Raw genomic sequence first — 55,850 nt, 5'->3', positions numbered from 1 at the left:
GGTGCGCGTCCCCGCCCGGGGCGCCGGGCCGGCCGTCGGGCCCGAGGTATTGGTGCTCGGTGGTGTGGGTGTGGCCCGCGACGCTGAAGGACGGCCGCCCGGCGAGCAGCCGCAGCAGCTGCGCCCGGTCGGCGGTGCCAATGCCGGGATCGTCGGGGCCGAGATCGCTGGCGAGCGGGATGTGCATCGCCACCACCACCAGGCGGTCCTTCGGAATATGCGCCAGCAGATTCTCCACGAAGGCGAGCTGGCGCTCGCCGAACCGGCCCTCGTAGCGCCCGCCCCGTCCCGTCGTCGCCGTGGCGGCCCCGAGATAATGGACGTTGTCGAGCATCAGGAACAGCACGCCGCCCTGTTCCAGCGCGTAGTACGGCGCCCCGAAGGTGCGGGTGAAGGTCTCGCGCGAATAGCGGGCGTCCGGCGCCTCGAAGTTGAGGTCGTGGTTGCCGCCGACATGGAACCACGGCACGCCCACCTGCGCGATGAGCCGGTTCTGGCGCGGATAGAGCGAGAGGTCGTCGAACAGCACGTCGCCGGTAGTCATCCCGAAGGCCACCTTGTTGGGCTCGCCCCGCAGGCCGAGCACCCGGGCGATGGCGGTGTCGCGCACGAAGGTGAGTTCGGCGTGGCTCTCCGGCTGCGGGTCGGTGAACAGCACCACGTCGAAGTCACCGCTCTCCGGGCTGCGCACCAGGCCGAAATCGACGGATGACGGCAGTGGTCCGGTCGGCGCGATGCCGGGATAGCGCAGGGCGAGGTCCGGCGGGGTGCCGGCCGGCCGGTGCAGGTAGGAGAAATGCGGCAGCCCGTCGGGCCCGGCCGGCAGGGAAAACCCCGTCGGCTTGACGACGAAGATCACCGCCTCGTCGCCGACCGGCAGGGTGTAGCGCCCCTGCGCGTCGGTGCGGACGACCTCGCGGCCGTTCGAGACCAGCACGTCGGGCAGGCCCGGATCGTCCTGCCCGCGCCGGCCCTTGGCCCCGCGATCCTCGTAGACGAGGCCGGTGACCTGCCCTCCGGGCGGAGCAGTCTGCGCCCGCGCCGCGAGGGCCGCGAGGGGCGCGAGGGCGAGCGCCGCGGCCCCGGCAACCGTCTCGCGCCGCGTCAGGGTCGTCCGCTCGGTCATCGGCTCGTTTCCTTGGAAGGGCGGGCAAGCAACCACGGCTTCGCGACCGTTCGGTGACGCGGTGCCCGATCCGGCCGCACCGGGCCGTCGATCGCTTTGGGCGACCTCCTCGTCATCGAGGAGCCGCGCAGCGGAACCCGGTCCGACGGTGAGGGGATCGATGCGGCCGGACCACTCGATCAGGCGGCGTCACGCCGCGTGCCGCCCCGCCTCCGCGCCGAAATGCCCGATATAGCGCTTGGCGATCGCCTCGACGGGCAGCACCACGAACACGTCGGTCGTGCCGAACTGGTGATCGACCACCGCGCCGTCGCCGAAGGTGGCGCCGACCCGCAGATAGCCCTTGATCAGCGGCGGCAGGGCCTGGAGCGCGGCCTTCGGGTCGATCGCCTCGCGGCTGAGGCGGTCCATGGCGACGTGGCGGCCCGGCAGCGCGCGGGCGCGCCAGCCCTCGGGGGCGCGGGCGAAGTGGTGCAGGAAGCTCAGGGGCAGGGCCAGGCGATCGGGATCGGTGCCCTCCAGGCTGGCGCAGCCCAGCATCGCGTCGATGCGGTGATGCAGCACATAAGCCCAGATGCCGTGCCACAGAAGCTCGACGGTGCGCTTGGTGCGGTAGGGCTTGAGCACGCAGGAGCGGCCGAGCTCCAGCACCCTTTTGCCCGCATTGGCCTCCAGCACCGGGCCGAGATCGTATTCGCCGGCGGTGTAGAAGCCGAAATGCCGGTCGGCCTGGTCCTGGCGCAGGAGGCGGTAGGTGCCGACGACCCGGGGCTTGGGCTTGCGGAAGGGCTTTGCTTCCTGCGCGGCGTGGTCGATCACCAGGAGGTGGTCGCAGACCGCGTCGTACTCGTCGACGTCGCGGCGCTTGAGCATGGCCAGACCGGTCGGGACTGCCGCCATCTCCTCGTAGAACACGCGGTAGCGCAGGCGCTGGGCCCGCTTGACCTCCTTGGGCGTCGTCGCGAGGCGCACCTCGAGCGAGCCGATGCGGCCGAGCACCGGATCAAGGCCGGGCGTCTCGAAATGCCTCAGCCGCGGGAAGAGCCGCGAGGGCTGGGCCAGCCCCTTGAGATGGATGCCGCCCTCGGCGGCACGGCCGAGCAGGCGCGCGAGGGGGATGCCGGGCGGAACGTCGCGGCCGTCGCCGGCCGGGCCGCGGGTGAGGAACGGAACCATGGTCGAGGCATCCCGTGCGGCACCGGCCGATCCGGCGCCCGGGGAGCGGTCGCCGCGACCGTCCCGCGCAGCAACACCACACCACGAAACCCGGCACGGGAATATGACAATGGTTGACGAGGCGGACCAAGGCCTTGGCCGAGGCGGGCCCGGCCGGCCGGACGTCGCGGACGATCGGGCACCATTCCTCGGCGCCGATGACCTAGCGGCATGATCGGAGGCGCGCTACGCTCTCGCCACCGGTCACCACCCGGAGGGGTTATGTGAGCGCCGAGACTCTGGACAGGTCGCAGCCGGCGGGGCGGCGGGCCGGCGCCGTCCGGCTCGTCATCGGGGGCGTCCAGGGGCTCGCCCTCTGGTTCCTGTTCGCGAAAGGCGAGGCGATCTGGGGCGTCGCTCCGCACCGGACGGTGATGGCCTACGCGCTGCCGCTCCTGCTGATCGCGCCGATGATCCTGATCTTCGGCGTCGGGCGCCTGCGCGCCGGCACCCTGCTCGCCTGGCTGGGAGTGGCCTGCACCCTGCTGGTCCTCCTCGTCGCCTACGACCGGTGGCGGGCGGGCCCATCGCCCGGCGCGGGGTCCGACGGCGCGCTCGGCCCGCTCCTGATCCCGACCGCCTTCGCGATCGCCTACATCCTCCATCACCTCATCGAGCCGGCCGACGTGGCGCGGCGCTGGCGCCCGCCCTATGCGGCCTATGTCGGCGGCTCCTGGCGGCACGCCTTCCAGATCGGCTTGGGCCTCGCCTTCGCGGCGGCCATCGGGGGTGTGCTCTTCCTCAGCGCGGCCCTGTTCGCCGCCCTCCGGCTCGACGCGATCGCCCTGGCGCTGAAGGCCCCGGCGATCGTGATGCCGGCCCTGGGCCTGGCCTTCGCGGGGGCCGTGCACGCGATGGATGCGCGGTTCGGGGCGCTCGCGGGCCGGTTCCCGGTTGCGAACGTGCTCGTCACCGCGCTCGCCGTTCTGGCGACGGGGCTGCTGACGGCCTTCCTTTGCGCCTTGCCGTTCACCGGGCTGGATCCCCTCTGGGCGACCCGCCGGGCCGCGGCGCTGCTCCTCGCCAGCACCGCGCTGCTGATCGTGATCGTCAACGCCGCCTATGGCGACGGCCTGACGCCGGAGGCCCTGTCCCCCCTTTTGCGACGGACGGTGCGGCTCGCCGGCCTGCTCCTGGCTCCCCTCATCGGCCTCGCGCTGATGGCACTCGTCCTGCGGGTCGAACAGCACGGGCTGACGCCGGTCCGGGTCTGGGGCCTCGCCGCCTGCGCGGTCGGTGCGGTCTACGCCCTGGGCTATGGCTGGGGGGCGCTGCGGGCGCGGCCCTGGATGGCGGCGCTCGGCACCACCAACCTGATCGGCGCGGTCGCGACCGTGCTGGTACTGCTGCTCCTGCTCTCGCCGGTGGCCGATCCGGCCCGGCTGTCGACGGCGGACCAGATGGCGCGCCTGGAGAGCGGCAGGGTGAGGCCGGAGAGCATCGATTTCACGGCGTTCCGCTTCCGCTTCGCCCGCTATGGCCGGGAGGCGCTGGATCGGCTCGCGGCCTCAACGGACCCGGTCGTCGCGGATCTCGCCCGGGAGGCCCGGAGCAAGGGCATGCTCCGCGGGAACGAGGGGCCTCCCCGGGGCCCGGCCTTCGCGGGCGCCACGATCGCGCCGCCCGGCGCCTCGCTGCCGGCGGGCTTCCGCGAGCAGGACTGGCCGCGCGACACGCCGCGCTGGCGGCCATCCGCCTGCCTGTCCTCGGCCCGGCCCTGCCTCCTGCTCGTCATCGATCTCGACGGGGACGGCACGCCGGAGGTGCTGGTCTTCGCGGATCCGTCCTCCGCGACAAGCGGGAGCATTTCACTTCCCGAGGCCGACGTCTTCCAGCGCCGCGATGACGGAGTCTGGCACCAAGTCGGCACGCTGTCGTTGCCGTTCGACCGGGCAGAAAGCGAACGGGCGCGGGCCGCGATCCGGGCCGGTGAGGCCGCTCCGATCAAGCCCGTCCTGCCTGACCTTGCGGTCGACGGGCGGCGCCTGCTGTTCCGGCCGAGCGACCTCGGCACCGGCCCGCGCCCTTGAGAACAGGGAGAGGCCGCAGCATCCTGGATGCCGCGGCCGAAAGGATCAGACGAACTGGTTCAGCCCCGGGATCGAGCCGACGATCGGGCCCATCACGTCCTCGCCGGCCTTCTCGCGGCCATAGGCGAACAGCTCGCGGCCGAGGGGCTGCATCTGGCCCATCGGCACGCCGGCCGACATCAGCTTCTGGCCGAGCGCCATCACGCCGCCGCCCATCATGCCGCCGAGCATCCCCATCAGGCCGCCGCCGCCCTCGCCGGGGCCGCCGTCGCCGGCCTGGGCGAGCGCCGCCTCGGCGCCCGGCATCGCCGCGATCAGCTTATTGACCTCCTCCGGCGGGCCCTCCTTCCGCAGGAAGGCCAGGATGTGCCCGATCGCCTTCTGGGCCGTGGTCGCGTCCAGTCCCGTGGCCTGGGTCACCCGGGCAACAAGCTCTTCCATCGTGGTCTCCCGCACGTGTCGCATGCGACCTGCCGGCCCGCACGCTCCGGGCGGTCTTCGGCGAAGGTCGCCGCGAAATCAAGGCAGGCGCGGCAAAACCGGGGCGTCGGCGTTGACAGAGGGCGTCCGCACCCGTAACGGTGACATCTGGCGCGCGGGCTGCACGGTCCGCGCGCCGTCGCGTTCGCGGCGGCCCGCTCGGGTGTCCGGACGTCAATTGCCAAAAAGACGACCCCGGCGCAACGCCGGAGGCCGGATGGAACACGGACGAGAACGATGTTCGCAGTGATCAAGACCGGCGGCAAGCAGTACCGCGTCGCCGCCAACGACGTCATCACGATCGAGAAGCTCGAGGGCGAGGCCGGCACCGCGGTCACCTTCGGCGAGGTGCTGCTGTTCACCGACGGCGCCGGCGCGACCCAGGTCGGCGCCCCGCTGGTCTCCGGCGTCAGCGTCGCCGGCGAGATCGTGAAGCAGGCCCGCGGCCCGAAGGTCATCGCCTTCAAGAAGCGCCGCCGCCAGAACTCGCGCCGCAAGCGCGGTCACCGCCAGGACCTCACCGTGGTCCGCGTCACGGGCATCAGCGCCGCCTAAAGCTGGCTGCGAGCCCCTTTTCCAGAATTCAGGAGTTAGCCCCATGGCTCATAAGAAGGCAGGCGGTTCGTCCCGCAACGGTCGCGATTCGGCCGGTCGTCGTCTCGGCGTGAAGAAGTTCGGCAGCGAGGCCGTCATCGCCGGCAACATTATCGTGCGTCAGCGCGGCACCAAGTGGCATCCCGGCGTCAATGTCGGCATGGGCACCGACCACACCCTGTTCGCGCTCACCGCCGGCAAGGTGCAATTCGTGACGAAACGCGGTCGCGCCTTCGTAACGGTCGTCGCCAACGACGCCGCCCCGGCCCTGGAGGCCGCAGAATAATCCGACGGAGCCAGTGACGAGGGAGCTCCGCCGGTGTCCCCACACCGACCCGGCGACTCTTAGCTCATTTCCGGCCTGAAAACGGCCTGGCTCCGAGCGAGACCACGAGGGGAAGGTGGGGAACCACCTTCCCTTTCGTCGTTCTCGTAACCGCGCCCGAGCGGGAGGCTCTGGGTTCGGAATCGGAGTCAGGCGATGTTTCCCGACCTCACCCGCGACGATGTCTTCCGGCTCGAGACCCGGAGGCTGTGGCTGCGCTGGGCCCGTCAGGCCGATGCGCAAGCTCTCGTCCGCCTCGCCGGTGAGAAAGCCGTAGCCGGGATGACCGCCCGAATTCCGCATCCGCTCGATCCGCCCTCCGTCGATAATTTCATCCTCGAGTCGCGGCAGGCCAATGCGGATGGGCGGGCGCTGATCATGGCGATCACGCCGCAGCGCCACCCGACCCGGGCGATCGGCGTCGTCAGCATCGAGCCCGACGCTGAAGGCGGTGCGCCGCATCTCGGGTACTGGCTCGGCACCCCGCATTGGGGCCAGGGCCTGGCCACGGAAGCCGCGCGGGCGATGATCGACGCCTTCTTCGCCTATACCGAGGGGGGCGAGCTCGCCTCCTCGGCCCGGGTGGTGAACCCGGCCTCGCGGCGGGTGCTGGAGAAGTGCGGCTTCGCCTCGGTCGGCTCCGGCCTTCAGGCCTTCCCGGCCCGCGGCGGGGTCTTCCCGGTCGACCGCTTCCGGCTCGACCGGCGGGCCTGGGACAGCCTGAAGACCTGGCACGCCGCCGGTCTCGTCTTCGAGCGTCACGACCGGGCGGAATGCCGGGTCGGCGCCTGATCTGATAGGATTCCGGCGGCCGGGGCCCCTCCCCGGCCGCCTTCGACCATTCTGGAGTGTTGTCCCGTGAAGTTCCTCGACGAGGCCAAGGTCTACGTCCGCTCGGGAGACGGCGGCGCCGGCTGCGTCTCGTTCCGGCGGGAAAAGTTCATCGAGTTCGGCGGGCCCGACGGCGGCGATGGCGGCCGGGGCGGCGACGTCTGGATCGAGTGCGTCGAGGGGCTGAACACCCTGATCGACTACCGCTACCAGCAGCATTTCAAGGCCCGTAAGGGCGAGCACGGCTCGGGCCGCAACCGCGCCGGGGGCAAGGGCGAGGACGTGATCCTGAAGGTGCCGGCCGGCACCGAGATCCTGTCCGAGGACCGCGAGACCCTGCTCGCCGACATGACGACGGTCGGCCAGCGGGTGCGGCTCGCCAAGGGCGGCAATGGCGGCTTCGGCAACGCCTACTTCACCACCTCGACCAACCGCGCGCCGAAACACGCCAATCCGGGCCTGGAGGGCCAGGAGCAGTGGATCTGGCTGCGCCTCAAGCTCATCGCCGATGCCGGCCTCGTCGGGCTGCCCAATGCCGGCAAGTCGACCTTCCTCGCCACCGTCACGGCGGCCAAGCCCAAGATCGCCGACTACCCCTTCACCACCCTGCATCCGGGCCTCGGCGTGGTGCGGGTCGATACCCGCGAATTCGTGCTCGCCGACATCCCGGGCCTGATCGAGGGTGCGCACGAGGGCATCGGGCTGGGCGACAAGTTCCTCGCCCATGTCGAGCGCTGCCGGGTGCTGTTGCACCTCGTCGAGGGCACGAGCGAGGATGCCGGCGCCGCCTACCGGCTGGTCCGCACCGAGCTGGAGGCCTACGGCCACGGCCTGGAGGAGAAGCCCGAGGTGGTCGCCCTCTCGAAGGCCGACGCCCTCGATCCCGAGACCCTGGCGCTCCAGCTCGAGCGCCTGGAGGAGGAAAGCGGCCAGAAACCCCTCGTCCTGTCCTCGGCGACCCGCCAGGGCGTGACGGATGCCCTGCGGGCGCTCATGGCCCGCATGGATGCGGCGGCGGCGGACGCGCCGGTGGAGCGGGTGGCCTGGCAGCCTTGAGGACAGCGTGGGGGTGACGCTAGATTCGACGCCACTAGGAGTCGCCCCCATGACCGAGCCTCTGATCATCGACAGCGACGAGACCTTGCTGCTCGCCCGGCGCCTCGCGGAACGTCTCGGGACGACGCCGGGCGATGCCGTGGCGCAGGCGTTGCGGGCTTATGACGAGATGCCGGCGACCCGTGTCGTAACGGCCCTGCGACAACCGCTTGGCGATCGAGAAGCGTTCATCGCCGATATCTTGGCGCGTGGCGCATCTGTGCGAGCCAAGCTGCCGCCGGGGACGAACTCCGATCACAGCGATCTTTATGACGAGTACGGTCTGCCGCGATGATCGCGGTTGATACCTCGGCCCTGCTCGCCATCGCGCTTGGAGAGCCGGAAGCTCCAATCTTCCTCGCCGTGCTGACACGGGAAGACTGCATCCTGGGCACACCAACTGCCCTGGAGGCGCATATCGCCGTCGAACGCCGAGGCGAACCCGATGCGACGGACATCCTCCGCAAACTGATGACCCTGTCGAATCTCACGCTCTTGCCGTTCACGGCAGCTCATAGCTTCATCGCGCAACAGGCATTCGATCGGTACGGCAAGGGGATGGGACACCCTGCGTCCCTCAACTTCGGCGACTGCCTGTCCTACGCGGTCGCGAAACGCGATGATCTTCCTTTGCTATTCAAAGGCAACGATTTCACCAGGACGGACCTCGTGCCCGCGGTGAGCCTGGAATCGTAGCACCTGCTCTCGATCCGGGTTTCACCACGTCACGGAGTCACTTTCGCGCTTCTTCGCCTCAAGGATCACCGGGGTATCGGTTTCGGGCAGCCATGGAGCGACCGATGGAGAAGCCGCCGACCGTCAAGGGTGTCGGAAGCTTACCGCATCTCCCGAAACCCTCCGCATCGCGCGCAGCCGCGTATGCCGCACTCATCCCCGCCCAGCAGGCGGATGACGATGCCCTGCGTGCCCTCGTGCAGGACGTGGCCCGGCACAGGCAGCCCGGCGCACCCTCGGACCATTCCGATCGCCCTCGACACGCCCGCGCTCATCGTGATCGCGCGGCCACCGGCCCCTTTCGGCGCTCCGGTCGCGGCATGGACATCCGGCGCGGTTGAACAGGGGGGACGGCATGGCTTAACCCCATGACACGGACCCCGGACCTGCCGCTCCTCGTCAAGGGGAACGTCGTCGTCCACACGGACCTCATTCCCGCCGCCCCCTGATCCCCGGTTCCATGTCCACGCTTCCCGCCCCCGCTCGCCCGAGACCCCCACCCTCGACCAGTTCCGCCGCGTCGTGCTCAAGGTCGGCTCGGCGCTCCTCGTCGACCGGGCGCGGGGGCGGCTGCGCCATGCCTGGCTGGCGGCGCTCGCCGAGGACATCGCCGAGCTGCACGGTCGCGGCGTCGACGTGCTGGTGGTCTCCTCCGGCTCGATCGCGCTCGGGCGCACCGTGCTCAATTTCAGTCCCGGCCCGTTGCGCCTGGAAGAGAGCCAGGCCGCGGCCGCGGTGGGGCAGATCGCGCTGGCTCGGCACTGGTCGGAGGCGTTGTCCCACCACGGCATCGTCGCCGGCCAGATCCTGGTGACGCCGCAGGACACCGAATCCCGCCGGCGCTACCTCAACGCACGGGCGACCACCTTGAAGCTCCTGGAAGAGCGCGCCGTCCCGGTCGTCAACGAGAACGACACCGTCGCGACCTCGGAGATCCGCTACGGCGACAACGACCGCCTCGCGGCGCGCGTCGCCACGATGATCGGCGCCGACCTGCTGGTGCTCTTCTCCGACATCGACGGGCTCTACACCGCCCCGCCCGCGAGCGACCCGACAGCCGAGCACCTGCCCGTCATCGCCCGGATCACCCCGGAGATCGACGCGATGGCGGGCGGGCCGGCCTCGGAGCTGTCGCGCGGCGGCATGCGCACCAAGGTCGAGGCGGCCAAGATCGCGATCTCGGGCGGCACCCAGATGATGATCGCCGACGGGCGGGTGAAGAACCCGCTGAAGGCGGTGGCGAACGGCGCCCGCTGCTCGTGGTTCCTCGCCGGCTCGACGCCGGGGGCTGCCCGCAAGACCTGGATCGCCGGCTCGCTGGAACCCCGCGGCACGCTCACGATCGATGCCGGCGCGGCCCGCGCGCTCCAGGGCGGGGCGAGCCTGCTGCCGGTCGGCGTCCGGCGGGTCGAGGGCAGCTTCAGCCGCGGCGACGCGGTGACGATCCGGGCCGAGGACGGCACGGTGCTCGCCCGCGGCCTCGTGGCCTATGACAGCGAGGATGCGGCGCGCATCCTCGGACGGTCGAGCCGGGAGATCGAGGCGGTTCTGGGCTATCCGGGCCGCGCCGCGATGGTGCATCGGGACGACCTGGCGGTGGTGGGGGATTGAGGGCGAAAACCGTCCGCATTCGCCCCCGATTCCGCCCCTCTCCGCGTCATCCTGGGGCTCGTCGGAGACGAGAACCCAGGATCCATAACCGCTGACATTGAGGAAGAGGGCGAAGACCGTTCCGCTTCACCCGGCATCGTCAGCGGTTATGGACCCCGGGTTCCGCTACGCGGCCCCGGGATGACATCGAGGGTTTCAAGAGTGTCGCGGACAGCGACCGGACGCGCCCAGACCCCCGATACGAAGAAGGCGCCTGAGGGGCGATTTCGCCCCTGGCGCCTTGCTTGAACCATCGAGAGAATCGCCCCGGCTCGCCGGGGCGGCGTGATCAGCAGAAGAACTGGCCGATCCGGCGCTCGAGATCGTCGGTGATGCGGCCGCCATTGACCTCGACGTACTCGCCGATCTGGCGCTCCAGGCGGCGCTGGTTGGCGGCGTGGATCGCGTGGACCATGCGGCTGACGAGGGTGAGGATGCCGGGCTCCATGTCGGAGCGCTCGTCGATGGGGGCGATGAGGGAGTGAGTGATGACCGCGAGCATGGGGATCTCCTGAAGAGTGCGCGCGGGCGTTTCCGGTGTTCTTGTTGCAACGCAATATGGATGCTGCCGCGCTGCACACAAGCGCGGCGGTTGCAGCGGCGCCATGCGAATCCGGCATGTCGGGTGCAGGGGGGCGATTAACCCGATGGTGAGGCTTGCCCGTTGCGGATCAACGGGTTGGCGGGGTTGACCGGCGGGACCCGACGCGTCAATCACCCTTCGCCCGCATTCCTCGCCCGGCGCCGTCGCCCGTGCGTCATGCTGGCCTGCTAGGCGAGCCGACCGGCCGGGGGTCTCCCCCGGGCGGGGCATATCGTAACGACAATCCGGAGACCTCGAGCGCCATGACCGACTGGCCCGTCCACGGCCGCATCAGCGGCCCCATCGTGATGATCGGCTTCGGCTCGATCGGCCGGGGCACCCTCCCCCTGATCGAGCGCCACTTCACCTACGACAAGGCCCGGTTCACGGTGGTGGAGCCGTCGGATGCCCACAAGGCGCTCGCCGACAAGCACGGCCTGCGCTTCGAGCAGGTGGCGCTGACCAAGGACAACTATCGCGAAGTGCTCAAGCCCCTCCTCACCGAGGGCGGCGGCCAGGGCTTCTGCGTCAACCTCTCGGTCGACACCTCGTCGCGGGACATCATGGAGCTGTGCCGCGAGATCGGCGCGCTCTACATCGACACCGTCGCCGAGCCGTGGCCGGGCTTCTACTTCGACAAGAATGCCGGCCCCGCCGACCGCACCAACTACGCTTTGCGCGAGCAGGTGCTCGACGCCCGCCGCCGCAAGCCCGGCGGTCCCACGGCCGTGTCGTGCTGCGGCGCCAATCCCGGCATGGTGTCGTGGTTCGTCAAGCAGGCGCTCCTCAACGTCGCGGCCGATCTCGGGCTCCAGACGCCTGAGCCGAAGACCCGCGAGGAATGGGCCGCGCTGATGCGCGAGACCGGCGTCAAGGGCATCCACATCGCCGAGCGCGACACCCAGCGCGCCAAGTCGGAGAAGCCGCAGGGCGTCTTCGTCAACACCTGGTCGGTCGAGGGCTTCGTCTCCGAGGGCAACCAGCCGGCCGAGCTCGGCTGGGGCACCCACGAGACCTGGATGCCGGAGAACGGCCGCACCCTGCCCGACGACGCCCCGGCGATCTACCTGCTCCAGCCCGGCGCCGACACCCGCGTGCGTTCCTGGACCCCGACCGCGCAGGCGCAGTTCGGCTTCCTGGTGACGCACAACGAGGCGATCTCGATCGCCGACTACTATACCGTGCGCCAGGACGGTAAGGCGGTCTACCGGCCGACCTGCCACTACGCCTACCATCCCTGCAACGAGGCGGTGCTGTCGCTGCACGAGATGTGGGGCCAGGCCGGCAAGGTGCAGGAGAAGCACCACATCCTTGACGAGAACGAGATCGTCGACGGCATCGACGAGCTCGGCGTGCTGCTCTACGGCCACGGCAAGAACGCCTACTGGTACGGCTCGCAGCTCTCCATCGAGGAGACCCGCCGGATCGCCCCCTACCAGAACGCCACCGGCCTCCAGGTGACCTCCGCCGTGCTCGCCGGCATGGTCTGGGCGCTGGAGAACCCGGAGGCCGGCATCGTCGAGGCCGACGAGGTCGACTTCCGCCGCTGCCTGGAAGTCCAGACGCCGTATCTCGGTCCGGTGATCGGGGTCTATACCGACTGGACCCCGCTCTCGGGCCGCCCGGGCCTCTTCCCGGAGGACATCGACGAGAGCGATCCCTGGCAGTTCCGCAACGTGCTGGTGCACGGCGCGTAAAGCCGCCCCTCGATCCGGCATCGCGTCCCATCGTTCGGGCGCGGTGCCGCAGCGCAGCGAGGCTGTCGCCCGTCCCCGCCCGGTGCTACCATCGTGGCGGTGACAGGGAGCCGTCATGTCGCTCGCGCTCAGGCGCGCCCCGCGGATGCGGGTCGCCGACTTCATCGCAATGATCCGCGACCGCCCGGACGAGGAGCGCTGGGAGCTTCTCGACGGCGAGGCGGTGCTGATGGCGCCGCCGGGTGAGCGGCATCAGCTGATCGTCAGCAACCTTCTCGCCGCCTTGCGCCCGCTGGTGGCGAAGTTCGGCTGCCGCGCCCTGCCGGGCCTGGGCCTGCGCAACGACTTCGTCGACGACTACGCGCCGATCCCCGACGTCGTCGTCCGCCGCGGCCCGCTTCTTCAGGACGGCTACGCCCGCGACCCGCTCGTCGCCGCCGAGGTGCTGTCCCCTCCACCCTGAACAACGACCGGGGCCGCAAGGCCGAGTTCTACCAGGGCCTCCAGACCCTGCGCGCCTACCTGATCGTCTATCAGGACGAGGCCCGGGTGGAGGTCTGGTCACGCGGGGACGGCCCGGACTGGTCCCTGCGCGTCCTCGGCCGCGACGGCACGATCCCGCTGCCCGATCTCGGCGGGGAAATCCCCGTCGCCGCCCTTTACGATGGCATCCCCCTCTGACGCCCGAGCCGCCCTTGCCCCATTTCGACGAATTCTACGCCAACAAGCTGCGCGGCACCCTCGGGGTGACCGATGCCGAATCGGTGCTCGACCTGCGCGGCGCCCCCCGGGCCCAGGCCGAGGCCTCCCTCGCCGACATGCTGGAGCGCAGCCGCTTCGCCAAGGGCAAGACCGTGGCGGTGCGCCTCGACGCGCCGGTGCCCGGCGGCGGCGAGACCCTGTTCCAGCCGGTCGGCCGCCAGCTCCTCGACGCCAAGCGCCGCGGCTGGGTCGAGCGCCTGCAGACCCTGCCGTCCCAGGACGGGCTCGGCTTCTACATCGCGCTTGCCGGACGCCCCGACAAGGCGCCGGAGGCGCGCTGAGACGATGGCGCCCGAGCCCTCCTGCGCGAACCTCGCCGACCTGCCGGCCACCGAGCTCCTGCGCCTCTATGCGCGCCGCGCCCTCTCGCCGGTGGCGGTGACGCAGGCCGTGATCGCCCGGGCCGAGGCCGCCGAGCCGCATCTGCACGCCCTCTACGCCTTCGCGCCGGAGGCCGCGCTCGCCGCCGCCCGCGCCTCCGAGGCGCGGTGGATGAAGGCCGAACCGCTTCCCCTCGACGGGGTGCCGGTCACCATCAAGGAGAACGTCGCCCGGCAGGGCGTGCCGATGCCGCTCGGCACCGCCGCCCGGGACGACGCGGTCCCGAGCCCGATTGACGCGCCGGCCACCGCCCACCTGCGCGAGGACGGCGCGGTGATCCTCGCCGCCACGACGATGCCGGATTACGGCATGCTGTCCTCGGGACTGTCGAGCTTTCACCCCCTCACTCGCAACCCCTGGGATCTCGCGAAGGGCCCCGGCGGCTCCTCCTCCGGGGCGGGCGCCGCCGCGGCGGCGGGCTACGGGCCGCTGCATCTCGGCACCGATATCGGCGGCTCGATCCGGCTTCCCGCCTCCTGGTGCGGGGTGGTCGGCCTGAAGCCGAGCCATGGCCGGGTCCCGCTCGATCCGCCCTATTACGGCCGCTGCGCCGGCCCGCTCGCCCGCAGCGTCGCCGACGCGGCGCTTATGATGCGGACCCTGAGCCGGCCGGACGAGCGCGACGCCACCGCCCTGCCACCGGCCGACCTGCCCTGGCTCGATCTCGACGGCATGGCGCTGAAGGGCCTGCGTCTCGGCCTGGTGATGGAGGCCGGGGCCGGGCTGCCCCTCGATCCGGCCAACCGCGCGGTGATCGAGGCGGCCGCGCGGCTCCTTGCCGAGGCCGGGGCGATCGTCGAGCCGGTGCCGGCCTTCCTGACGCCGTCGATGCTCGACGGGCTCGACCTGTTCTGGCGCCAGCGCGCCTCCCTCGACATCGAGGCGCTGGACGAGGGTCGTCGCGCCCGCGTACTGCCCTTCATCCGCGACTGGGCGGCGGGCGGCCGGAGTCTGAGCGGGGCTGCCGTGTTCCACGGCATGAGCCAGATGGCGGCGATGCGCGACGCCGCGCTGGCGGCGATCCGGCCGTTCGACTTCCTGATCGGCCCGGTCTCGCCGAACCCGCCCTTCCCGGCCGAGCACGCCTCGCCGACCAACGACCCGGCCCGGGCGATGGCCCACATCGCCTATACGGTGCCGTTCAACATGTCGGAGCAGCCGGCGATCTCGGTCCCGGCGGGCGTCACGCCGGGCGGGCTGCCGGTCGGCCTCCAGATCGCCGGTCGGCGCTTCGACGATGTCGGGGTGCTGCGCCTGGCCCGTGCCGTCGAGCGGATCCGTCCCGCTTTGCCGCCGTGGCCGGCGGTGGGATAGCCGGAGCAATCCAGTGGGATGGGTTTTCTCCTCTCCGCGGGCGCAAGGCTGCCTGGGGAAGAGAATGGCATACCTCCCCGCTCCCACCAGGGCACACGGATTGAGGCCTCCCACTCCGACGACCCGGCAGACGGCATTGCACTGGCGGTCCGAGCGTCGATGCTGGTTCTCGTGCTGGCCAGCAACTCAGAAGGCAGCACAGAGGGACGACAGGTCGAATATTTCTTATGATATTTTTATTCGATGGCATAATTAGTATAAATATGCGACGCCGGACATGTAACAAGATATATATCATTTTGTAATTGCGGGGTGCCGGGTGAAGATCGGCTTTGTCGGCGGTCGATCCATCACGAGACCGCATCCCTCACGCTGCGTGATGCCGGTCCAGCAGGGGCGCACTATATCGGACCGGGCGCGGGATCGATCCGGCGCCCCGTCTCCTCCCTCACCCGACCCCGCATGCTCACCCCCACCGATCCGTCCCAGGTCGATTCGACCGCCCACATCATCCAGGTGGCATTGACGCCGGTCTTCCTGCTCTCCGGCATCGCGACCCTGCTCAACGTCTTCTCGACCCGCCACGCCCGCGTCGCCGATCAGGTCGAGAAGCTGTCCGACCGCGCGAGCGAGCGGCCCGGCGACCAGGCCCGGCTGCGCGACCTGCGCCGGCGCAGCCTCGCCCTCGACGTGGCGGTGGTGATCGCGGCCCTCGGCGGCGTCGCGATCTGCGGCGCGGTGCTGACCCTGTTCGTCGGCACCCTGCGGGACGCCGCGGTGGCGAGCGTGCTGTTCAGCCTGTTCGGCGCCGCGACCGTCTGCACGCTGGCCTCGCTCACCGCCTTCGCGATCGAGATGATGCTGGCAAGCCGCACCGTGCGCACCGAGGTGGCCCAGCAGCAGCAGGAGGAGGCGGAGAACCCGGCGCGCTGAGCCCGCGGAACCGTCCCGGACGAGGTCGGTTCCCCAAGGAACCCGCCCCCGATCCCGGAGAGCCCGCCATGCCGACCGAACTCCCCAACGAGCGCTCCCTCCGCGCGCCCGGCACGATGGAGCTCGACCCGTCCGGCGACGGCGTCGCCCTCGACGAGACCCGCCGGCTGATCGCCTCGAACAAGGTCGAGGGCACCGCCGTCTACGACCGCAAGGGCGAGCATCTCGGCAGCGTCTACAATTTCATGGTCGACAAGGTGACCGGCCAGGTCGCCTACGCGGTCCTGTCCTTCGGCGGCTTCCTCGGCTTCGGCGAGAGCTACCACCCGGTGCCCTGGAAGGCCCTGACCTACGACGTGCGCCTCGGCGGCTACGTCATCGACATCGATCCCGGCGCCCTGGCCGAGGCGCCGCGCCACGGCCCGGGCGAGGACCCGTTCTCGGATCCGGCCTATGGCGAGCGCCTCGACGATTATTACGGCGGCCGCGCGCCGACGATCTGAGGCCAGCCGTGAGCGACGCAGGCCAGGAGCAACGGGAGGCGCCGGCCGGCGAGGTCGCCCGCGGGGCGGGCTTCGCGGTGGCGCCGGGCACGGTCAAGCGCCCCGGGGTGCTGGTGGCGATGCCGTTCGACCGCGCCCTGCTGGCCCGCTTCAAGGAGAGTTTTCCGACCGCCCGCTGGCGGCGCAAGCTGCGGCGATGGTTCGTGCCCGGCACCACCGCCGAGCAGCGGGCGGATGCCTGGATCGCCCGGGAGATCTCGGCCCTCGACGCCTACGGCGACGACAAGGGCCGCGACGCCTACGCCTTCGAGCCGCTGGCGAGCCCCTACCTGATCGCCGGGCCCGAGGCGCTGCTCGTCCGCACGCCGTATTCGCGGATCGTCGTCGACACCCTGCGCACCATCCCCTTCGCCGCCTGGGCGCCGGAGATCCGGGCCTGGCGGGTGCCCTGGCGTTCCTACGAGGCGCTGAAGGAGGCCTGGCCCATGATCGAGGCGGCGGCGGTCGAGAACGAGCCGGCGGCGCGCCGCGCCCGGCGCGAGGCCGCCCGCAACCCCGCCGCCGAGGCGGAGCGGCGGCGCCGTCGCCATCCGGTGCCGCGGGGCGATGCCCCGCCGCTCGGCGCGGCGGTGGAGGTGGCGGAAGCCGGCGTGGTGGTGTTCGAGGCCCTCGACGACGCCCCCGTCACCGAGACCGAGGCGCTGGCCCACTATCCGGCGATCACCGTGCCGGGGCCCCTGGTCTGGGGCTGGTGGCGGATCCCGACCTTCAACGAGATCGCCGAGACGGTTCCGGCGGCATTCCCCGATGCGCCCGGCCGCGGCTGGTGGCCGGCGACCCGCGCCGGCCTGGAGGAACGCCTGCGGCGCCTGCGCGAGACCGCCCGGGCGCAGGAGACCCGGAAGAAACGGGCGGCCGCCGAGGTGGAGACCCGCGACCCCCGCTAGAGCATTGTCCGACGACGTGGATACCGGCTCGTCACAAAAAATGCGGCAACATCAAAGGGCTGGAGCGGCGTCCGATGGCAGCGCGATCGGACGCCGCTCCAGATCCGGCTTTCGGAACCCGGCTCCTAGAACTTGCCGCCGAGTCCGACCGACCCGCCCGACCCCATGGTGGGCGACAGGCCGCCGCTGCTGCCGCTCGGGCCGCCCTCGCCCTCGATGTCCTCGCGGCGGATGCGCCGGGGCTGGGCGGTCAGGGTGTCGCCGCCGCGGGTGCTGCTCGGGACGTTGAGGCGGCGGGTCGGCTCGGTCGCGGCCTGGGCGAGGTCGCCGTTGCTGCGGGCCGGCAGCTTCACGTCGCCGCGCAAGGACGGCGGCGGGCCGACATCGCCGGTCGGGAGCACGCCGCCGACCTGGCCGAGGGGATTGTTGATGCAGCCGCCCGCGAGCGCGGCCACGGCCACGACGAGGCAGGCTCTGGACAGGACGGACATCGGCAACTTTCCGGGTTCCTGGGGGCCGGCCCGCCGGGGAGCGGGGAACGGCGTTGACGAACCTCTAACGGCCGAGGCGCCCGAAGGCCAGCCGCGCCGTCCGCCCGCGCACGGAACCCCGATGCTTTGCCGGGCTTTCGTGCTCGGCTGCCACAGACAGAAAGTCTCGCCGTGATCCGCAACCTGATCTTCGACATCGACGGGACCCTGCTCGACAGCGTCGATCTGCACGCCGACGCCTGGGCGGAGGCGTTTCGCCACTTCGGCATCGACGTCGCGCCGGAGGCGGTCCGCAGCCAGATCGGCAAGGGCGGCGACCAGCTGATGCCGGTCTTCGTGCCGAAGGACCGCCTGGAGCGCGAGGGCGAGGACATCGAGACATTCCGCTCGGACCTGTTCAAGGAGACGTACCTCCCGCGGGTCCGGCCGTTTCCGGGCGTGCGGGCCCTGTTCGAGCGGCTGAAGGCGGAGGGCCACGTCCTGGCGCTCGCCTCCTCGGGCAAGGCCTCGGAGGTCGAGCGCTACCAGGAGATCGCCGGCATCCGCGACCTCATCGACGTGGCGACCAATTCCGACGAGGCCGAGCGCTCGAAACCGCATCCGGACATCTTCGAGGCGGCGCTCGCCCGGCTCGGCCATCCGCCCAAGGGCCAGGCGATCGTGATCGGCGATTCGCCCTACGACGCCGAGGCCGCGGTGAAGGCCGGGCTGCCGGTGATCGGCGTCCTCTGCGGCGGCTTCCCGGAGGCCGGCTTGAGCGAGGCCGGCTGCACCGCGATCTACCGCGACCCGCAGGACCTGCTCGACGGCTATGCGAGTTCGCCCCTGCGGCGCGGGGTGCCGTAGACCCGGGCCCGTCGATGCCGGCCCATCTTGCCGGATGAACCTCGGCATGCGACTCGTGCGGGCGGTTCCACGCTGACAGGATGTTCATTCCTTGCCCGGCCCGCGTCGCCTCGCCGCCCTGCTCCTGGCCGTTGCGCCGCTCCTGGCCGTCGCGCTGCCGGCAACCGTCCTCGCGCAGCAACCGCCGGCGGCCCCGAACGCCGACGCCTCGGATTTCGCCAGGATGGAGGCGGCCCAGAACGCCGCCAACGCCGTGCCGGGCGCGCGCAGCGTCCCGGGCCGGCGCATCCCGGTGCCGGGCACGGTGAGCCCGGAATTCCAGGCGGCGATCGCGGCGCCCTACCGGGTTCCGGCCTGGAACGCCGATCCGGGCAATGCGGCGGAGTGGAAGGCGCTGGTGGCCAGGCTCGCCGCCCAGACCGCCGCGCCCCTGCCGGCCCTGCGCGAGCGCCTGGGCGTCGTCTCGACCCCGGAGGTGATCGGCGGCGTCAAGGCCTGGATCATCGCCCCGAAGGTCGTGCCCGAGCGCAACCGCCACCGGCTGCTGATCCACATCCATGGCGGCGGCTACGTCTACAACCCGGGCGAGGCCGGCACGGTCGAGGCGGTGCTGATGGCGGCCTTCGGCGGCTTCACGGTCATCTCCTTCGATTACCGCATGCCCCCGGACGCGCCCTACCCGGCGGCGATGGACGACGCCATGGCGGTGTGGAAGGCGGCGCTCGGCCTGCAGCCGGCCGAGAACATGGCGGTGTTCGGCACCTCGACCGGCGGCGGCATGACGCTGGCGCTCATGCTGCGGGCCAAGCGCGAGGGCGTGCCGCTCCCCGCGGCAATCGCGCCCGGCACGCCCTGGTCCGACCTGACCGAGACCGGCGACAGCTACAAGGCCAACGAGTGGCTGGACAACGTGCTGGTCTCCTATGACGGCGTCCTGACCCGGGCGGCCCGGCTCTACGCCGCCGGCCGCGACCTGCGCGACCCCCAGCTCTCGCCGATCTACGGCGACCTGCGCGGCCTGCCCCCGACGATCCTGACCACCGGCACCCGCGACCTCTTTCTGTCGAACACCGTGCGCACCCACCGCAAGCTGCGCCAGGCCGGGGTCGAGGCCTCGCTCCAGGTCTTCGAGGGCATGAGCCACGCCCAGTACCTGTTCGACCCAGATGCGCCGGAGACCCGCGAGGTCTTCACCGAGATCGCCGGGTTCCTGGACAAGCATCTGGGAAGCGCGGCGAAGACGCCGTGATGCGCGGAATGGGCGGCTGCCTGGAACGCGCCGACGTCTAGCACGCCTCTGAGAGTGCTTGAGGGTATTCAGACATCCTGTCCCCAACCTCATCCTGAGGTGTCAGTCGATCGAAGATCGACTGACCTCGAAGGAGGGCTCCAGAAGTCCCGGCGATCCCTGGAGCCCTCCTTCGAGGCTCCTTTCAGTCGCACCTCAGGATGAGGTGGGCGGGTGGGATGCGCTGCCCATCCTCGCTGCTTTGATGGATCGATTCGCCCGAACTCTCAGGCCGCCCGCACCGTATCGAGGAACCGCCCGACCTCGCCCGCCAGGTACTCCGACTGGCGCGACAGTTCGGAGGCCGCCGCGAGCACCTGGCTTGCCGCCGCACCGGTCTCCTCGGAGGCCTGAGCCACGCCCGCGATGGTGCTGGTGACCTCGCCGGCGCCGGTTGCGGCCTGGGAGACGTTGCGGACGATCTCCTGCGTCGCCGCACCCTGCTGCTCGACCGCCGAGGCGATCGAGACCGCGACCGCGCTGATCTCGCGGATCCGGCCGGTGATCCCGTCGATGGCCGAGACCGCCTGATCGGTCACGCCCTGGATCTCGCCGATCTGGCCGGCGATCTCCTCGGTGGCCCTGGCGGTCTGGGAGGCGAGCTGCTTGACCTCGGCCGCGACCACGGCGAATCCCCGCCCGGCCTCGCCGGCACGCGCCGCTTCGATCGTGGCGTTGAGAGCCAGGAGGTTCGTCTGCGCGGCGATGTTGGAGATCAGCCCGACCATGTCGCCGATCCGGGCCGAGGTGGTCTTCAGCGCCTGGACGAGGTGGCCGGTCTTGTCCGCCTCGCCGACCGCGGCCTGGGCAAGGCCGGCCGAGCCCTGGACCTGGCGGCCGATCTCCTGGACCGAGGCGCCCAGCTCCTCGGCCGCCGCCGCGACCGTGCCGACATTGGATGCGGCCTCCTCGGCGGCGGCGGCAACGGTGGAGGATTGCGACGCGGTCTGCGTCGCGGTGGCGGTCATCGTGCTGGCGGTGGCCTGCAGCTCGGTCGCCGAGGACGAGACGAGGCCGACGATCCCGCCGACGGCGCGCTCGAACCCGTCGGCCATCTCCGCCATCGTCCGCCTGCGCTCGGCGGCGGCCGCCGCCTCGGCCAGGCGCTTGACCTCCGCCTGCTCGGCCGCCTTGCGGGCGACCATGTCGCGAATGCTCTCGACCGCGCGACCGACGGCGCCGATCTCGTCGCCGCGCGCCGCCTCCCCGATCGCCGCATCCGCCTCGCCCCGCGCCATGCGCTGGAGCCCGGCGACGAGGCTGCCGAGGGGGCGGGTGATGCCGAAGACCACGATGAGGATGGCGAGCCCGAGGGCGGCGAGCAGACCGATGGCGGCCGCGCCGACCAGCACCGTACCGGCCTTGGCCGAGGCCAGGTCGGCGGCGTCGCTCGCCTGCTTGAGCTCCGCCGCGAGGACATCGATGCGCGATTGCACCACGTCGCGGACCTTCGCGCGGATCGGCGCGGCGTCGACGAGCAGGAGCTTGCCCGCGCCGCCGTTGTCGTTCTGGAGCCCCAGGGTGTTGGCCCGGGCGGAAATCGCGAAGAACTCGACCAGGGTCTCGCGCAGATCCCGCGTCATCGCCTTGCGCTCGGGAGTGTCCGACAGGGCGATCAGCGTGTCGGCGCTGGCGAGGGCAGCCTTCTCGGCGCCCTCGTAGCGCTCCTTGTAGCCCGCCATCTGCTCCTGGCGGGTTTCCATCGCCATGTTGCGGCTCTGGACCGCCGCCTCGTTCACGTTGATGCGGATGGTCAGGATGCCATGGACACGGACCATCTGGACCTGCACGATCTGGCGCGCCTGCGCCGCCAGATCGTGGAGATTGGTCCGCGCATACAGGACGAGCCCACCCGCGACGGCAGCGACGATCAGGAGCGGCAGCGCGGCCTTGATCAGGATACGGGTATTGCCGAGAAACGTCATGGGCCACGACCGAGAGTTGAAGATCGTGGCGATTAGTTTCCACAAATCGTTAAGGGGATCTGAAGCGCTTACACGCATTCATGGAAACTGAGGAAGCTAACAGTTTCATGCGGCAGCGATCGATCGCGCATCCGAAGATATAGGTACAAAGTCCTACGCTCGGGATCGATATCCTTCGGAATCAATCCGGTCAGGGCAAGTTGCGGACGGGCCGAGGGATCGACGGCGGCCCTCCTTCGGACCGCTCCGCTACCACTCCCCGGGCCTGCGCCACCGTCACCGCCCGGTAGGCCTGCACCGCCGCGCCGGCCGCCTCCGCCGTCGGGGCCGGGCCGGACCGAGCGCGCAGGTAGGCGCCGAGGGTCGAGAGCCGCAGGCCCGCCGCCCGCACGATCAGCGCCAGGGCGTCGAGGCCGGTCGCGCGGTGCGCCGCCCGCGCCTGCGTGGGCGAACAGCCGGCGAGATGGGCAAGACCGATCAGAGCCTCGTCCGTCCGGCCCTCCGCGAGCCACAGGCGCAGGTCCGATTCGTCGAGTCCGAGCCGGATCCGCAGGGCCACCGCCGCGACGGCGCGCCGCCCGGGTGCGGGATCGGGACGGGTGGGCCGCAGGAGCGCATCGCGCTGGCGCGGCAGCAGCCCATTGCGGGCCTCGAGCCCCGCCGCGAGGCGGTCCCGGTCCTCCATCCGCTCGGACAGGAGCGTGAGCGCGAGGAGCGAGAGGTGCGCCCCGCGGTTGGCGACGAGCGTCGTCAGCACCGATTGGTCGCCCCGCTCGGCCAGCGTATCCGCCACCCGGGCGGCGACCCTCTCGCGCCGGGCGATCGCCGCGAGATGCACCGGCCCCCGGCGGCGGGCGATGTCCAGCAGCACCTCGTCGGAGAGCACGGGGCAGCGCGCGAGCACCGGCACCGCGACGCTCGCCTCGGAATCGCAGGCAAGCCGCCGCGCCAGCTTGCGCGGCGGCCGGGACAGGCCGACGACCTGCCGGGCGAGCCGCCCGCGGGATCCCGTGCCGGCGCCCTCGGCGAGCACCGTCATCACCTCGTCGAAGGCGCCGATCTGCAGGACCGAGAGCCCGTCGGCCCGGGCCACCAGGAGGTCGGCCATGCCGTCGAGAACCCGGGCCGCATCGCCGACCCGCTCGGCCGCCTCGACCAGGTCGGCGAGCGAGGCCGCCGGTCGGGCCGTCCCGGGTCGGCGGGATCTCCCGGATTGCAAAGCCGCGGCCGACGCCATCGGGCGAACATCCTGTCACGAACCTCGCGGCATGCTACCGGCGCGATGGTTACACCGGCCTTAGCGGCGGGCCGATCCCACCGGCCGGGGCGACGACCCCGAACCGGCTGCGGGCTTGTCATGCGGCAGTGCAGCATCATCTAACCGCCGGGATTCGTGCGGCGGGCAGCGGAGGCCCCATGGACGAGCGGGATCGAGTGGATGGCCGCGACGAATGCCGGGTGCTGGTGCTCCAGGGCGGCGGGGCGCTGGGCGCCTACCAGGCCGGCGTCGCCGAGGCGATGGAGGACGCCGCACTCTCGCCCGACTGGGTCGCCGGCATCTCGATCGGGGCGATCAACGCCGCGCTCATCGCCGGCAACCCGCCCGGGCGCCGGGTCGAGCGGCTGCAGGCATTCTGGGACAAGGTGTCGTCGGGCATCACCGTCTCGCCGTGGTGGCCCGGCGAGCAGGCCCGCGAGGTCTTCAACGCCTGGAGCGCCGCCTTCGGGGCCCTGGCAGGGGTGCCGGGGTTCTTCACCCCGCGCGTTCCCCCGGCCCCGCTCTACCCGGCCGGCGCGCACCAGGCGCTGAGCTACTACGACACCGCGCCGTTGCGGCAGACGCTCACGGAACTGATCGACTTCGATCGGATCAACGCGCGCGCGACGCGGCTCAGCGTCGGCGCGGTCAACATCCGCACCGGCAACTTCGTCTATTTCGACAATCACCGCGAGCGGATCGGCCCGGAGCACATCATGGCCTCGGGCGCCCTGCCGCCAGGCTTCCCGCCGGTGGAGATCGACGGCGAACTCTACTGGGACGGCGGCATCGTCTCGAACACGCCGCTGCAATTCGTGCTGGACGAGGAACGGATCCGCGACCTCGCGGTGTTCCAGGTCGACCTGTTCAGCGCCCGCGGGCCCCTGCCCCGCACCCTCTCCGAGGCGGCCGAGCGCGAGAAGGACATCCGCTTCTCCAGCCGCACCCGGCTCAACACCAACGACCAGATCGAGATCTTCAAGGCCAAGACCGCCTTCCGGCGTCTCTACGACAAGCTGCCGCCGGCGTTGCGCCAGGACCCGGACGTCGCCTTCCTGGCCGAGGTGAGCCACCAGAACGCGGTGACGATCCTGCAGCTGATCTACCGCGCCAAGAACTACGAGAGCGACGCCAAGGATTACGAGTTCTCGCGCACCACGATGCTGGAGCACTGGAAGGCCGGGCGCAACGACGTGCGCCGCTCCCTGCGCCACCGCCGCTGGATCGAGCGCTGCCGGCCCGATCTCGGCGTGACCGTGTTCGACCTCACCCGCGACGCACGGGACTGACCCTGGACGAGGAGCGACGCATGACCCGCGACGAGATCCTGAAGGCCCCCTCGATGCCGGCCTTCAGCCCGAGCTACCCGCACGGGCCGTACCGCTTCCTGCGGCGCGAATACCTGATCATCACCTACGAGACCGACCCGGACGCGCTGCGCGCCGCACTGCCCGAGCCGCTCGAGCCGGCGCCCGGCAACCTCGCCTTCTACGAGTGGATGAAGATGCCGGATTCCTCCGGCTTCGGCGATTACGAGGAGAGCGGCTCGGCCATCGTCGCGACCTACAACGGCGAGCCGTGCAACTACTCGGTCCAGATGTATCTCGACGACGAGCCGCCGATCACCGCCGGCCGCGAGATCTGGGGGTTTCCGAAGAAATACGGCGTGCCCCGCCTCAAGGTGATGAAGGACACGCTGACCGGCACCCTGCACTACGACGACGAGCGGGTGGCGATGGGCACGATGACCTACAAGCATCGCAGCCTGGAGGCTCAGCTCGACACGGTCCGCGACGGAATCGGCCAGCTCAACGTCAACCTGAAGCTGATCCCGGACGTCGATGGCGGGGTGAAGGTGGCGCAGCTCGTCGGCTACCGGCTCCAGGACATCACCGTCCATGGCGCCTGGGAGGGCGAAGCCCGGCTGCACCTGATCCCGCACGTCAATTGCCGCGTCGCCGACCTGCCGGTACGACGGATCGTGCGCGCCCGCCACCAGATCGTCGATTTCACCCTGCCGTACGGCCACGTGCTGCACGACTACTTGGCCTGAGGAGATGGATCCCATGTCGCTGAAATCCAAAACCCTGCAATCGAAGACCGCCCTCGTCACCGGCTCGACGAGCGGCATCGGTCTCGCCATCGCCAGGGCCCTGGCGGAGCAGGGCGCCAACGTGGTCATCAACGGCTTCGGCAAGCCGGAGGCGATCGAGACGGAGCGGGCCGGCATCGAATCCGAGTTCGGCGTCCGCGTGGTCTATTCCGGCGCCGACATGAGCAAGGGCGACGAGATCGCCGCCATGGTGGCCGACGCCGAGAAAGACTTCGGCGCGGTCGACATCCTGGTCAACAATGCGGGCATCCAGTACGTCTCGGCGATCGAGGAATTCCCGGTCGAGAAGTGGGACCAGATCATCGCGATCAACCTGTCCTCGGCCTTCCACACCATGCGGGCGGCGATCCCCGGCATGAAGAACCGGGGCTGGGGCCGGATCATCAACACCGCCTCGGCCCATTCCCTCGTCGCCTCGCCCTACAAGTCGGCCTACGTGGCGGCCAAGCACGGCATCGCCGGCCTGACCAAGACCGCGGCGCTCGAACTCGCCACCCACAAGATCACCGTCAACTGCATCTCGCCGGGCTACGTCTGGACCCCGCTGGTCGAGGCGCAGATCCCCGACACCATGAAGGCCCGCGGCCTGACCAAGGACCAGGTGATCGACGAGGTGCTGCTGAAGGCCCAGCCGACCAAGGAATTCGTCACCGTCGATCAGGTCGCGGCGATCGCGACTTTCCTGTGCTCGGATGCGGCGAGCCAGATCACCGGCAGCAACCTCACGGTGGATGGCGGCTGGACGGCGCAGTAACGAGATGAGAGGCGGGGGAGCCGGGTTTGACGGCTCCCCCGATGAGAAAAAGCAAATTATCTCTTCGATTTTCGCGACGATAGTCATATCAACCATGTCATTCCAGGACTGCGCAGCGGAGCCCGAAATCCAAAGCCGTTGATCGTTCAGGATCAAGCGAAGAGCGTCCCGCTTCCTTCCGCACCACCTGAAAGCCTTTTTGGGCATGATTTTCTACCAAATACCTGAGCAGGCGAGATCATCCCATACTCTAACCTCATTCTGAAGTGGAAGGGTGGGATATCCCATGATCCCTTTCGGTTTTTTCAAATCACTCCGCTCATCCAGGCGCTGAGTTTCCGGATCGGGCTCTGCTCTCGCGGCCCCGGATTGACGAGGAGGGTCGGAGGAGCGCCGCCCGAGTCATGCTGGCCGGCGCCGCCGCACGGCCTGCCGCCAGGTGCCGGTTGCCGGTTGCCGGCCCCCGACGTCATCCCTTTCCGTGGCGTTACGACCTTTTAATGAAGTCATTCAGCAACCCGGTTCACATCGGTGTATTATCTGAATGTCGCCAACGCGCTGATGCCGCAAACAAAGTCGGCATCGATTTCAAGAGGAGGCATGCCATGTCCTACCGGAAATCTCTCGCTGTCGCTCTCGTCGCCACGACATTCCTCGGAGGCGCCGCCTATGCGACCGAGCAGGCGACCAAGCCGGCGGCGACGCAGGAGAACGCGGCCCAGCGGGCGGTCGACCAGGATGTCGGCAAGCTCTCGAAGGACGGCGCCCAGGCGTTCCGCGACATGCATCTCGCCCGCATCGCCATCTTCGACGCCGACCCGTCCCAGGCCAAGAGCCTAATCGCCAAGGCGCAGGCCGCCCTCACCAAGGCGAAGACCGACGACGCCGTGTTCCTCAAGGCCGAGTCGGAGCTGAAGACGCCGGCGGACATGGCGACAGCCAAGACGGCGAAGACCGACAAGACTGCCGATGCCAAGACTACCGATGCCAAGACAGCCGAGGCGAAGCCGGCGTCCAAGGACAAGGTCGCCTGGGTGCCCGTCGATGCCCAGATGACGCTCGGCGAAGACTTCATCGCGACGCCCGAGAAAGCCTCGGCCGTGACCGAGGCGAACAAGAGCCTCGCCAAGGGCGACCAGAAGGGCGCCATCGAGAAGCTGCGGCTCGCCCATGTCGACGTGAACTTCGTCATGGCGGTCCTGCCCCTCGACAAGACCACCGCCGACGTGAACCAGGCGGCCGCGCTGATCAACCAGGGCAAGTATTACGAGGCGAATGCCGCGCTGAAGACCGCGGAGGACGGGATGCACTTCGACGTGATCGACGCGATCGGCCTCCCGAAGGCCGGCGTGACGGGCAGCGCCGCCAGGCCCGCTTCCCAGCACTCGGCCGCGACCGCGGACGGTAAGACGGTCAAGTAAAGAGTGGGCGAAGTGAAAGGTGAAGCTGTCGAAGCGGTGAGTCACCGTGAGGGCCCGGGGCGGCGCGTCCGTCCCGGGCCCTCCCCGTCCGGAGCCGGCCATCGGGAGTTCGCCGTGACATTGTCCTGGAGCGCGCTTCCCGTTCTGGTCGGACTGGCCCTATGCGGCCCCGCGGCGGCCCGGGGGACCGAGGCGCGGGGGAACGACTTCCCCGCCTTCGCCCCACGCGCGGCCTGCGGACTGGAGCGCGGCTCCGGAGCCCGGGCCACGAGCTACCGCGGCTGCCTGTCCGACGAGCGCGCGGCACGGCGCCGCCTGCGGCACGGCTGGACCCGGTTTCCGCTCGCCGACCGGCGGAACTGCCGGGCGATGAACGGGATCGGCGGATCACCGTCCTTCGTCGCCCTGCTGACCTGCCTGCAACTCGGCGATGGCGGCCTGCCGCGCCAGCCGCCGCCTCTGCCTCCGGCCGTCCGATGACCGACACGCCTGAGCGGACTTGCGTCGGCAGGCCAACGCTTCGCCCGCTCAGGTTCTTGTCATGTCGCAGATTTTTCACGCCGAACCGGTCACCGCTTCGGCGAAGTCCGCTTAAGACATTTTCCGACGAAGTGGATACCGGTTCGTCGCAGAAAATGCGGCAAAATCAATGACCTAGGGAGATTCGCGATTGCAGCGCGATCGTGAAGTGCTCTAGCGGCGCCCATGCACCAGGAGCGCGAGGCCGTAGCCGACGGCCCCCGCGACGAGCAGCGCGAGGAGCGGGGTTTCCTCGACGGCGTGGGTCACCGTGCGGGTGCCGCGCTGCGCCGCGTGGCGCCCGCGCTCGTAGGCATCCTCGGCGTAGTCGATGGCGGTGTCGGCGGCGTCGCGCAGGCCGTCGCGGGCCTGGCCGGCCAGGCTCTCGGCCTGCCCCTGCGCCTCGCGGAACCGGCCCTCGACCTGGGCCCGGCGGTCGCCCGCCAGGTCCCCGAGGGCGGCCTGCGCCTTGCCGCCGATCTCGCGCGCCGCGCCGGTGATGCGATCGGTATCGACCATCTGTCTCTCCCTTGCCGGAGGGGCGCCTCGAGGACGCGCCCCGTATCGAAGCCGTCCGACGACAGGTGGGACGGTCAAAGGGCGCGGCAATGGCCGCGGACGACATTCCTCTCGGCCCCGTCGGGTGATGCGCGGGCCGGGCGCAACGGCGAGATGCCGCAGCCGTCGCCGTCGCCGAGCGGCGCAGGAGGCCGCGGGGTGGAGGCGCGACAGCCGGGAGCACGAACCCCTCGTCGGCGGGGTCGGGAGAGGGGCGGCGCGACCCCGATCCGCAGGGCGCCGGTCAGAACGGGTCTGCTTCGCCTGAACGCGTGGCTCCCCTCTCCCGCCCGCCGCCCGCCCCGGGAGGGGGAAGGGTTCGTTCGCAGCAGTGCTGCTTTCCCGCAAACCAGCGCCATGCCGGAGCGTCGTCTTGAGGCGCGCACAAGACGATCGCCGGCTTCATATCCCTTCGCCCGAGCCGGCAAACGACCTGCTGTCCAGACCCCAAGACCATTCCTGGAATTGATTTAAAGTCGAGCGAACCCTGTTCTTGCGCCGCAGGCCGGGGTTGCCTGCGAGATCGTTTCGTGCAGACTGCGCCGCACCTCGGACATGATGCACGGACAGACAGCCAACCGCCGCATGAGCCTGACGACTGCGCAAATCCTCGACCTCGCCCCCGATGCCGCGAGCCGCAAGGCCGGGCAGGACCAGGCCAAGCCGGCGAAATGGAGCGGGCTCGGCCGGGCCGGATCGGTGATCTGGGGCGAGATCAAGGGCAGCGGCGCGAGCCCCTACCGCACCGTCGCGGACCTCGCCGGGCCGGCCTCGAAATGCACCTGCCCAAGCCGGAAGTTCCCCTGCAAGCACGGCATCGGCCTGATGCTGGTCGATGCCGCCGCCGCCCTGGCGGAGGCCGAGCCGCCGGACTGGGTCGCGGCCTGGACCAGGGGCCGCGAGAGCCGCGCCGCGGCGGCGGAGACGAAGGCTGCCGAGCCGGCCAAGCCCGTCGACGAGAAGGCGCAGGTCCGGCGCCGCCAGGCCCGCGAGGAGAAGGTCGCGGGAGCCCTCGACGAGCTGGACCTCTGGCTGCGCGACCTGATGCGCCGCGGCCTGGCGGCGGCCCGCGCCGAGCCCTACGCCTTCTGGGACCGCATGGCCGGGCGCCTCGTCGACGGGCAGGCCTCCGGCCTCGCCCGCCGGGTGCGCGCCCTGCCGGGGCTGGTCGCGGCGGCGCCGCAGGCCGGCGCGGCCCGGCCGGAGGCGGCCTTGGGCCTGGCGCTCGGGCGCATCGCCCTCCTGGTGCGCGCCGCGCGCCGGCTCGATGCCCTGGCGCCCGAGCAGGCGGCGGGATTGCGCGCGGCGCTCGGCTATCCGGTCACCGCCGAGGAGATGGCGGCCCGGCCGGACCGGACCGACGACTGGGCGGTGCTCGCCCACGCGATCGAGGAGGAGGACCGGCTGACCGCCCGCTCGGTCTGGCTCGTCGGCCGCCGCTCCGGCGCCGTCGCGCAGGTGCTCGATTACGGCACCGCCGGCTCGCCCCTGCCCCCGGTGCCCGCCGCTGGCCAGGATTTTTCGGGGAGCCTTGCCTTCCATCCCGGCGATCCACCCCTGCGGGCGGTGTTTCGCGAGGGCCGGGCAGGCCCGGCGTCGGAGCCCGGCCTGCCCGGCGGCGGCAGCGTCGCGGCGGCGCGAGACACCTTCGCGGAGGTGCTGGCCCGGGCGCCCTGGACCGAAAGCTGGCCGGTCCGGCTCGCCGGGGTGCGCCTCGGCCGGCTGCCGGGGCAGGCGGGCGGCGCGGTCGCCTTCGCGGCCGGCGACGGGACCGGCTGCCTGCCCCTGCGGGCCGATCCGCGCCTGCCGAGCCTGCTCGCGGTGGCGGGCGGGCGCCCGGTCGACCTGTTCGGCCTGCATGACGGCCACGGTCTCACCCCGCTGGCGCTGGCGACCGGGGGCCGCCTCTACGCGATGCCCGCGCAGGCCGCGCAAGCCGTGCTGCTGCACGTCGCCTGAAGGCAGGGAACCGAGGATGACCGACCCGACCGACCTCGTCGCCGACGGCTGGGAGCCGATCCTGGCCGCCGCCCTGCTCGGCGCCGGGCGCGCCCCGCCTGCCGCCCCCGGCCCCCTGGCGGATCTCGTGACCGAGTCCGATCCCGGCAGCGCGCTCCTGGCGCGGCTGGCGCTCCACGGCATCCACCACCTCGCCGGGCTCGACCTCGCGCCCGGCGCGATGGAACCGCTGGCGGTCCGCGAGACGGCCGGGCCCGAATGCCCGCCGGCCGCGGCGAACCGGCTCCATGCCCTCCTCACCGGCGGCCACGCCGGGCGCGAGCGCCTGCGCGAATGGTTCGACCTCGCCGCCTCGTTGCAGGTACGCCCGCCCGCCTGGCTCCACCAGGCGCTGATGCTCCAGGCGGGCAACCTGCCGGAATCGGCCGGCGCCGTCATCGGCCCGGACCTCGCCTGGCTCGCCGCCGCCTGCGGCGGGGAGCAGGACGGTCCTTCGGCCGATGCCCCGGCCGACTGGACCGAGGGCAGCTTGCCTGAGCGCCGCGCCGCCTTCGCGGCCTTCCGCGCCCGCGACCCGGACGGCGCGCGGACGGCGCTCGAGGCGGTGTTCCGCAAGGAGAAGGCGGAGACCCGTACGGCCCTGGTCGGCGCCCTGTGGACCGGACTGTCGGACGCCGACGGCCCCTTCCTCGAAACCTGCCTCGACGACCGCGCCGCGGGCGTCCGCGAGGCCGCGCAGCGCCTGCTGCCGCGCCTGCCCCGCTCGCTCTTCGCCTCGCGCATGGCGGTCCGGGCGACGGCCGCGCTCGTCATCGAGAGCAAGGCCCGCCTGCTGCGGAGCACGACGCACGAACTGGTCGTCACCCTGCCGCAGGAATCCCCGACGCTCGCCCGCGACGGCGTCGCCCCGAATGCCTGGGAACAGCGCGGCGGCGGCATCCGGGCCGGCCTGCTGCGGGACATCCTGGCGGCCGCCCCGCTCCATGCCTTCTCGGGCCATCCGCCGCGGCTCTGGATCGAACTCGCCCTGCGCAGCGAATGGGCCGAGCCGATCCTGCGAGGGTTGTTCTCGGCGGTCGCCCGCGACGGCGACCCGGCTTGGACGACGCAGATCGCCGACGGGCTCGCCGAGGCCTACGAGGGCAAGCTGTCCGGTATCCGGCGCACCAACGAACTCCTCCGCCGGTGGGTAGAGGCCATCGACCTGCTGCCCGGACCCGAATGGGAGGCGCGGGTGACCGGGCTGATCCACGCCCGCAAGATCGAGGTGGTGCTGGCGATGCTGGAGAAGGGCCCGGATGCCTTCTCCGAACGGTTCAGCGCCGTCGTGATCGACTGGCTCGCCTTCGTCATCCGCGGCTCCGAGAATCTGCGGCGCGACCTCGCCAAACCCTGGCTGATCGCCCGCCTCGGCGAGCGGCTGTGGCCGGGCGAGGACATCGCGGCCACGGCCGGCGCCCTTGGCGCGCGGCTGCCGAAGGACGAGGGCCACGACCGCCTGCGCCAGCAGGTCACCACCCTGGCCGAGACACTGGAGCTGCGCGTCGCGATCCGGCGCGAATTCCAGCAATGACGCCCACAGCCTGACCCGCACCGAGGAGACAGCCCGAGGATGACCATCAAAGCTGCGCAGTCGCGCCAGGTCTCTCAGCTTCGGCAAGCCGCCGAGGATGCCTTCGCCGAGGAGATCGCCGCCCTGCGGCAGGCCGACGACCGGCCGCGCCCGCCGAACTGGCAGATGTCGCCGCAGGCGGTCGTCACCTACCTTCTCGGCGGCACGCTCGCCTCCGGCTTCGCGGTGACGCCGAAATACATCGGCGACCGGCGCCTGATGGAGGTGGCGGTGGCCACCCTCGCCACCGACCGGGCGCTGCTGCTGCTCGGCGTGCCCGGCACCGCCAAGAGCTGGGTCAGCGAGCACCTGGCGGCGGCGATCTGCGGGACCTCGCGGCTGATCGTCCAGGGCACCGCCGGCACCAGCGAGGAGGCGATCCGCTACGGCTGGAACTACGCGCTGCTGCTCGCCAAGGGGCCGAGCCGCGAGGCGGTGGTCGGCTCGCCGATCATGCGGGCGATGAACGAGGGCCGCATCGCCCGGGTCGAGGAGCTGACCCGCATCCCCTCGGAGACGCAGGACAGCTTCATCACCATCCTCTCCGAGAAGACCCTGCCGATCCCCGAACTGAACGAGGAGGTGCCGGCGCAGAAGGGCTTCAACCTCATCGCGACGGCGAACAACCGCGACCGCGGCGTCAACGAATTGTCGAGCGCGCTCAAGCGCCGCTTCAACACCGTGGTGCTGCCGCCGCCGGCGACGATCGAGGCGGAGATCGCCATCGTGGAGACCCGGGTGGCGTCGTTGGGGCGCGCCTTCGAGATCCCGGCCGAGCCGCCCGGCGCCGACCAGATCCGCCGCGTCGTCACGATCTTCCGCGAGTTGCGCGAGGGCGTGACGGTGGACGGCAAGAGCAAGGTCAAGCAGCCCTCCGGTACGCTCTCGACGGCGGAGGCGATCAGCGTCGTCGGCAGCGGGCTGGCGCTCGCCGCGCATTTCGGCGACGGCCGCCTCTCGGCGCACGACCTCGTATCGGGCATCTCGGGCGCGGTGGTGAAGGACCCGGTCCAGGACGCGATCGTCTGGCGCGAATACCTCGAGACCGTGGTCAAGGAGCGCGAGGGCTGGAAGGATTTCTACAAGGCGGCCCGCGCGAGCGCGTGAGCCCGCGGGCCGTCCGATCGATATCCGTCGATTCGGCAGCCTCACACATCTCTCCCACCCACGACCTCATCCCGGGTTCGTGCTCGTTTGGTCTCTTCCGGATCTCGAACCCTCCATGTCATTCCGGGGCCGCGCAGCGGAACCCGGAATCCAGAGCCGCCGAGAGTGCAGAAAAAGGCGGATCGCGTTCCGCTCTATCCTTTCACACCTGCGGTTCTGGATTCCGGGTTCCGCTTTCGCGGCCCCGGAATGACATGGAGGGTTTCGAGACCGTCGAGACCAATCGGACAGGCTCCGGGATCGCGGGTGGGACGATCCGCACACACGGTCAAACAGGCTCTCAGCGACGATGCCCGACATCCGCCTCTTCGGCATCCGCCACCACGGCCCCGGCTCGGCCCGCTCGCTGCGGGCGGCGCTCATCGACTTCGCGCCCGACTGCCTGCTGATCGAGGGGCCGCCGGATGCCGACGCGCTGATCCCGCTCGCCGCGCACGAGGCGATGGCGCCGCCGGTGGCGCTCCTCGTCTACCGGCCCGACCGGCCGCGCGACTGCGCGTTCTTCCCCTTCGCGGCCTTCTCGCCCGAATGGGTGGCGATGCGCCACGGGCTGGCGGCGGGCGCCGCGATCCGCTTCATCGACCTGCCGCAGGCGATCCAGCTCGCCGACGGGTTCGGGAGAGCCCCGGAGGGCGATGCCGCGCCGATCGAGGCCGAGCCGGTCGCCGACGCGGCGGAGGAGGCGCCGGGACCGGTGCCGGCCCCGGCCGCGATCCGCCGCGATCCCCTCGGGGAACTCGCCGCCGCCGCCGGCTATCCGGACGGCGAGCGCTGGTGGGACGCCTTGGTGGAGAGCCGGGCCGGCGCCGACGGCGACGTGTTCGCGGCGATCGCCGAGGCGATGGGCTCCCTACGCGACGTGCCCGAGCCCGATCCGGTGGACGGTCTGCGCGAGGAGGCCCGCGAGGCCCATATGCGGGCGGCGATCCGCAAGGCCGCCAAGGAGGATTTTTCGAAGATCGCCGTGATCTGCGGCGCCTGGCACGTGCCGGCGCTCGCCCGCCACGATGCCAAGGGCCAGGCCTCCGCCGACAACGCCGTGCTCAAGGGTCTACCGAAGACCAAGGTCGCGGCTGCCTGGGCGCCCTGGTCCTACGAGCGGCTGGCCTCGGCCTCCGGCTACCGCGCCGGGGTTCTGTCTCCCGAGTGGTACGACACGCTGTGGCACCACGAGGGCCGGGTCGCCGCCCGCTGGCTGGCCCGGGCCGCCGCGCTCCTGCGCGCGGAAGACCTCGACGCCTCGCCGGCCTCGGTGATCGAGGCGGCGCGCCTCGCCGAGGCCCTGGCGGCGTTCCGCGGGCGGTCCCGCCCCTCCCTCGACGACCTCGACGAGGCGACGCAGGCGACCCTCTGCTTCGCCGACCCGGCGCCGATGGGGCTGATCCGGCGCAAGCTCGTCATCGGCGAGCGGCTCGGCGCCACCCCGCCCGACAGCCCCGGCACGCCGGTGGAGGCGGATTTCGAGGCGCAGTGCAGGCGCCTGCGGCTGAAGCCCGGCGCGGCGGCCGGCGACCTCGTCCTCGACCTGCGCAAGGAGACCGATCTCGCCCGCAGCCACTTCCTCAACCGGCTGGCGCTGATCGGCGTGCCCTGGGGCACGCGGCGCGAGGCGCGCGGGCGCGGCACCTTCAAGGAGGCGTGGTTCCTCGCCTGGCAGCCGGACTGGGTGGTGGAGCTGGTGGCGGCCTCGGCCGAAGGCGGCACCGTGGCGGAGGCCGCCGCCTCCCGGGTGAAGACCCGGGCCCGGGGGGCGCAGCGCGTCGCCGAGCTGTCGGGCCTCGTCGGGACGCTGCTCGATGCCGACCTGCCCGAGGCGACGGCGCAGGTGGTCCGGGCGCTCGACGACCGCGCCGCGGTCTCGGCCGACGTGTTCGACCTGATGGACGCGCTGCCGGCCCTCGCCGAACTTGCCCGCTACGGCTCGGTGCGTTCCTCGGACACCGAGCCGGTCCTGGCGCTGGTGCGGGGCCTGGTGCCCCGGGCCGCCGCCGGCCTCGTCGCCGCCTGCCAGAGCCTCGACGACGATGCCGCGCAAGCCGCGAAAAAGCGCATCGTCGCCGTCTCGGGCGCGGTCGCCCTGCTGGAAGACCCGGAGTTGAAGGCGGCTTGGCAGGACGCCTTGCGGGCGCTCGCCGACCAGGACCACGTCCATGGCCGCGTCGTCGGCCGGGCCGTACGGCTGCTGTTCGACGACCGCGCCATCGATGCCGAAGAGGCCGGCACCCGCCTGCATCTCGCCCTGTCGCGGGCCGCCGGCGCCGTGCCGGCCGCCGCCTGGATCGAGGGTTTCCTGGAGGAGAGCGGCCCGGTCCTGATCCACGGCCAGGGCCTGCTCGGCATCGTCGACGGGTGGCTCGCCGGCCTCGACGAGGCCCTGTTCACCGAGCTGCTGCCGCTGGTGCGCCGCACCTTCGCGACCCTCGCCCCGGCCGAGCGCCGGGCCATCGGCGAGGCCCTGGCCCGTCCGGGGGGCGCCGCCCCCGGCGCGGAGGGGCCGGAGGGATTCGATGCCAGGCGGGCCGCGGGCGTGCTGCCGATCCTGCGCCTGCTGCTCGCGCCCACGACGACCGCTGGAGACGCCGCATGAGCGAGACCGAACGCCTGCGCCGCTGGCGCCTCGTCCTCGGCGGCGGGGCCGCGGAGGGGACCGGCTGCACCTTGGGCGAGCGCGACCTGCGCCTCGACCGGGCGCTGGGCGCCCTCTACGATTCCGACCGCAAGGGGGGCCTCGGCGCCTCCGCCCCCTCCGTCCCGCGCTGGCTCGGCGACATCCGCGACTACTTCCCGGCCTCCGTCGTCCAGGTGATGCAGCGCGACGCCTTCGAGCGGCTCGACCTCAAGCGGATGCTGACCGAGCCGGAGATGCTGGACGCGCTCCAGCCCGACGTGAACCTCGTCTCGACCCTGATCTCGATGCGCGGCCTGCTCGGCGGGCGCACCAGGGAGACCGCCCGCCTCGTGGTGCGCAAGGTGGTGGACGAGCTGATGAAGCGGCTGGAGGAGCCGGTCCGCCAGGCGGTCAACGGGGCGATCGATCGCGCCAGCATCAACCGCCGGCCGCGCCACGCCGAGATCGACTGGCACCGCACCATCCGGGCGAACCTGCGCCACTACCAGGCCGAATACCGCACCATCATCCCGGAAACCCGCCTCGGCCACGGCCGCAAGAGCCGCGGGTCGCTGAAAGACGTAATCCTGTGCATCGACCAATCCGGCTCGATGGCGAATTCGGTGGTCTATTCGAGCATCTTCGGGGCGGTGATGGCGTCCCTTCCCGCGGTCTCGACGCGGCTCGTGGTGTTCGACACCCAGGTGGTGGACCTGACCGACGAGCTGGACGATCCGGTCGAGGTTCTGTTCTCAGTCCAGCTCGGCGGCGGCACCGACATCAACCGGGCAGTGGGCTATTGCGCGTCGCGGATCACCCGGCCCGAGGACACGGTGCTGGCGCTGATCTCCGATCTCTACGAGGGCGGGGTGGAGGCCGGGCTGCTGGCGCAGGCGCAGCGCCTGGTCTCCGCCGGCGTGCAGGTGGTCGTCTTGCTGGCCCTCTCCGACGAGGGTGCGCCTGCTTACGACCGGGCGCTCGCCGCCCGTCTCGCCGCCCTCGGGGTGCCCTCGTTTGCCTGCACGCCGGACCTCTTCCCCGACATGATGGCGGCGGCGATCCGCAAGCAGGATCTGGGGGTGTGGGCGGCGGGGGCCGGGATCGCGGCGGTGCCGGCGGCGGGGGGTGGTGGAGTGGCGTAGGGCGACGGGCCGCGCGGATTGCCGGCTACGGTACACGACACAGCAGGTGGCGCAGGGCGACAGCGATAGTGGCCGCGCCTGAACCCTCCCCCCGCTGCGGGGGAGGGTGCCCGGCGAAGCCGGGCGGGAGAGGGGACGCCGCTTCAGGACAAGACTGAACCGTTCTGAAGGGCGCCCTCTGGAATCAGCGTCGCGCTGCCCCTCTCGGCGGGACTTCGTCCCGCTGCGCCTGCTCCGCAGGCCACCCTCCCCCGCAGAAAGGGGAGGTTCATGCGCATGGCCGTCGCCCCTGCACCGCGTAGCCTGCCGTGCCGTGTATCGTGGTTGGCATCACGATCTGCGATTTTACATCGCTTGAACGTACGGCCTTGCTGCATTCGCCCGCTCGACGAGAACGGCTTCACCCGCCGCGCTCTATCCAAGAAAAATACTCCTCATTACCATAATATATCCAGAAAATCATTCCGGTTGACGTTCAGGATATCTCAGATCAAGTTTCGATCCCTGCCGACGTCACTGCCGCTCAAGACGAAAAACCGGAAACGACGGCATGTCCGGCGCAGGAAGGAATGCGATCATGATCCCATGCCGACCGGTCCGGCGAGCCCATTCCGGGGCTGCCCAGGCATGACGGCCTCGTCGCACCGCCTCGCCCCGGCAGGCCGCGACCCGGTCGCGATGGCGCGCGCCCTCGTCCCCGTCCTCGCCCCCCTCGCCGCCGCCGCCGACCGCGAAGGACGGTTCGCGCATGACAGTCTGGCGGCGATCCGGGATGCCGGTCTTGCCGCCCTCACGGTGCCGGAAGCGCGCGGCGGCCCCGGTGCCGGGCTCGCGGTCGCCGGCGCCGTCATCGGGACCCTCGCCGAGGCCGACCCGGCGGCGAGCCTCGTCCTGGCGATGCAATACGTCCACCACGCCACCATCGCCCGGTCGGACTGGCCGGCGGACCTCGCGGCCCGGCTGCAGGGGGCGGCCCTCCGCGAGGGCGCCTTCGTCAATGCGCTCCGGGTCGAGCCGGCCCTCGGATCGCCGGCCCGCGGCGGGTTGCCGGAGACGGTGGCGCGGCGGGTGCCGGAGGGCTGGCGGGTCACGGGGCGCAAGATCTACTCGACGGGCGCGCCGATCCTCGCCTTCGGGCTGGTCTGGGCCCGCACCGACGAGACGGAGCCGCGGGTCGGGTTCGTGGTGGTGCCGATGGCGGCACCCGGCGTGCGGATCGAGGAGACCTGGGACCATCTCGGCCTGCGGGCGAGCGGCAGCCACGACGTGGTGCTCGAGGGGGTGTTGGTGCCGGAGGACCACGCCGTCGATTGGCGCCCGCCCGCCGCCGGGGCGGCACCCGACGCGGTCACGCTGGCCTGGAACACCACCCTGCTCGCCAGCCTCTACGACGGCGTCGCCCGGGCGGCGCAAGGGTGGCTGTGCGCCTACCTCGCCGAGCGGGCGCCGGCCAATCTCGGCGCGCCGCTGGCGAGCCTGTCCCGGTTCCAGGAGGCGGTCGGCGAGAACGAGCGCCTGCTCGTCGTCAACCGCCGGCTCCTGCGCAGCGCCGCCGCCGAGACCGACGCGGGCGCGCCGCCCTCCGTCGCCGAGAGCGGGCTGATCAAGCTCACCGTCACCGAGAACGCGATCCAGGTCGTGCAGGGCGCGGTCGCGCTCGTCGGCAATCCCGGCCTCTCGCGAGAGAACCCGCTCGAGCGCCACCTGCGCGACGTGCTCTGCGCGCGCATCCACACGCCCCAGGGCGACGCGGTCCGGCTGGCGGCCGGCCGCGCGGCCCTGGGCTGAGAGGAGAGTTGTCCATGCCGGACGTGAACTTCATCGGCTTCGTCGGTGCCCAGTACGGGTCGGAGATCCACGCCCCCACCGGGCCGGTGATCGACCGGGCCTATCTCCGGGCGGCGGCGCAGGCGCACGAGCTTGGCGGCTTCGACCGGGTGCTGATCGCCTTCCACTCGACGGCGCCGGACAGCTTCGCGCTGGCGCAATACGCCGCCTCGGTGACCGAGCGGATCGGCCTGATGATCGCGCACCGGCCGGGCTTCCAGGCGCCGACCGTGGCGGCACGCCAGCTCGCCACCCTCGACCAGATCACCGATGGACGCGCGGCCGTCCACATCATCACCGGCGGCAACGATGCCGAGCTGGCGCAGGACGGCGATGCCCTCACCAAGGACGAGCGCTATGCGCGCACCGCCGAATACCTCGACATCCTCAAGGCCTCCTGGACCGGCCGCGAGCCGTTCGACTACGAGGGCCGGCATTACCGCGTCGCCAAGGGGTTTTCGGCGGTAAAGCCGGTGCAGCAGCCGCATCTGCCGGTCTATTTCGGCGGCGCCTCGGACGCGGCCATCGCGGTGGCCGGCCGGCACGCCGACACCTACGCCCTCTGGGGCGAGACGAAGGCGCAGGTGCGCGAGACGATCGCCCGGGTGCGCGCCGCCGCCCGAGCGCATGGGCGAGAAGAAACAATCCGCTTCAGCCTGTCGTTCCGGCCGATCCTGGCGGCGACGGAAGACGCGGCCTGGGCGCGGGCGGAGGACATCCTGACGCGCACCAAGGCCCTGCGCGCCGCACGCGGCCTCGGACCCGCGGGGGCGCCGCAGAACGAGGGCTCGCGCCGGCTGCTCGCGGCGGCGGCGCAAGGCGACCGGCCCGAAGGGCGGCTCTACACCGCGATCGCCGCCGAGACCGGCGCACAGGGCAATTCCACGGCCCTGGTCGGCACGCCCGAACAGGTGGCGGAGGCTTTGCACGAGTACCACGCTCTCGGGGTGACGACCTTCCTGATCCGCGGCTTCGATCCGCTGGAGGATGCGGTGCAGTACGGACGCGAGCTGATCCCGGCCTTCCGGCATCTCGCCGGCGCGCCGTCCCACCGCCCGGCCGCCGCGTGAGGCCGGGCATGCGCAAGATGCTCAGCGGGAAGCTTCCGGCTCTCCTCGCCCTCCTCCTCACCGGCCTTGCCATCACCTTGCCCCTCCATGCCGAAACCGTCCTGCGGGTCGGCGACCAGAAGGGCGGCTCGCGCGCCCTGATGGAGGCGGCGGGCGTCCTCGACGGCCTGCCCTACCGGATCGACTGGCGCGAATTCGCCGCGGCCGCGCCGCTCCTCGAAGCGCTCAATGCAGGGGCGATCGATACCGGCATCGCCGGCGACGCGCCCTTCACCTTCGCGGCCGCCGCCGGAGTGCCGATCAAGGCGATCTTCGCCGTCCGCCAGAACCAGGCCGGCCTCGCCGTGCTGGTGCGGCCGGATTCGGGCGTGAGGAGCTTCGCCGACCTGAAGGGCAAGCGGATCGCCACCGGGCGCGGCTCGATCGGCCACATGCTCGTCCTGGCGCAAGCCGAGCGCGCCGGCTGGGGCAAGGGCGACCTCACCCTGTCGTTCCTGCCGCCGGCCGACGCCCAGATGGCGCTGACCTCCGGCGCGGTCGAGGCCTGGGCGACCTGGGAGCCCTATACCTCGCAGCTCGAGACCTCGGGCCGGGCCCGCATCGTCGCCGATGGCCGCGGGCTCACCCCGGGCCTGACCTTCCAGGTCGCTCGCGACGCCGCCATCGCGGAAAAGCGGGCGGCGCTCGAGGATTTCGTGCGGCGGCTGGCCCGGGCCCGGGTCTGGGGCACGGCGAACCCGGAGGCCTTCGCCAGACGCTGGTCGGCCCTGGTCGGCCTGCCCGAGGCGGTGCCGCTCGCCTGTTTCCGCCGGGCCGACATCCGCCCGGTGCCGATCGATGCGAGCGTGATCGCCGACGAGCAGCGCGTCGCCGACCTCTATCACCGCGCCGGGCTGATCCCGCGGCCGCTCGCGGCGCCGGGGGTGTTCGACGCCTCGTTCAACGCGGCGACCCGGGCCGGCGCCGCGGCGGCGACCCAGTAGGGTCAGCCGTAGCGCCGCGCCGCCTCCACCGTCAGCCCGAGGCCGACCGAGCCGAAGGTGTCACCCTCGACCACCCGGGCCTCGGGCGCCGCCGCCAGGATCGCCTCGCGGACCGGGGCGAGGCGGGTCGAGCCGCCGGTGAGGAACAGGGCGTCGATCTCCGAGGGCTTCACGGCGGCGTCGCGCAGGCAGCGGGTGATGCAGGCGCCGATGCGCCGGGCGAGGTCGGCCGAGTGGCGGGCGAGGTCGGGGCGGTCGATCTCGGCTTCCAGGCCCGGCTCGACCCAGCCCAGGGGCAGGCCGACCCGCTCGACCTCCGACAGGGCGATCTTGGCCTCCTCGACCTCCATCGCCAGGGTGTGGCCGCGCTCGGCCTCGATCACCGCGGCGAGGCGGTCGATCAGCTCGGGCCGCGCCACGTCGCGGCGGAGCGAGCGCAGCTCGCGCAGGGTCTTGCCGTCGTAGAGCCGGTTGATCTGCGACCAGGTGGCGAGGTCGTGGAAATAGGACGAGGGCACGTCGAGGCCCGGCCGCCGCATCGGGCTGCCGAGGCCGAGGAGCGGCATCACCTCGCCGACGCTCAGCGTCCGGTCGAAATCGGTGCCGCCGATCCGCACGCCGTCATTGGCCAGGATGTCGCCGGCCCGCTCCACCGCCCGGTGCCGTTCGGGGCTCAGGCGCACCACCGAGAAATCCGAGGTGCCGCCGCCGATATCGGCGATCAGCGCCACCTCCTCGCGGTCCAGTCCGCGCTCGTAGTCGAGCGCCGCGGCGATCGGCTCGTACTGGAACGACACGTCGGTGAAGCCGACCTCCCGGGCGATGCCGGCAAGCGCCTCCTCGGCGCGGCGGTCGCCTTCCGCGTCGCCGTCGACGAAGTGGACCGGGCGGCCATGGACCACCCGGGTCAGGGCCTCGCCCGCCTTGTCCTCCGCCCGCGCCTTCACGGCGGCGAGGTAGCGGGCGATCACCGCCCGGAACGACAGCCGCCGGCGCCCGACCGGGGTGGTCTCGTCGAGGAGCGAGGAGCCGAGCACCGATTTGAGGCTGCGCATCAGCCGCCCGGGATCGCCCTCGACATAGGCCGCCATGGCGGCCCGGCCGATCGCCTCGTCGCCGGCCGGCGGGAAGAAGATCGCGCTCGGGATCGTGACCGCCTCTCCCTCCAGCGGCGCCAGCGCGAGCCCGCCGGCCCCGATCAGGCCGAGGGTGGTGTTCGAAGTGCCGAAATCGAGGCCGCAGGCCGCCATGCCGAATCTCTGCCGGAGCTCAAGGGAGGGCGCGCGACCTAGCGGGTTCCGGGGCCCCGGTCCAGCCCGGACGCGGATTCCGGCTCTGTCGCAGCGGAACAAGGCGCCGCCTCGGCGGTTCTTCAGACCTGAGCAGTCGCTGAACTGCAAGAGACGAGGAGCTTCCCATGAGCAGCACCACCGACAAGATCAAGGGCCTGGCCAACGAAGCCGTCGGCAACATCAAGCAGGGTATCGGCAGCGCCACCGGCAACGAGAAGCTGCAGGCCGAGGGCAAGGCCCAGGAGCTGAAGGGCGAGGCCCAGAAGACCACCGGCGACGTCAAGGACGGCATCAAGAATGCCGCCGACACGGTGAAGAGCAAGATCTGAGCGCGGTGCGGGCCGGCCTGCGCCGGCCCCAACTCGCGAATCATCGGGCCGGTTTCTCGCGGATCGCGCGGGATCCGGCCTTTTTTCTTTCGCGAAGTTGCGTCTTGTTCCTCTTGCCAAGGAGATCGTGATGAACAGGGACCAGATCGAGGGTGGATTGCGCCACCTCAAGGGCCGCGGCCAGACCGCCCTCGGCGCCGTCGCCGGCCGGGCCCGGCCGCAGGCGGAAGGCGCGGTGAACCAGGTCCTGGGCGGCGCCCAATACGCCTATGGCCGCGGCCGGGAGGTCGCCGAGGATCTGTCGCATGACGGAGCGGCGCTTGCCCGCGAGATCGAGACGCGGGGCCGCCACGCCTATGCGCGCGGGCGCGAGGCCTATGGCGAGGCGCGCCACCGCGGCCGGTCCGCCCTGCGCCGGGCCGAATCGCACCCGACCGAGACGCTCGTCGCGGTGGCCGGCCTCGCCTTCGTCGCCGGCTGGCTGCTGAAGGGCCGCCACTGACGCGAGGGCCCGGAGTGCCGCCGCGGCCACGCGGCGGCCCCTTTGTTGCGCTGCATCGATGGCAGGGCCGGTTCGGCCTCGCCTCCGGGAGGCTTATGGTCTAGCTTGCGCACGATGCCGCGCCAGCCGAACGACCCGATGACCCAGATGCCCCCCGGCCTTCCGAAGACCGCCCCGGCCCTGCCCCTGTCGGTGCAGGAGCACCTCGGCGAGCGGCTTCGCGCCCATTACGCGGCGGTCGAGGACGAGGCGGCGCCCGATGCCTTCTCGGAGCTGCTCAGCCGGCTGGACCTGGCGCTCGCCGCCCTCGGCGCGCCCAAGGAGGACCGGTTCCGCGAGGACCTGCTCGCGGCGGCGCCGGCCTTGCGCCGCTTCGCCCTGACCCTGACCGCCAACCCGGCCCGGGCCGACGATCTGGTGCAGGACACGATGCTGAAGGCCTGGCAGAACCGCGACCGGTTCGAGCACGGCACCAATCTCAGCGCGTGGCTGTTCACGATCATGCGCAACGCCTTCTATTCGGAGCACCGCAAGCGCTCCCGCGAGGTCGAGGACGGCGAGGGCGTGTACTCGGCCCGCCTGACCTCCGCGCCCAACCAGGGTGACCGCCTCGACGTGCAGGATCTCCAGGCCGCGCTCAACAAGCTGGTGGCCGAGCAGCGCGAGGCGCTGATGCTGGTCGCCGTCGGCGACCTGTCCTACGAGGATGCCGCCGCGCTGATGCAGTGCAAGGTCGGCACGGTGAAGAGCCGGGTCTGCCGCGCCCGCGACAAGCTCGCCGAACTCCTCGGTTATTCCGGCGGCGAGCTCGGGGCCGACCGGCTCACCCGCTCGGCGATGGGACATGCCGGCACGGTGATGCTCGACGGCTGACGCCGCCGGACATCGTCGCGCGAGGCCGTCATCAGGCTCGCGCGACGGGACCGGAACCAGCGTGGACGCTCCGCTCCGCGGGCCTTCCCATCCAGGCCGCTTGGACAATCGCCGTCCCGGGCAGACATCGCGACGGCGTTTCGCGGACTGGTTTCAACCGCGAGGGACCGCAAAAGGCCTGTGACGGGTTGATGTGACGTCCAACAGATTTCTCTTGGATGTTCGATCACGGGATTTGAGGGTGCAGTCTTCCCGCGCGAGTGAAGCGAACAACACCCTGCCGACTTTGCCGCAGCCGAAAAACTTCGCACGTCGCCTTACGGCCTTCGCAGGCTCGCCCCTGCGAGGCCATCTGCAAAGCGTGACAGACGACCCGTCCGTGTCCACGAGTGCCCCGCACCATCACGCTCCGCGACCGAACCGTCCAGGCCGTTGATGGTGCCGTATATTCTGCGGCGACCCGGCATCGGCTTCGTCGGACCGTGCGCTGATGCGTGCTCCGGCGTCTGGGGAACCCTGCACCGGAGCGGCTGTCGGGCGTCTTGAGCTTGCGCTAAGACCGGCACTACCGTCCTGTTTGCGCGAGATAGCCCGCCCCGATGACCAAGACCGGCCCCCGCCTGACCCCGCTCGAACTCCTCGCCCGGCTGGTCTCATTCGACACCGAGAGCCAGAAGTCGAACCTGCCGCTGATCGCGTGGGTGGGCGAGTACCTCGACGCCTGGGGCGTGCCCTATATCGTCGCCCCCAACGAGACCGGCGACAAGGCAGCGCTCTTCGCCACGATCGGGCCGATGCGGGATGGCGGCGTGGTGCTGTCGGGCCATACCGACGTGGTGCCGGTGGCCGGGCAGAACTGGACCAGCGATCCCTATACCTTGCGCATCGCCGACGGCCGGGCCTATGGCCGCGGCGCCGTCGACATGAAGGGTTTCGACGCGCTCTGCCTCGCCCTGGTGCCGGAGATGCTGGCGGCCGACCTCAAGACGCCGATCCACATCCTGCTCTCCTACGACGAGGAGCTGACCTGCCTCGGCGTCGTCGACGTGATCGCCCGCTTCGGCAAGGATCTGCCGCGGCCGGGCGCGGTGATCGTCGGCGAGCCGACCGACCTCGACGTGGCCGACGCCCACAAGAGCATTTACACCTACCGCACCACCGTCCACGGCCACGAGGCGCATTCCTCCAAGCCCGCGCTCGGCGCCAACGCGGTGATGGCGGCGGCCGAGCTGGTGGCCGGGCTCAACCGCATCGCCGACCAGGTGGCGGCCAAGGGCGATGCGAGCGGCCGGTTCGATCCGGCCTACACCACGGTGCATGTCGGGGTGATCGGCGGCGGCACCGCGCGCAACATCCTGCCCAAGACCTGCGAGTTCCAGTGGGAGTTCCGCGGCCTGCCGGATCTTCCGCGCGACGAGATCCCGGCCCTGTTCGAACGGGAGGTCGAGCGGGTGACCCGCGAGCGGCTCAACCGGTTCGGCGATTACGGCCGTGTCGAGACCGAGGAGGATGCGGCGGTGCCGGGGCTGGCGCCCGAGCCCGGCTCCCCGGCCGAGCGCCTGGCCCTGCGGCTCGCCGGCCGCAACCATACCATCACGGTGCCCTACGCCACCGAGGCCGGCCGCTTCCAGCTCGCCGGCCTGCCGACCGTGGTCTGCGGCCCCGGCTCGATCGACCAGGCCCACCAGCCGGACGAGTACATCACGCTCGCGGCTTTGGAGGCGGGGGAGATGTTTCTGCGGCAGCTGGTGCGGGACTGCGCGGCGGGGTGGAGTCCGGTGTGAGGGTCGATGACCCTCATTCAAATTGATTGTTGCTGTCAATTTTAGTCGCGCGTCCCCCTCTCCAGGCGATACCGGACAAGCCCGGTATCGCCTGGAGAGGGGGACGCGCTTTACTTTCAAAGCCGGGGAGCTGTTCAGTTCCACCTCACGGCCGCCGCGCCAGCGCCAACCCGACGCCCGCGCCCATCAGCAACCCGCCGGTCAGTCGGCTGCGCCACCGCCCGCGCGCCAGCACGATCCGGGCCCGGCCGGCCAACGCCGCCCAGACCGCGTCGCCGCCGATCGCCAGAACCAGGAAGGTCGCGGCGAGCAGCGTCAACTGGCCGAGGGGCGCCGCGTCCGGGCTGACGAATTGCGGCAGGAAGGCGCCGAAGAACAGCAAGGTCTTCGGGTTGGTGAGCGCGACGAGGAAGCCGCGCAGCGCGATCGCCCGGACCGCCCGGGGCTCCGGCGCGGTCTGCGCGAGGTCGGTCGCAGGCGCCCGCCAGGCGCGGATCGCGAGCCAGGCGAGGTAGGCGACGCCGAGCCAGCGCAGCACCTCGAACCATGTCGCCATGAGGCTCAGCATCGCCGAGAGGCCGGCGACGGTGAGCGCGAGCTGGATCGTCAAGGCCACGCTCGTCCCCGCCACCGTCACGAGACCGTAGCGGGTGCCGTGGGCCACGCTGTTGGCGACGATGAGGGCGACGTTCGGACCCGGGATCAGAATCAGGACGAGGGTGGCGGCGACGAAGCCGAGATAGAGGTCGAGGGGCATGGCGGGGCGTTCCGGGTTCGAACCGGACGGCAGCGTGCCACGCAGGCCGCCGCCCCACCAGGCAAAAGGATTACTGCTGCGCCGGCTGGGTCGTCGTGGTGCCGGTCGAGGCGGGAACGTCGGATTTCGAGGTGTCGGTCGCCTGTGCGCCGGACTTCGTGGTCTCCGCCTTCGAGGGCTGCTGACCGAGATAGACGTATTCCGGCGCGGCGCGGAGCTGATCCTTGTCGGTGTTGATCACCGCCTTGAGGGTCTTGTCGTCGACCCGGGTGACCTGAAGGGCCTCCTTCGCCACCGAGACGTACTTGGTGCCCAGCCCCAGGAAGCCGCCGACGCCGACGACGTAGGACTTCACCGCCAGGTCGGGCCCGAGCACGATGTCGGCGACGGAGCCGATCGTCTCGTTGGCGCCGTTGACGATGCTCTGGCCGATCATCTTCGAGGCCATGAGGTCGCTCGGCTCCTGGGCGACGAAGGTCGGCCGCAGGTCGTTGTTCAGGGTGGCGGGCGTGCCGGGGACCGGCTTGAGACCGCTCGCATCCTGCGCCGATCCGGCGCTGACGCCGGCGACGAGGAGGAACGCGGCGGCGAGGAGGGGGCGGGACATCGAACGGCTCCGGCATCAGACGCCCGACATGCTCGGGCGGAATATGAGTCGGTTGCGGTGCGAAAAGTTCCCTCGCCCCCTCCCTTTCGCAGCGTCAGGCCTGCGGGTCGGCGGCGATCTCGGCTTCGACCTCGGCGGGATCGAGGTCGTAGTGGCGCGAGCAGAACTCGCAGGTGATGCCGATCCGGCCATCCTCGCCGACGATGTCGCGGCGCTCCTCGGGCGAGAAGTTGCGCACCATGCCCATCACCCGCTCGCGCGAGCAGCGGCAGGCCTCGTGGACCCCTTGGGCCTCGAACACCCGCACGCCGCGCTCGTGGAACAGGCGGTAGAGCAGGCGCTCGCTCGAGACGGTCGGATCGACGAGTTCGTGGTCCTCGATCGTCGCCACCAGGGACTTAGCCTCGACCCAGGCGTCGTCCTCCTGCCGGCTCTCGTCGAGGAGCGCGTGCCCCTCCGGCAGGTCGCCGGGCGGCAGGTCGGCCAGCCGCGCCCGGTCGGGCGAGTGCGGCAGGAACTGCATCAGCAGGCCGCCGGCACGCCAGGAGTTGCCGTGAGCCTCTCCCCCGCCCTCGATCTGCTCGGCGACGGCGAGGCGGACCCGGGTCGGGATCTGCTCCGACTGGCGGAAATACTGGTGCGCCGCTTCCTCGAAGCCCTGGCCTTCGAGCGCGACCACGCCCTGGTAGCGGCTCTGCACCGAGCCCTGGTCGATGGTCATCGCGAGATGGCCGCGGCCGAGGAGATCGGCGGTGCCGGCGCGGGGACCGGCCTCGGCGACGCGGCCGGCATCGAAGCGGGCGGTGGCGCGCACCCGGTCGGGCGCCTCGAAATCCACCACCACCATGTCGACCGGGCCGTCGGACTTGGTCTGGAGCTGGAACCGGCCCTGGAACTTCAGCGAGGAGCCGAGCAGCACCGTCAGCGCCGCGGCCTCGCCGAGGAGACGCGCCACCGTCCCGGGATAGCCGTGCCGGCGCAGGATGGTGTCGACCGAGGGGCCGAGGCGCACGATGCGGCCGCGCACGTCGAGGGGCTCGACGGCGAAGGGTAGGATCGCGTCGTCGCGGCCCTCGGAGGATGGGGAAGGAGTGATCTCGGACATGCTCTCACCGCCGCCGGCAAGCCTGAAGGCCGGCTCTCGCGCCAATGATGAAGGTCTCCCGGCGAGGCGCCTTCCGCGCGGACCGCCGCGCAGGCGCTCGGAGAGAGCGGGCACACGGAAGCATGGAGCGGGAGACGCCGCGGCGAGAGACCGGCGTATGCCGCCATATGGTGGCCTGACCGATGTTTTCGAAGGGGTTGTCACCCGGGGCCGGCGGGAGCCTTCCCGGCAGGTCTCCCCGGGACCCCACACCCTCCGCGTCATCCCGGTGCCGCGAAAGCGGAGCCCGGGATCCAGAACCGCGGATGGATCAGGAAAAGGCGGGCACCGGTCCGCTTCGTTCGCCAAGAACCGAGTGTCTGGATTCCGGGCTCCGCTTTCGCGGCCCCGGAATGACCAGGAGGTTGTCGGGTGCTCAGGAAACGGCGCCGAGGCACCAGGCCAGAATACCCTTCTGCGCGTGCAGCCGGTTCTCGGCCTCGTCGAACACCACCGATTGCGGCCCGTCGATCACCTCGGCGGTGACCTCCTCGCCGCGATGGGCCGGCAGGCAGTGCATGAACACCGCATCCTTGGCGGCGGCGGCCATCAGCCGGCCGTTGACCTGGTAGGGCATCAGCAGGTTGTGGCGGTGCGCCTCGTCCTCGTCGCCCATCGAGACCCAGCAATCGGTCACGACCGCGTCGGCCCCCGCCACCGCCTCGAACGGATCGGTGGTGACGTTGAGCACGGCGCCCTCGGCCTTGGCGCGGGCGATCAGGCTCTCCGGCACCGGCATCTCCGACGGGCAGGCGACGTTGAGCGTGAAGTCGAACCGCGCCGCGGCATGGGCCCAGGAGGCCAGCACGTTGTTGGAATCGCCCGACCAGGCCACGGTGCGGCCCTTGATCGGCCCGCGATGCTCCTCGAAGGTCAGCACGTCGGCCATGATCTGGCACGGGTGCGAATCCTTCGTCAGGCCGTTGATGACCGGGATGGTGGCGTATTCGGCCAGTTCCAGCATCATGCCGTGGTCGAGGATGCGGATCATGATGGCGTCGATGTAGCGCGACAGGACCCGGGCGGTGTCGGCGACGGTCTCGCCGCGGCCGAGCTGCATCTCCCGGCCGGTGAGCATCAGGGTCTCGCCGCCCAGCTCCCGCATCGCCACGTCGAAGGAGACGCGGGTGCGGGTCGAGGGCTTGTCGAACACCATGCCGAGGAACTTGCCGGCGAGCGGACGCTCGGCCGGGGGCTCGCCCCGGCGACGGCGGCGCTTCAGGTCGGCGCAGGCATCGAGGACCGTGCGCAGCTCGGTGCCGCTGAAATCGGTCAGGTCGAGGAAATGCCGGGGGGCCGGCGCGATCTTCAGGGGCGCATTCATCACTCGGCGGCCTTCCGGCCCCTCGTCTCCATGGCGGCGCAGGCCGCCTCCAGCTTGTCCAGCGCCGCGCTCACCTCGGCCTCGCCGATGATCAGCGGCGGCAGCAGGCGCACGACGTTGTCGCCGGCCGGGATGACGAGCAGGTGCTCGTCCCGGGCGGCGGCGGCGAAATCGGTGTTCGGCACGAGGAGGCGCAGGCCGGTCATCAGGCCCTCGCCGCGGATCTCGTCGACGACGTCCGGGTGGCGGTCCTTGAGGGCGGCGAGCCGCTGCTTCAAAAGCAGGCCGGTCTGGCGCACCTGGTCGAGGAAGCCGGGGGCGAGCACGATGTCGAGCACGGCATTGGCCACCGCCATGGCGAGCGGGTTGCCGCCGAAGGTGGTGCCGTGGCTGCCCACCACCATGCCGCGGGCGGCCTCGCGGGTGGCGAGGCAGGCGCCGACGGGGAAGCCGCCGCCGAGGCCCTTGGCCGAGGACAGGATGTCCGGCGTCACGCCCGACCATTCATGGGCGAAGAGCTTGCCGGTCCGGCCGATGCCGGTCTGGACCTCGTCCATGATGAGCAGGAGGCCGTGCTCGTCGCACAGAGCCCGCAGGGTGCGCAGCCACTCGTGCGAGACGACCCGCAGGCCGCCCTCGCCCTGGATCGGCTCGATCATCAGGGCGGCGGTCTCGGGCGTGATCGCGGTCTTCAGGGCCTCGAGGTCGCCGAACGGCACCTGGTCGAACCCGTCGACCTTCGGGCCGAAGCCGTCGATATACTTCTGCTGGCCGCCGGCCGCGATGGTGGCGAGCGTGCGGCCGTGGAAGGCGCCCTCGAAGGTGACGATCCGGTAGCGCTCCGGATGGCCGCCGGCGGCGTGGTACTTGCGCGCCATCTTGATGCAGGCCTCGTTGGCCTCGGCACCGGAATTGGCGAAGAACACCACGTCGGCGAAGCTCGCCTCGGTCAGGCGCTGGGCCAGCCGCTCGGCCTCCGGCACCTCGAACAGGTTCGAGACGTGCCAGACCTTCTGGGCCTGCTCGGTCAGCGCGGCGACGAGATGCGGATGGCCGTGGCCGACCGAGTTGACCGCGATGCCGGCGCCGAAATCGAGGTATCGCGAGCCGTCTCGGGCGATGAGCCAAGCGCCCTCACCGCGCTCGAAGGACACCTTGGCCCGGGCGTAGGTCGGCAGCAGCGAGGAGGTCACGATCTCGTCTCCGTCGCGGTCGAGTGGGTCGGTCGACCGGAAAGCAAAGCGCCGCCTCGAAGGGCGGCGCGCGCGGATACTATGGAACGAGCGCGCCCTGTCAACGCCGTCGATGAAGATGACGCCGAGATGACACCGCCACATCGCCCCGCCCGGGGTTGCGGCCGGACTTCCTTCGGGGCACAGACCCTCGGGCGGCCGGTCTCGGCCGCGCCGCGGTGCCCTGTGCCGCGGGGACGACGAACCGGCCCCGACGCGGCGAGCGGACGGGCCTGGTGGGAGATTGGACCGATGAGCGCGACCCTCGACCGCCTGAAGGAGCTCGGCTTCACCCTGCCGCCGGCCGCGGCCCCCGTGGCGAACTATGTCGGCTTCCAGCGCAGCGGCAATCTGGTGATCATCTCGGGCCAGCTGCCCTTCGGCGCCGACGGCCAGATCGACCCGGCCCACAAGGGCAAGGTCGGCGGCGCGGTGTCGCCGGAGCTGGCCGCCGAGGCGGCGCGGCACTGCGCCCTCAACGTGCTGGCGCAGCTGCGCGCGGCGGCCGGCAACCTCGACGACGCGGTGGTGTCCTGCCTGCGGCTCGGCGGCTTCATCAACGCGGCGCCGGGCTTCTCGGCCATCGCGGGCGTGATGAACGGCGCCTCCGACCTGATGGTGCAGGTGCTGGGCGAGCGCGGCCGCCACGCTCGCTCGACGATCGGCGTCGCGGAGCTTCCCCTCGACGCCGTGGTCGAGGTCGAGGGCCTGTTCGAGATCCGATAGAATCATGTCCGAGCGCCTCGCCCCCGGCTGGCTGACCGCCCGCCCGATCGCCCATCGCGGCCTGCACGACCGCGCCGCCGGCATTCCCGAGAACACGATCGCCGCCGCCGAGGCCGCGATCGGTGGCGGCTACGCGATCGAGTGCGACGTCCAGCTCAGCCGGGACGGCGAGGCGATGGTGTTCCACGATGCCGGCCTAGGCCGGCTCACCGGGGCCGACGGGCTCGTGCGCGAGCGCGACGCCGCCGACCTCGGGCAATTGACGGTGCTCGGCAGCGCCGAGCGCGTCCCGACCCTGTCGGAGTTCTTGGCAAGAATCGCCGGCCGCACGCCGCTGGTGATCGAGGTGAAGACCCGGCACGACGGCGACCTCGCCCTGGCGCACCGCACCGCCGAGATCGTCGCCGCCTATGACGGCCCGGTGGCGCTGAAATCGTTCGATCCCGTGATCGTCGGGGCGCTGGCCGACCTCGCGCCGGGGATTCCCCGCGGGATCGTGGCGGAGAGCCGCCACGACGATCCGGCCTATGCCGCCCTCACCGAGGCGCAACGGCACGGGCTGGCGAACCTGCTGCATGTCTCCGAGAGCCGCCCGGACTTCCTGTCCTGGCGCGTCGACGACCTGCCCAACGCCGCGACCCATCTCTGCCGTCTGCTCGGGCGCATGCCGGTGATGACCTGGACGGTCAGGACCGAGGCGCAGGTGCGGCTGGCGCGGGCGCATGCCGATCAGATGGTGTTCGAGGGGTTTCGGGCCTGATCTCGCAGTTTCGGGAGAGGCCCGATTTTTGGACGTTCCGGAAAGCCGAGATTCCTGTCCTCCAGCCTCATCCTGACAACTTGATTGAGCAAGACTTCTACCCAAGACTTGAGGCGGGCAGGATCCTCCTACCTACTCACCTCATCCTGAGGTGCGAACGAAGTGAGCCTCGAAGGAGGGCTCCAGGGATCGCCGAGGCTTCTGGAGCCCTCCTTCGAGGCTCCCTCCGGTCGCACCTCAGGATGAGGTGAGTGGTCGGGATATTCCGCTATTCCCGCCGGATCGAAAGACGGCGCCGGTCGAGCACACTTTCACGGACGGGCCGGTGCCTGGAACCACGCGAATCGCGGCAGCACGCCCGCGAGCGCTGAGGCGTGCGGCCCATCGCTGAAAGCCTCCGCGACGCTCTCGGCCTCGTCGCGGTCGAGCCCGATCTGCAGCACATCGCCGATGACCGCGACCGCCCCGGAGCGCAGGTCGTAGACCGTCCAGCCGGCCCGGTCGCGGCGGATGGCGTAGCGGGTGACGTCGGAGACGATCTCGGACATGGCGTGCGTCCTGGCTTGCCGGCCATCTGGTACGCCCACCGGACCGCGCTCGCCGTGCCGACCCGCACACGGCACGCTCAGGGGTCGAACCCCGATCATGTCGCCGCGCAACGCCCCCTCCCGGCGCAGCGGTCTCAGTCGGCGCCCTCATCGGGAATGTTCAGCGTCGTGCCGCAGGCCTTGCAATGCACGGCATCGGGCTCGTGCCGCTGCAGGCCGCAGGTCGGGCAGGGGAAGCGCACCTTGTAGGGCCGGAACACCACCTGGGCGAGGCGGAAGAACAGCGTCACGCCGCAGATCATCACGAACACCGAGATCAGCCGTCCGGACGTGCCTGGGAGGGTGATGTCGCCGTAGCCGGTTGTCGTCAGCGACGTGACGGTGAAGTACAGGGCATCGACCGGGCTGCCGATCGCCGGATTGGTGCGGTGCTGCGTGACGTAGACCACGCCGGTCATCACGAACACGAACACCACGAGGTTGGTCGCCGCGAGGATCGCCTCCTCGTTGCGCCGGAAGAACGCACTGTCGTGGCGCAGGCGCTCGAGCAATTGGTAGGTGCGCAACAGGCGCAGCGTGCGCAGGATGCGCAGGAAGCCGACGCCCTCCGCGAACATCGGCGCCAGGAAGGAGGCGATGGCGACCACGTCCGTCCAGGTGCTCAGGCGCAGGAACTCGCGGGCCGGCGCCCGGCTGATCATCAGGCGGCCGAGGAAATCCGCCAGCACCCCGAGCCCGAGCACTCCGTCGAGGGCGAGGATCCAGGGCGAGAGCGGCAGGAACGAGGTCGCGATCACGAAGGCGATCGTCGCGACGTCGAAGGCGAGCAGGGCGTAGCGGAAGCGGTGCGCCTGGTCGGTGTCGCCCTCGTAGAGGGCCTGCAATCGGGTTTTCAGGGAGGACATCGGGTTTTCAGGGAGGACATGGGGTCCGGTCGGGCGAGGCGGGCGTGCCCCATACCGCATCCGGGCTTGGCGCGCGCCATTGCACGCGCCGCCGATCGATGGGATACGGGCGCCAAGGTGTGCGGCCTCGCGACGGGGCTTGCAGGATGTCTACCGCTGGTCGGGCCGCCAGTGGCGGAGACCCGTGCCCATGCCCCGTCCGACCGGCCATCGTCGCTTCCGGCCATCGGTCGCCAGCCGCCGCGCCCCGGCGACCGTCCGCGCCGCCGACGTCGTCCTGGCGGTCGCGCTCGTGGCGATCCTCGGCGTGGTCTGCCTCGTGCTGGTCGGCCGCCTGATCGGCCCCGGCGACGCTCTGGCCACGGCCCCGGCCCCGGCGCAGCCCTCGTGACGGCTCCGCCCCGGCCCGGCCGCGCTCACGACGACGGCATCCCCGACCATCGGCGGTTTCCGCTGCCCCCTCCCCTGCGGACCCGCAAGGTGACGACATGACGATCCAGGCACCCCTGCCCATTCGCCGGCCGTTCTCGGCCTTGCGCGCCATGCTGCACAACGAGGCCAGCGGCGGCCTGGTGCTGATGGCGAGCGCGGCGCTCGCGCTGGTCGTCGCCAATTCCGCCTATGCGGATACCTATTTCGCGGCCCTGAAGGCCTATCTCGGCCCGCTGAGCCTGCTGCACTGGATCAACGACGCCCTGATGGCGGTGTTCTTCCTGCTGGTCGGCCTCGAGATCAAGCGCGAGGTTCTGGACGGGCGGCTGCGCACCTGGCCGGACCGCATCCTGCCGGGTGTCGCGGCGCTGGGCGGCATGATGATGCCGGCGCTGGTCTACACCGCGATCAACTGGCATTCCCCGGAGACCCTGCGCGGCTGGGCGATTCCGGCCGCCACCGACATCGCCTTCGCCCTCGGGGTGCTGGCTTTGCTCGGCTCGCGCGTGCCGGTCTCACTCAAGGTCTTCCTGACCGCGCTCGCGATCATCGACGACCTCGGCGCGGTCCTGATCATCGCGGCCTTCTACACCGCCGACCTGTCGCTGCCGATGCTCGGGGGCGCCGGCCTGACGCTCGCCGTGCTCTACGGGCTCAACAAGGCCGGCGTCGCGCGCCTGTGGCCCTACCTGCTGCTCGGCGTGGTGCTGTGGGTGTTCGTGCTCAAATCCGGCATCCACGCGACGATCGCCGGCGTGCTGCTGGCGCTGACGATCCCGTTGCGCCTCAGCGTCGGCAAGCCGGACGACCCGACCTCGCCGCTGCACATCCTCGAACACGCGATCCATCCGTGGTCGGCATTCCTGATCCTGCCGATCTTCGGCTTCGCCAATGCGGGCGTGTCCCTGGCCGGGTTCAAGCCGGCGATGCTGCTCGATCCCGTGACTCTCGGCGTGGCTCTGGGCCTGTTCGTCGGCAAGCAGCTCGGCGTGTTCGGGTTCGTGCTGGGCGTGGTCAGGCTCGGCTGGGCGCAGCGGCCGGCCCGCGCGACCTGGCTTCAGGTCTACGGCGTGGCGCTGCTGTGCGGGGTCGGGTTCACCATGAGCCTGTTCATCGGCCTCCTGGCCTTCGCCGACAGTCCCGAACTGGAGGCCGAGACCAAGATCGGCGTGCTGGCCGGCTCGCTGCTCTGCATGGCGGCCGGAGCCCTGGTGCTGCGGCTGGCCCCGCCTGCGCCCGCGCCTGCCAAGTCGCGGACGTCCTGATCGTTGCGGGAGGGGGCGGGGCCGGCCGACCGGCCTCGCCCCCTCCCGGTCCTACGGCACCGGCGTTTCGCCGTGCTGCCCGTCGAGCGTCACGCCCTCGCTCGGCACGGCATCGGCCACGGCTTGCGCCCGGCGCAGATCCGGGAAGGTCGCCTCGGCCACCAGTTCGGCCAAGGCCTGGTCGAGCGGCAGGGTGCGGCTCTGCGGGCTGCCGAGGCGGCGGATCGAGACGGTGCGCTCCTCGCCCTCCTTGCGGCCGACGACCAGCATCACCGGCACCTTGGCGTGGGAATGCTCGCGGACCTTGTAGTTGATCTTCTCGTTGCGAAGATCGGCCTCGGCCCGCAGGCCCGCGGCATCCGCCGCCTTCAGGACCTCGCGGGCATAGGGGTCGGCCTCGCCGGTGATCGTCGCGACGACCACCTGGAGCGGCGCCAGCCAGAGCGGAAAATGGCCGGCGAAATGCTCGATCAGGATGCCGGTGAAGCGCTCCATCGAGCCGCAGATCGCCCGGTGGACCATCACCGGGGTCTTCTTCTGCCCGTCGGCATCGACGAAGAACGCGCCGAACCGCTCCGGCAGGTTGAAGTCGACCTGCGTGGTGCCGCATTGCCAGTCGCGGCCGATG

At 71.2% G+C, this 55,850-nt stretch carries 54 protein-coding genes and 1 pseudogene (2 of these 55 running past the window's edge); 38 read left to right on the top strand and 17 right to left on the bottom strand.

What is annotated here, in order from left to right; all coding sequences use genetic code 11:
- Together F1D61_RS32030 and F1D61_RS32025 are read right to left on the bottom strand one after the other, a co-directional pair.
- On the bottom strand, positions 1-1,126 hold the 5' portion of the coding sequence (locus F1D61_RS32030) for a calcineurin-like phosphoesterase C-terminal domain-containing protein (RefSeq protein ID WP_203155923.1). It extends 608 nt beyond the left edge of the window; the window shows 1,126 of its 1,734 coding nt (coding positions 1-1,126); its start codon is at positions 1,124-1,126; the stop codon falls past the left edge of the window.
- Between the two features lie 189 nt (positions 1,127-1,315).
- Positions 1,316-2,302, bottom strand: a complete 987-nt coding sequence (locus F1D61_RS32025; protein ID WP_203155922.1) for a GNAT family N-acetyltransferase — start codon at positions 2,300-2,302, stop codon at positions 1,316-1,318.
- Positions 2,303-2,565: 263 nt separating this feature from the next.
- Here F1D61_RS32025 and F1D61_RS32020 point away from each other — a divergent pair, with 263 nt between their 5' ends.
- Positions 2,566-4,371: a DUF4153 domain-containing protein gene (locus F1D61_RS32020; RefSeq protein WP_203155921.1), complete on the top strand. Its 1,806-nt coding sequence runs from the start codon at positions 2,566-2,568 to the stop codon at positions 4,369-4,371.
- A gap of 45 nt (positions 4,372-4,416) precedes the next feature.
- Here the strand turns inward: F1D61_RS32020 and F1D61_RS32015 are convergent, their stop codons facing one another.
- Positions 4,417-4,812 carry a DUF2267 domain-containing protein gene (locus F1D61_RS32015; protein WP_203155920.1) on the bottom strand — a complete coding sequence of 132 codons (396 nt, stop codon included), beginning with the start codon at positions 4,810-4,812 and terminating at the stop codon, positions 4,417-4,419.
- A gap of 276 nt (positions 4,813-5,088) precedes the next feature.
- On the opposite strand from F1D61_RS32015, the gene rplU reads away from it, so the two are divergent.
- From rplU to proB, 7 genes are all read left to right on the top strand, one after another.
- Positions 5,089-5,406 (top strand): 50S ribosomal protein L21, encoded by a 318-nt coding sequence (gene rplU, locus F1D61_RS32010; protein WP_048436258.1) that lies wholly within the window; start codon positions 5,089-5,091, stop codon positions 5,404-5,406.
- 43 nt (positions 5,407-5,449) lie between these two features.
- Positions 5,450-5,731 (top strand): 50S ribosomal protein L27, encoded by a 282-nt coding sequence (gene rpmA / locus F1D61_RS32005; protein WP_203155919.1) that lies wholly within the window; start codon positions 5,450-5,452, stop codon positions 5,729-5,731.
- A gap of 195 nt (positions 5,732-5,926) precedes the next feature.
- Positions 5,927-6,562 (top strand): GNAT family N-acetyltransferase, encoded by a 636-nt coding sequence (locus tag F1D61_RS32000; protein ID WP_203155918.1) that lies wholly within the window; start codon positions 5,927-5,929, stop codon positions 6,560-6,562.
- 66 nt (positions 6,563-6,628) lie between these two features.
- On the top strand, positions 6,629-7,657 hold the full coding sequence (obgE, locus tag F1D61_RS31995; protein WP_203155917.1) for a GTPase ObgE: 1,029 nt from the start codon (positions 6,629-6,631) through the stop codon (positions 7,655-7,657).
- Positions 7,658-7,706: 49 nt separating this feature from the next.
- Positions 7,707-7,991 (top strand): type II toxin-antitoxin system VapB family antitoxin, encoded by a 285-nt coding sequence (locus F1D61_RS31990; protein ID WP_203155916.1) that lies wholly within the window; start codon positions 7,707-7,709, stop codon positions 7,989-7,991.
- Positions 7,988-8,392 (top strand): type II toxin-antitoxin system VapC family toxin, encoded by a 405-nt coding sequence (locus F1D61_RS31985; protein WP_203155915.1) that lies wholly within the window; start codon positions 7,988-7,990, stop codon positions 8,390-8,392. The genes F1D61_RS31990 and F1D61_RS31985 overlap by 4 nt, the downstream gene beginning before the upstream one ends.
- 561 nt (positions 8,393-8,953) lie before the next feature.
- Positions 8,954-10,042 (top strand): glutamate 5-kinase, encoded by a 1,089-nt coding sequence (gene proB, locus F1D61_RS31980; RefSeq protein WP_203155914.1) that lies wholly within the window; start codon positions 8,954-8,956, stop codon positions 10,040-10,042.
- Positions 10,043-10,370: 328 nt separating this feature from the next.
- On the opposite strand, the gene F1D61_RS31975 is transcribed toward proB, so the two are convergent.
- Positions 10,371-10,583 carry a hypothetical protein gene (locus F1D61_RS31975; protein WP_203155913.1) on the bottom strand — a complete coding sequence of 71 codons (213 nt, stop codon included), beginning with the start codon at positions 10,581-10,583 and terminating at the stop codon, positions 10,371-10,373.
- 344 nt (positions 10,584-10,927) lie between these two features.
- Here F1D61_RS31975 and F1D61_RS31970 point away from each other — a divergent pair, with 344 nt between their 5' ends.
- From F1D61_RS31970 to F1D61_RS31940, 7 genes and pseudogenes are all read left to right on the top strand, one after another.
- The gene (locus tag F1D61_RS31970) at positions 10,928-12,361 is read left to right on the top strand and encodes a homospermidine synthase (RefSeq protein ID WP_203155912.1); all 1,434 of its coding nucleotides are present in this window, start codon (positions 10,928-10,930) and stop codon (positions 12,359-12,361) included.
- 115 nt (positions 12,362-12,476) lie between these two features.
- Positions 12,477-13,042 (top strand): annotated as a pseudogene (locus F1D61_RS31965) (Uma2 family endonuclease).
- A 14-nt stretch (positions 13,043-13,056) separates the two neighbouring features.
- Positions 13,057-13,404 carry a hypothetical protein gene (locus tag F1D61_RS31960; RefSeq protein WP_203155911.1) on the top strand — a complete coding sequence of 116 codons (348 nt, stop codon included), beginning with the start codon at positions 13,057-13,059 and terminating at the stop codon, positions 13,402-13,404.
- A gap of 4 nt (positions 13,405-13,408) precedes the next feature.
- Positions 13,409-14,818: an amidase gene (locus tag F1D61_RS31955; RefSeq protein WP_203155910.1), complete on the top strand. Its 1,410-nt coding sequence runs from the start codon at positions 13,409-13,411 to the stop codon at positions 14,816-14,818.
- A 462-nt stretch (positions 14,819-15,280) separates the two neighbouring features.
- On the top strand, positions 15,281-15,751 hold the full coding sequence (locus tag F1D61_RS31950; RefSeq protein ID WP_203155909.1) for a DUF2721 domain-containing protein: 471 nt from the start codon (positions 15,281-15,283) through the stop codon (positions 15,749-15,751).
- Positions 15,752-15,819: 68 nt separating this feature from the next.
- Entirely contained in the window at positions 15,820-16,254 is a 435-nt protein-coding gene (locus F1D61_RS31945) for a PRC-barrel domain-containing protein (RefSeq protein ID WP_203155908.1), read from the top strand.
- Positions 16,255-16,262: 8 nt separating this feature from the next.
- On the top strand, positions 16,263-17,201 hold the full coding sequence (locus F1D61_RS31940) for a hypothetical protein (protein ID WP_203155907.1): 939 nt from the start codon (positions 16,263-16,265) through the stop codon (positions 17,199-17,201).
- A gap of 125 nt (positions 17,202-17,326) precedes the next feature.
- On the opposite strand, the gene F1D61_RS31935 is transcribed toward F1D61_RS31940, so the two are convergent.
- Positions 17,327-17,692, bottom strand: coding sequence for a hypothetical protein (locus F1D61_RS31935; protein WP_203155906.1), 366 nt, complete (start codon positions 17,690-17,692; stop codon positions 17,327-17,329).
- A 174-nt stretch (positions 17,693-17,866) separates the two neighbouring features.
- On the opposite strand from F1D61_RS31935, the gene F1D61_RS31930 reads away from it, so the two are divergent.
- Both F1D61_RS31930 and F1D61_RS31925 read left to right on the top strand, forming a co-directional pair.
- On the top strand, positions 17,867-18,538 hold the full coding sequence (locus F1D61_RS31930; RefSeq protein ID WP_203159380.1) for an HAD family hydrolase: 672 nt from the start codon (positions 17,867-17,869) through the stop codon (positions 18,536-18,538).
- Positions 18,539-18,629: 91 nt separating this feature from the next.
- Positions 18,630-19,787: an alpha/beta hydrolase gene (locus F1D61_RS31925; RefSeq protein ID WP_432443193.1), complete on the top strand. Its 1,158-nt coding sequence runs from the start codon at positions 18,630-18,632 to the stop codon at positions 19,785-19,787.
- 266 nt (positions 19,788-20,053) lie between these two features.
- On the opposite strand, the gene F1D61_RS31920 is transcribed toward F1D61_RS31925, so the two are convergent.
- Positions 20,054-21,751 carry a methyl-accepting chemotaxis protein gene (locus tag F1D61_RS31920; protein ID WP_203155905.1) on the bottom strand — a complete coding sequence of 566 codons (1,698 nt, stop codon included), beginning with the start codon at positions 21,749-21,751 and terminating at the stop codon, positions 20,054-20,056.
- A 190-nt stretch (positions 21,752-21,941) separates the two neighbouring features.
- The gene (locus F1D61_RS31915; protein ID WP_203155904.1) at positions 21,942-22,988 is read right to left on the bottom strand and encodes a DUF2336 domain-containing protein; all 1,047 of its coding nucleotides are present in this window, start codon (positions 22,986-22,988) and stop codon (positions 21,942-21,944) included.
- A gap of 179 nt (positions 22,989-23,167) precedes the next feature.
- Between F1D61_RS31915 and F1D61_RS31910 the strand changes: the two genes are divergently transcribed.
- From F1D61_RS31910 to F1D61_RS31890, 5 genes are all read left to right on the top strand, one after another.
- Positions 23,168-24,298, top strand: coding sequence for a patatin-like phospholipase family protein (locus F1D61_RS31910; protein ID WP_203155903.1), 1,131 nt, complete (start codon positions 23,168-23,170; stop codon positions 24,296-24,298).
- A 20-nt stretch (positions 24,299-24,318) separates the two neighbouring features.
- Complete coding sequence (locus tag F1D61_RS31905; protein ID WP_203155902.1) at positions 24,319-25,062, top strand: acetoacetate decarboxylase; 744 nt, start codon at positions 24,319-24,321, stop codon at positions 25,060-25,062.
- Between the two features lie 13 nt (positions 25,063-25,075).
- A complete protein-coding gene (locus F1D61_RS31900; RefSeq protein WP_203155901.1) occupies positions 25,076-25,876 on the top strand; it encodes a 3-hydroxybutyrate dehydrogenase in 801 nt (266 codons plus the stop codon).
- A 605-nt stretch (positions 25,877-26,481) separates the two neighbouring features.
- Positions 26,482-27,297, top strand: a complete 816-nt coding sequence (locus F1D61_RS31895) for a YfdX family protein (RefSeq protein ID WP_203155900.1) — start codon at positions 26,482-26,484, stop codon at positions 27,295-27,297.
- 114 nt (positions 27,298-27,411) lie between these two features.
- Positions 27,412-27,777 (top strand): hypothetical protein, encoded by a 366-nt coding sequence (locus tag F1D61_RS31890; RefSeq protein ID WP_203155899.1) that lies wholly within the window; start codon positions 27,412-27,414, stop codon positions 27,775-27,777.
- Between the two features lie 213 nt (positions 27,778-27,990).
- Here F1D61_RS31890 and F1D61_RS31885 read toward each other — a convergent pair whose 3' ends face one another.
- A complete protein-coding gene (locus tag F1D61_RS31885) occupies positions 27,991-28,335 on the bottom strand; it encodes a CsbD family protein (protein ID WP_203155898.1) in 345 nt (114 codons plus the stop codon).
- A 624-nt stretch (positions 28,336-28,959) separates the two neighbouring features.
- Here F1D61_RS31885 and F1D61_RS31880 point away from each other — a divergent pair.
- From F1D61_RS31880 to F1D61_RS31845, 8 genes are all read left to right on the top strand, one after another.
- Complete coding sequence (locus F1D61_RS31880; RefSeq protein WP_203155897.1) at positions 28,960-30,333, top strand: SWIM zinc finger family protein; 1,374 nt, start codon at positions 28,960-28,962, stop codon at positions 30,331-30,333.
- A gap of 16 nt (positions 30,334-30,349) precedes the next feature.
- A complete protein-coding gene (locus F1D61_RS31875) occupies positions 30,350-31,906 on the top strand; it encodes a DUF5691 domain-containing protein (RefSeq protein WP_203155896.1) in 1,557 nt (518 codons plus the stop codon).
- Between the two features lie 39 nt (positions 31,907-31,945).
- Positions 31,946-33,052, top strand: a complete 1,107-nt coding sequence (locus F1D61_RS31870; RefSeq protein ID WP_203155895.1) for an ATP-binding protein — start codon at positions 31,946-31,948, stop codon at positions 33,050-33,052.
- Between the two features lie 349 nt (positions 33,053-33,401).
- Positions 33,402-35,699 (top strand): DUF5682 family protein, encoded by a 2,298-nt coding sequence (locus F1D61_RS31865; protein WP_203155894.1) that lies wholly within the window; start codon positions 33,402-33,404, stop codon positions 35,697-35,699.
- Entirely contained in the window at positions 35,696-36,862 is a 1,167-nt protein-coding gene (locus tag F1D61_RS31860) for a vWA domain-containing protein (protein ID WP_203155893.1), read from the top strand. The genes F1D61_RS31865 and F1D61_RS31860 overlap by 4 nt, the downstream gene beginning before the upstream one ends.
- A gap of 627 nt (positions 36,863-37,489) precedes the next feature.
- The gene (locus F1D61_RS31855; protein ID WP_432443192.1) at positions 37,490-38,650 is read left to right on the top strand and encodes an acyl-CoA dehydrogenase family protein; all 1,161 of its coding nucleotides are present in this window, start codon (positions 37,490-37,492) and stop codon (positions 38,648-38,650) included.
- 14 nt (positions 38,651-38,664) lie between these two features.
- Positions 38,665-39,759, top strand: a complete 1,095-nt coding sequence (locus tag F1D61_RS31850) for an LLM class flavin-dependent oxidoreductase (RefSeq protein WP_203155892.1) — start codon at positions 38,665-38,667, stop codon at positions 39,757-39,759.
- 8 nt (positions 39,760-39,767) lie between these two features.
- Complete coding sequence (locus F1D61_RS31845; protein ID WP_203155891.1) at positions 39,768-40,742, top strand: ABC transporter substrate-binding protein; 975 nt, start codon at positions 39,768-39,770, stop codon at positions 40,740-40,742.
- Between the two features lie 2 nt (positions 40,743-40,744).
- Here F1D61_RS31845 and F1D61_RS31840 read toward each other — a convergent pair whose 3' ends face one another.
- Positions 40,745-41,992, bottom strand: a complete 1,248-nt coding sequence (locus F1D61_RS31840; protein ID WP_203155890.1) for an Hsp70 family protein — start codon at positions 41,990-41,992, stop codon at positions 40,745-40,747.
- Positions 41,993-42,159: 167 nt separating this feature from the next.
- Between F1D61_RS31840 and F1D61_RS31835 the strand changes: the two genes are divergently transcribed.
- The 4 genes from F1D61_RS31835 to argE all read left to right on the top strand — a co-directional run bounded on the left by F1D61_RS31835 (position 42,160) and on the right by argE (position 45,522).
- Entirely contained in the window at positions 42,160-42,363 is a 204-nt protein-coding gene (locus F1D61_RS31835; RefSeq protein ID WP_203155889.1) for a CsbD family protein, read from the top strand.
- Positions 42,364-42,493: 130 nt separating this feature from the next.
- A complete protein-coding gene (locus F1D61_RS31830; protein WP_203155888.1) occupies positions 42,494-42,865 on the top strand; it encodes a CsbD family protein in 372 nt (123 codons plus the stop codon).
- Between the two features lie 138 nt (positions 42,866-43,003).
- Positions 43,004-43,738 carry a NepR family anti-sigma factor gene (locus F1D61_RS31825; protein ID WP_203155887.1) on the top strand — a complete coding sequence of 245 codons (735 nt, stop codon included), beginning with the start codon at positions 43,004-43,006 and terminating at the stop codon, positions 43,736-43,738.
- A 599-nt stretch (positions 43,739-44,337) separates the two neighbouring features.
- Positions 44,338-45,522 (top strand): acetylornithine deacetylase, encoded by a 1,185-nt coding sequence (gene argE, locus F1D61_RS31820; RefSeq protein WP_203155886.1) that lies wholly within the window; start codon positions 44,338-44,340, stop codon positions 45,520-45,522.
- A gap of 145 nt (positions 45,523-45,667) precedes the next feature.
- On the opposite strand, the gene F1D61_RS31815 is transcribed toward argE, so the two are convergent.
- From F1D61_RS31815 to F1D61_RS31795, 5 genes are all read right to left on the bottom strand, one after another.
- A complete protein-coding gene (locus tag F1D61_RS31815) occupies positions 45,668-46,279 on the bottom strand; it encodes a LysE family translocator (RefSeq protein ID WP_203155885.1) in 612 nt (203 codons plus the stop codon).
- A gap of 70 nt (positions 46,280-46,349) precedes the next feature.
- On the bottom strand, positions 46,350-46,886 hold the full coding sequence (locus tag F1D61_RS31810; RefSeq protein WP_203155884.1) for a PRC-barrel domain-containing protein: 537 nt from the start codon (positions 46,884-46,886) through the stop codon (positions 46,350-46,352).
- 94 nt (positions 46,887-46,980) lie between these two features.
- On the bottom strand, positions 46,981-47,991 hold the full coding sequence (locus F1D61_RS31805; protein WP_203155883.1) for an Hsp33 family molecular chaperone: 1,011 nt from the start codon (positions 47,989-47,991) through the stop codon (positions 46,981-46,983).
- A gap of 415 nt (positions 47,992-48,406) precedes the next feature.
- Positions 48,407-49,354, bottom strand: a complete 948-nt coding sequence (argF, locus tag F1D61_RS31800) for an ornithine carbamoyltransferase (protein ID WP_203155882.1) — start codon at positions 49,352-49,354, stop codon at positions 48,407-48,409.
- The gene (locus F1D61_RS31795) at positions 49,354-50,547 is read right to left on the bottom strand and encodes an aspartate aminotransferase family protein (RefSeq protein ID WP_203155881.1); all 1,194 of its coding nucleotides are present in this window, start codon (positions 50,545-50,547) and stop codon (positions 49,354-49,356) included. Before F1D61_RS31795 ends, argF begins: the two co-directional genes overlap by 1 nt.
- 291 nt (positions 50,548-50,838) lie before the next feature.
- Here F1D61_RS31795 and F1D61_RS31790 point away from each other — a divergent pair, with 291 nt between their 5' ends.
- Together F1D61_RS31790 and F1D61_RS31785 are read left to right on the top strand one after the other, a co-directional pair.
- Complete coding sequence (locus tag F1D61_RS31790) at positions 50,839-51,312, top strand: RidA family protein (protein ID WP_203155880.1); 474 nt, start codon at positions 50,839-50,841, stop codon at positions 51,310-51,312.
- Between the two features lie 4 nt (positions 51,313-51,316).
- The gene (locus tag F1D61_RS31785) at positions 51,317-52,072 is read left to right on the top strand and encodes a glycerophosphodiester phosphodiesterase family protein (RefSeq protein ID WP_203155879.1); all 756 of its coding nucleotides are present in this window, start codon (positions 51,317-51,319) and stop codon (positions 52,070-52,072) included.
- Between the two features lie 311 nt (positions 52,073-52,383).
- On the opposite strand, the gene F1D61_RS31780 is transcribed toward F1D61_RS31785, so the two are convergent.
- Together F1D61_RS31780 and F1D61_RS31775 are read right to left on the bottom strand one after the other, a co-directional pair.
- Positions 52,384-52,620, bottom strand: a complete 237-nt coding sequence (locus tag F1D61_RS31780; protein ID WP_203155878.1) for a hypothetical protein — start codon at positions 52,618-52,620, stop codon at positions 52,384-52,386.
- Between the two features lie 134 nt (positions 52,621-52,754).
- Positions 52,755-53,525: a potassium channel family protein gene (locus tag F1D61_RS31775; RefSeq protein ID WP_203155877.1), complete on the bottom strand. Its 771-nt coding sequence runs from the start codon at positions 53,523-53,525 to the stop codon at positions 52,755-52,757.
- Between the two features lie 190 nt (positions 53,526-53,715).
- Here F1D61_RS31775 and F1D61_RS31770 point away from each other — a divergent pair, with 190 nt between their 5' ends.
- Together F1D61_RS31770 and nhaA are read left to right on the top strand one after the other, a co-directional pair.
- Positions 53,716-53,916 (top strand): hypothetical protein, encoded by a 201-nt coding sequence (locus F1D61_RS31770; RefSeq protein ID WP_203155876.1) that lies wholly within the window; start codon positions 53,716-53,718, stop codon positions 53,914-53,916.
- Between the two features lie 97 nt (positions 53,917-54,013).
- Positions 54,014-55,222 (top strand): Na+/H+ antiporter NhaA, encoded by a 1,209-nt coding sequence (gene nhaA / locus F1D61_RS31765; RefSeq protein ID WP_203155875.1) that lies wholly within the window; start codon positions 54,014-54,016, stop codon positions 55,220-55,222.
- Positions 55,223-55,273: 51 nt separating this feature from the next.
- Here nhaA and thrS read toward each other — a convergent pair whose 3' ends face one another.
- On the bottom strand, positions 55,274-55,850 hold the end of the coding sequence (thrS, locus tag F1D61_RS31760) for a threonine--tRNA ligase (protein WP_203155874.1). It continues 1,436 nt past the right edge of the window; the window shows 577 of its 2,013 coding nt (coding positions 1,437-2,013); its start codon lies off the right edge, out of view; the stop codon is at positions 55,274-55,276.

The sequence above is a fragment of the Methylobacterium aquaticum genome, from assembly GCF_016804325.1.
GTDB lineage: Bacteria > Pseudomonadota > Alphaproteobacteria > Rhizobiales > Beijerinckiaceae > Methylobacterium > Methylobacterium aquaticum_C.
The sequence above is the reverse complement of the archived record's forward strand: the minus strand, read 5'-3'. Positions and strand labels throughout refer to the sequence as shown.

Excerpts from the sequence above, each read along its gene's own strand:
- F1D61_RS32025 (WP_203155922.1), bottom strand. The coding sequence starts at position 2,302 with ATGGTTCCGTTCCTCACCCGCGGCCCGGCCGGCGACGGCCGCGACGTT.
- F1D61_RS32015 (WP_203155920.1), bottom strand. The coding sequence starts at position 4,812 with ATGGAAGAGCTTGTTGCCCGGGTGACCCAGGCCACGGGACTGGACGCG.
- rplU (WP_048436258.1), top strand. The coding sequence starts at position 5,089 with ATGTTCGCAGTGATCAAGACCGGCGGCAAGCAGTACCGCGTCGCCGCC.
- rpmA (WP_203155919.1), top strand. The coding sequence starts at position 5,450 with ATGGCTCATAAGAAGGCAGGCGGTTCGTCCCGCAACGGTCGCGATTCG.
- F1D61_RS32000 (WP_203155918.1), top strand. The coding sequence starts at position 5,927 with ATGTTTCCCGACCTCACCCGCGACGATGTCTTCCGGCTCGAGACCCGG.
- F1D61_RS31990 (WP_203155916.1), top strand. The coding sequence starts at position 7,707 with ATGACCGAGCCTCTGATCATCGACAGCGACGAGACCTTGCTGCTCGCC.
- F1D61_RS31985 (WP_203155915.1), top strand. The coding sequence starts at position 7,988 with ATGATCGCGGTTGATACCTCGGCCCTGCTCGCCATCGCGCTTGGAGAG.
- F1D61_RS31975 (WP_203155913.1), bottom strand. The coding sequence starts at position 10,583 with ATGCTCGCGGTCATCACTCACTCCCTCATCGCCCCCATCGACGAGCGC.
- F1D61_RS31970 (WP_203155912.1), top strand. The coding sequence starts at position 10,928 with ATGACCGACTGGCCCGTCCACGGCCGCATCAGCGGCCCCATCGTGATG.
- F1D61_RS31955 (WP_203155910.1), top strand. The coding sequence starts at position 13,409 with ATGGCGCCCGAGCCCTCCTGCGCGAACCTCGCCGACCTGCCGGCCACC.
- F1D61_RS31950 (WP_203155909.1), top strand. The coding sequence starts at position 15,281 with ATGCTCACCCCCACCGATCCGTCCCAGGTCGATTCGACCGCCCACATC.
- F1D61_RS31945 (WP_203155908.1), top strand. The coding sequence starts at position 15,820 with ATGCCGACCGAACTCCCCAACGAGCGCTCCCTCCGCGCGCCCGGCACG.
- F1D61_RS31935 (WP_203155906.1), bottom strand. The coding sequence starts at position 17,692 with ATGTCCGTCCTGTCCAGAGCCTGCCTCGTCGTGGCCGTGGCCGCGCTC.
- F1D61_RS31920 (WP_203155905.1), bottom strand. The coding sequence starts at position 21,751 with ATGACGTTTCTCGGCAATACCCGTATCCTGATCAAGGCCGCGCTGCCG.
- F1D61_RS31915 (WP_203155904.1), bottom strand. The coding sequence starts at position 22,988 with ATGGCGTCGGCCGCGGCTTTGCAATCCGGGAGATCCCGCCGACCCGGG.
- F1D61_RS31910 (WP_203155903.1), top strand. The coding sequence starts at position 23,168 with ATGGACGAGCGGGATCGAGTGGATGGCCGCGACGAATGCCGGGTGCTG.
- F1D61_RS31905 (WP_203155902.1), top strand. The coding sequence starts at position 24,319 with ATGACCCGCGACGAGATCCTGAAGGCCCCCTCGATGCCGGCCTTCAGC.
- F1D61_RS31900 (WP_203155901.1), top strand. The coding sequence starts at position 25,076 with ATGTCGCTGAAATCCAAAACCCTGCAATCGAAGACCGCCCTCGTCACC.
- F1D61_RS31895 (WP_203155900.1), top strand. The coding sequence starts at position 26,482 with ATGTCCTACCGGAAATCTCTCGCTGTCGCTCTCGTCGCCACGACATTC.
- F1D61_RS31885 (WP_203155898.1), bottom strand. The coding sequence starts at position 28,335 with ATGGTCGATACCGATCGCATCACCGGCGCGGCGCGCGAGATCGGCGGC.
- F1D61_RS31880 (WP_203155897.1), top strand. The coding sequence starts at position 28,960 with ATGAGCCTGACGACTGCGCAAATCCTCGACCTCGCCCCCGATGCCGCG.
- F1D61_RS31875 (WP_203155896.1), top strand. The coding sequence starts at position 30,350 with ATGACCGACCCGACCGACCTCGTCGCCGACGGCTGGGAGCCGATCCTG.
- F1D61_RS31870 (WP_203155895.1), top strand. The coding sequence starts at position 31,946 with ATGACCATCAAAGCTGCGCAGTCGCGCCAGGTCTCTCAGCTTCGGCAA.
- F1D61_RS31865 (WP_203155894.1), top strand. The coding sequence starts at position 33,402 with ATGCCCGACATCCGCCTCTTCGGCATCCGCCACCACGGCCCCGGCTCG.
- F1D61_RS31860 (WP_203155893.1), top strand. The coding sequence starts at position 35,696 with ATGAGCGAGACCGAACGCCTGCGCCGCTGGCGCCTCGTCCTCGGCGGC.
- F1D61_RS31855 (WP_432443192.1), top strand. The coding sequence starts at position 37,490 with ATGACGGCCTCGTCGCACCGCCTCGCCCCGGCAGGCCGCGACCCGGTC.
- F1D61_RS31850 (WP_203155892.1), top strand. The coding sequence starts at position 38,665 with ATGCCGGACGTGAACTTCATCGGCTTCGTCGGTGCCCAGTACGGGTCG.
- F1D61_RS31845 (WP_203155891.1), top strand. The coding sequence starts at position 39,768 with ATGCGCAAGATGCTCAGCGGGAAGCTTCCGGCTCTCCTCGCCCTCCTC.
- F1D61_RS31840 (WP_203155890.1), bottom strand. The coding sequence starts at position 41,992 with ATGGCGGCCTGCGGCCTCGATTTCGGCACTTCGAACACCACCCTCGGC.
- F1D61_RS31835 (WP_203155889.1), top strand. The coding sequence starts at position 42,160 with ATGAGCAGCACCACCGACAAGATCAAGGGCCTGGCCAACGAAGCCGTC.
- F1D61_RS31830 (WP_203155888.1), top strand. The coding sequence starts at position 42,494 with ATGAACAGGGACCAGATCGAGGGTGGATTGCGCCACCTCAAGGGCCGC.
- F1D61_RS31825 (WP_203155887.1), top strand. The coding sequence starts at position 43,004 with ATGACCCAGATGCCCCCCGGCCTTCCGAAGACCGCCCCGGCCCTGCCC.
- argE (WP_203155886.1), top strand. The coding sequence starts at position 44,338 with ATGACCAAGACCGGCCCCCGCCTGACCCCGCTCGAACTCCTCGCCCGG.
- F1D61_RS31815 (WP_203155885.1), bottom strand. The coding sequence starts at position 46,279 with ATGCCCCTCGACCTCTATCTCGGCTTCGTCGCCGCCACCCTCGTCCTG.
- F1D61_RS31810 (WP_203155884.1), bottom strand. The coding sequence starts at position 46,886 with ATGTCCCGCCCCCTCCTCGCCGCCGCGTTCCTCCTCGTCGCCGGCGTC.
- F1D61_RS31805 (WP_203155883.1), bottom strand. The coding sequence starts at position 47,991 with ATGTCCGAGATCACTCCTTCCCCATCCTCCGAGGGCCGCGACGACGCG.
- argF (WP_203155882.1), bottom strand. The coding sequence starts at position 49,354 with ATGAATGCGCCCCTGAAGATCGCGCCGGCCCCCCGGCATTTCCTCGAC.
- F1D61_RS31790 (WP_203155880.1), top strand. The coding sequence starts at position 50,839 with ATGAGCGCGACCCTCGACCGCCTGAAGGAGCTCGGCTTCACCCTGCCG.
- F1D61_RS31785 (WP_203155879.1), top strand. The coding sequence starts at position 51,317 with ATGTCCGAGCGCCTCGCCCCCGGCTGGCTGACCGCCCGCCCGATCGCC.
- F1D61_RS31780 (WP_203155878.1), bottom strand. The coding sequence starts at position 52,620 with ATGTCCGAGATCGTCTCCGACGTCACCCGCTACGCCATCCGCCGCGAC.
- F1D61_RS31775 (WP_203155877.1), bottom strand. The coding sequence starts at position 53,525 with ATGTCCTCCCTGAAAACCCGATTGCAGGCCCTCTACGAGGGCGACACC.
- F1D61_RS31770 (WP_203155876.1), top strand. The coding sequence starts at position 53,716 with ATGCCCCGTCCGACCGGCCATCGTCGCTTCCGGCCATCGGTCGCCAGC.
- nhaA (WP_203155875.1), top strand. The coding sequence starts at position 54,014 with ATGACGATCCAGGCACCCCTGCCCATTCGCCGGCCGTTCTCGGCCTTG.